Raw genomic sequence first — 42,186 nt, 5'->3', positions numbered from 1 at the left:
GTGTGGCCCGGCCCCGCGGCATACCCCGCCTCAGCGCAGCCGGGCAGCGATGAGGTCCACGATGGGGAGGTCTGCGGGCAGCCACGGGACGGCGTAGAGGTCGTCCCGACGCAGCCAGCGCAGCTGGTCATGGTCCTCGATCGGGGCCGGTTCGCCTTCCGTCACGCGAGCCAGCCACACGGTCATGGCGAAGGCCTCACCGAGGGGCCACCGGCCGTCCGGCAGCGGCCCGGGCACCTGGTCGCCGAGCTCCACCTCGACACCGAGCTCCTCGCGCACCTCGCGGTGCAGCGCTTCCTCCTGGGTCTCCCCCGGGTCGACCTTGCCACCGGGGAACTCCCAGCCGCCGGCGAGCGCCGGCGGCTCCGTTCGCCGGGCAGCCAGCAGCAGCGTGGGGTGGTGGAGGTCGTCGACGATGGCCGCGCCGACCACTGCCGCCACGCGGGCCCCCTCCGGCTGGGTCGTCATGGGCCCACTGTGCCAGTTTGTCCGTGCTCTCCGGCCTGACGGCCTTTGTGGACCGCTGGTCACGGGCCTGAAGGATCTCCGTCGCCGCGTCACGATTCGGCATCAGGTTGTTGTGAGGGATGCATGCGAGCCGGATGATGGGCGCCGAAGGGCTCAGCGCGTTCCGTCCCACAGTCGGCTCGTCCGACGCTACGCTGCCCGACGAACAGGCAGGGACACGGTCGTCAACAATGGAGGTGTGCGCCACCCATGAGTGCTCCCCTAGAGCTCGAGCCGGGTGCCACCACTGCGACGCCCGAGGCCGTGCTGGAGGGTGCCGGGAAGATCGAGGGGCGCTCGCTGGGCCAGATCGCCTGGGCCCGCCTCAAGCGCGACAAGCTCGCCCTGGCCGGTGGGTTCGTGGTGCTGGCCCTCATCGTGATGTCGGTGTGCGCTCCCCTCATCGTCGGCCTCCTGGGCCACCCGCCGAACGAGTTCCACCAGAAGCTCATCAACCCCGACACGCAGGTGCCGATCGGCAAGTACGGCGGCGCCTCCGCGGACTTCCCCTTCGGCCTGGAGCCCGTCAACGGCCGTGACCTGTTCAGCCGTGTCATGTACGGCTCCCAGATCTCGCTGCTGATCGCCTTCCTCGCCACCTTGGTCTCGGTCGTCATCGGCACCGCCCTCGGTGCCATCGCGGGGTTTGCCGGCGGGATCGTCGACACGATCATCAGCCGGCTCATGGACATCTTCCTCGCGTTCCCCATCCTGTTGTTCGCACTGGCCCTGGCCGGTGTGATCCCGGACCACGCGTTCGGGCTCAGGGGCGACGCCCTGCGGATCTCCGTGATCGTGTTCATCATCGGCTTCTTCAACTGGCCCTACGTCGGCCGCATCATCCGCGGACAGACCCTCTCGCTGCGCGAGCGCGAGTTCGTCGATGCGGCGCGCAGCCTCGGCGCGCGGTCGCCGCGCGTTCTCGTCAAGGAGCTGCTCCCCAACCTCGTCGCGCCGATCCTCGTCTACTCGACGCTGCTGATCCCGACGAACATCCTCTTCGAGGCAGCGCTGTCCTACCTGGGGGTCGGCGTCCAACCGCCGCGCGCCACCTGGGGCGGCATGCTCTCCGACGCCGCTCAGTGGTACCAGGTCGACGCCTGGTTCATGCTGCCTCCTGGTCTGGCCATCTTCGTGACGGTGCTGGCCTTCAATCTGTTCGGGGACGGCCTTCGTGACGCCCTCGACCCAAGGGCGCGGTAGAACCCACCGCACCCACGCAGTTCCCTCCTACACCGAACAAGGAGCGCAACCACACATGAAGAACAAACGCATACTGGCGATCGCCTCGGCATCTGCCCTTGCCCTGGGGTTGTCCGCGTGTGCCGACAACTCGGGCGGCTCGGGCAGCTCCAGCAGCTCGAGCAGCGGAGCCGACGCCAAGCCGGCTGCCAATGCCGCAGTTGGCAAGGTCTTCCGGCCCTCCGACACCAAGGGCGGCACGCTCCGTTTCGGTATGGCGGGTGACTGGGACTCGGTCGACCCCGGAGACACGTACTACGGACTGTCCTGGAACTTCCTGCGCAACTACGCGCGCACCCTCGTCGTCTTCAAGTCGGCACCCGGCTCGGGTGGCACCGAGCTCGTTCCCGACCTGGCGACGTCACTGGGCAAGGCCAGCGACGGCAACAAGACCTGGACCTACACGCTGCGTGACGGGCTGAAGTACGAGGACGGATCCGCGATCACGTCCAAGGACGTCAAGTACGCCGTGGCGCGCCAGCTCGACAAGGACACGTTCCCGAACGGGCCGACGTACTTCAACGACTTCCTCGCGGACGTCCCGGACGGGTACTCGGTCTACAAGGACAAGAACCTCGACAACCTCAAGGCCATCGACACCCCGGACGACAAGACCATCGTCTTCCACCTGAAGACGGCCTTCTCCGGGTTCGACTACTTCGCCCAGCTCCCGGCGACCTCGCCGGTCCCCGTGGCGAAGGACACCGGTACGAAGTACCGCGAGCACGTGATCTCGACCGGTCCGTACAAGTTCACGACCTACCAGTTCGGCAAGCGGTACGAGCTCGACCGCAACCCGAACTACGACCCGAAGACCGACCCGGAGTCCGGCCGCAAGGCCCTCCCGGACAAGCTCACGGTCGAGCTCGGTCTCAACGCGCCCGACATCGACAACCGCCTCGAGGCGGGTGACCTCGACGTCGACATCGCCGGCACCGGAGTCCAGGCCGCGTCGCAGGGCAAGATCCTCGCGAACGCCGACCTCAAGGCGAAGACCGACAACGCCGCGGCGGCCCGCACCTGGTTCACCGTGCTCAACAGTGCCGTCGCCCCGCTCGACAACGTGGACTGCCGCAAGGCGATCGAGCTGGCCTACGACAAGACGGGCTACCAGCGCGCCTACGGTGGCGCCACCGGTGGCGACATCGCGACCAGCCTGATGCCGCCGGTCGTCCCGGGTCACGTCGACTTCGACCTCTACAACTTCAAGTCGAAGCCTGAGGGTGACGTCGAAGGCGCCAAGGCCGCGCTCGCCAAGTGCGGCCAGCCGAACGGCTTCGAGACCACCGTCTCGTACCGTGCCGAGCGCCCGAAGGAGAAGGCAACGGCCGAGTCGCTCCAGCAGTCGCTGGCCAAGGTCGGCATCAAGCTGAACATCAAGCCGTTCCCGACCTCGGACTACACCAAGCTCTACGCCGGCAAGCCCGACTACGCCAAGGCGAACAAGCTCGGCGTGATCATCTACGGCTGGGGCGCTGACTGGCCGGACGGCTTCGGCTTCCTGAGCCAGATCGTCGACAGCCGGGTCATCCGCCCGTCTGGTAACACCAACCTCGGCATCAAGATCCCCGCCGTCGACGCACTGGTCGACAAGGCTCTCGCCGAGAACGACAAGACCGCGCGCGAGAAGATCTGGGGCGACGCCGACAAGCTCGTCATGGAGAACGCCGCTGTCATCCCCGGCGTCTGGTCGAAGGGGCTGCTGTTCCGGCCCGACAACCTGACGAACGTCTTCGTCAACGACGGGTTCAACCAGTACGACTACACGGCGATGGGTACGTCCAAGAAGTAGTAGCTCCACTCCCACCCACAACGCCACCCAAGAAAGTAGGTGGGGCGTCGACGCGGTGGCGGTCAGCCGGCCAGCTGGCCGACCGCCACCGCGTCTAGCCACTCACAGTGCTGACCTACATCATCCGGCGAGTCTTCGGCGCGGCGATCCTGCTCTTCATCGTGAGCGCGGTCGTGTTCTGCATCTTCTTCCTCGTCCCCCGCATCGGCGGCGCCACCGCCGATGACCTTGCGTCCCGCTACGTCGGCAAGAGCGCCGGCCAGGAACAGATCCACGCCGCAGCCGTGCGCCTCGGCTTCACCGACCCCCTCTGGGAGCAGTACGGACGGTTCGCCAAGGGCATCGTCGCCGGGGCCGACTACAGCACCGGCGCGGGTGTGGACCACTGCCCCGCACCGTGCCTCGGGTACTCCTTCGTCAGCCAGAACCCCGTGCTGCCAGATCTCCTCGACCGACTACCGGTCACCCTCTCCCTTGCCTCCGGCGCAGCCGTCCTGTGGCTCCTCGGAGGCGTGGCGACGGGTGTCGTCTCCGCGCTGCGCCGCGGCACCGCGCTGGACCGGTCGATGATGGGCATCGCCCTCGCCGGAGTCTCCCTCCCCATCTTCTTCACCGGCCTGCTCAGCCTCAGTGTCTTCAGCTACGCGCTCGGCATCACCGCCCCCGGCGGCTCGAACCCGATGGACGCGAGCAACCCCCTCGACTGGGCCTACCGCCTGATCCTCCCGTGGATCACGCTGGCCTTCCTCTATGCCGCCGCGTACGCGCGGCTCACCAGGGCGGGCATGCTCGAGACGATGAACGAGGACTACATCCGCACCGCGCGGGCCAAGGGGCTCGGCGAGCGTGACGTGGTCATCAAGCACGGCCTGCGAGCGGCCCTCACCCCGATCCTGACCATCTTCGGCCTCGACCTCGGTCTGCTGCTCGGCGGCGCCATCCTCACCGAGACGACCTTCTCCCTGCCGGGCATCGGGCAGTACGCAGTGCAGGCCGTGACCAACAACGACCTGCCCAAGGTGCTGGGGGTGACCCTGATCGGCGCCTTCTTCATCATCCTGGCGAACCTGGTCGTGGACCTCCTGTATGCCGTCATCGACCCGAGAGTGCGAGCCTCATGACCCAGACCACCGACCGCACGGCAAGCCGCCCGGACACGGTGGGCATCGGCGGCATGGGCGCGGCGGCCAAGGACGCGTTCCTGTCCGTGCGCGACCTGCGCGTCCACTTCCCCACGGACGACGGTGTCGTCAAGTCCGTCGACGGGCTGTCGTTCGACCTGGCCCGCGGGAAGACGCTCGGCATCGTGGGCGAGTCGGGCTCCGGCAAGAGCGTGACGAGCATGTCGATCATGGGCCTGCACAAGCCGGGGACCGTCACCATGTCCGGCTCCATCCTGCTCGACGGCGAGGAGCTCGTCGGCGCCACGCCCGGCCAGATCCGGGCGCTGCGGGGCAAGAAGATGGCGATGATCTTCCAGGACCCGCTGTCGGCGATGCACCCGTTCTACACGGTGGGCCACCAGATCATCGAGGCCTACCGGGTCCACAACGACGTCCCGAAGGCGACGGCCCGCAAGCACGCCATCGACCTGCTCAAGCGCGTCGGCATCCCCCAGCCCACCTCCCGCGTGGACGACTACCCCCACCAGTTCTCCGGTGGGATGCGRCAGCGCGCCATGATCGCCATGGCCCTCTCGTGCGACCCCGACCTGCTCATCGCCGACGAGCCCACGACCGCACTCGATGTCACGGTCCAGGCGCAGATCCTCGACCTCGTCCGCGACCTGCAGAGTGAGTTCAACTCGGCCGTCATCATCATCACCCACGACCTGGGGGTCGTGGCCGAGCTGGCCGACGACATCATGGTGATGTATGCCGGCCGGTCCGTGGAGTACGCCTCGTCAGAGGAGATCTTCGAGCGGCCACAACACCCCTACACCTGGGGCCTCCTCGGGTCGATGCCACGCCTGGACCGCGAACGCACCGAGCGGCTGCTCCCGATCAAGGGCACTCCGCCGAGCCTGATCAACGTTCCCTCGGGCTGCCCCTTCCACCCCCGGTGCGCCTTCGGGGACCGCACCAACGGCCTGGCCACCACCGAGCGCCCAGCCTTCCGCGAGAGCCTGCCCGGCCACTACGTCGCGTGCCACCTCGACGACGGGGAGCGTGGCCGGATCTGGGAGACGGAGATCCTCCCGAAGCTGTGACCCCGTCACCGCTGCCCGCCGAACCCATCGCTGACCCCGCCCACCTGGGAGCCACATCGTGAACACAACGTCCGACGCCACCGAGACCACGCCGTCGCGCCCCGCGACAAGCGGCGAGGCGCTGCTGTCGGTCACCAACCTGACCAAGCACTTCCCCATCAGGCGCGGGCTCCTGCAGCGTCAGGTCGGAGCCGTGCAGGCAGTCGACGGTCTCACCTTCGACGTCGCCAAGGGCGAGACCCTCTCCCTGGTCGGCGAGTCGGGATGCGGCAAGACGACGACGGGCCGGATGCTCACCCGGTTGATCGAGCCGACCGACGGCAAGATCGTGTTCGACGGCCGCGACATCACGCACCTGTCGACAGGGAAGATGCGGCCGCTGCGGCGTGACGTCCAGATCATCTTCCAGGACCCCTACGGCTCGCTGAACCCGCGTCACACCGTGGGCACCATCGTGGGCGCCCCCTTCCAGCTCCAGAGGGTCAAGCCCAAGCAGGGCACCAAGAAGGCGGTGCAGGAGCTGCTGGAGCTCGTGGGGCTCAACCCCGAGCACTACAACCGCTACCCGCACGAGTTCTCCGGCGGCCAGCGGCAGCGCATCGGCATCGCCCGCTCGCTCGCCCTGCGCCCCAAGCTCATCGTCGCCGACGAACCGGTGTCCGCCCTCGACGTCTCGATCCAGGCCCAGGTCATCAACCTCCTGGAGGACCTCCAGAACGAGCTCGGCCTGACCTACGTCGTGATCGCCCACGACCTGTCGGTCGTGCGGCACATGTCCGACCGCGTCGCCGTCATGTACCTCGGCAAGATCGTCGAGCTCGCCGACCGCGACGACCTCTACTCGCGCCCCATGCACCCGTACACCACGGCACTGCTCTCCGCCGTGCCGATCCCGGACACCAGCCGCCGGACCAAGCGCGAGAGGATCCGCCTTCAGGGAGACGTCCCGAGCCCGATCAACCCGCCACCGGCCTGCCGCTTCCACACGCGTTGCTGGAAGGCCCAGGAGATCTGCAGCACGCAGGAACCACCCCTGGTCGCCCTCGCACCGGGGCACCAGGTCGCCTGCCACTTCCCCGAGAACGTCTCGCCGGCAGCCCCCGCAGCCGGCTGAGGTGAGGTGAGGCTCGGCTTCGGTGACAGGGTCGGACTTCCTTGCCAGAGTAGGAGGCATGAGCCGACTGCTGACTGACGAGGAGATCGGGCGCCAGCTGGGCGACCTGCCCGGGTGGACCCGCGACGGCGACGAGATCTCGGCGAGCTACGAGGCGCCGGACTTCCCGAGCGCGATCCGACTGGTCGACGAGGTCGCGATCGAGGCCGAGGACATGGGCCACCACCCCGACATCGACATCCGTTGGCGCACAGTGAAGTTCGTCCTGTCGACCCACTCCGAGGGCGGACTCACCCAGCTGGACGTCGAGCTCGCCCACCGCGTGGGCCAGGCAGCCGCACGGTCGGGGGCGACCGTCGGTGGCTGAGGCAGTGGCCGCCGAGGTCGAGCCACACGAGGGCGAGGAGCACAGCCAGGGCATCGGGGCCCGGCTGAACTGGCTGCGCGCCGGGGTGCTCGGGGCCAACGACGGAATCGTCTCCACGGCCGGCATCGTGATCGGTGTCGCCGCCGCCACCGTCGAGCGCTCGACCATCGCGACGGCCGGGATCGCAGGGTTGGCCGCGGGCGCGATGAGCATGGCCGCGGGCGAGTACGTCTCGGTCAGCACCCAGCGTGACACCGAGCAGGCCCTTCTGGACAAGGAGCGAGGCGAGCTGCGGGACATGCCCGAGGAGGAGCTCGAGGAGCTCACCCAGATCTATCGGGACAAGGGGCTCACGCCCGACCTCGCCGCCGAGGTCGCACGCCAGCTCACGGCCCACGACGCGCTGGGTGCGCACGCAGAGGCCGAGCTTGGCATCGACCCGCAGGAGCTGACCAACCCCTGGCACGCCGCCCTTGCGTCGATGGTGTCGTTCACCCTCGGCGCACTGCTGCCCCTCGTCGCGATCCTGCTGCCGCCGGTCGGCGGCCGCATCTGGGTGACCGCGGTGGCCGTCGTGGCCGCCCTCGCCCTCACGGGGTGGGGCAGCGCCAGGCTCGGGGAAGCACCACCGCGACCGGCGGTGCTCCGCAATGTGGCCGGTGGCGTGCTGGCGATGCTGGTGACCTACGGCATCGGCGCCCTGGTCGGCACGCAGGTCTGAGCCGCCGAAACCGGCGCGAACGGGCCCCCGCGCGCGCCTGGAGCCGCCGGCGCACGGTGAGCAGACGGCATACCTGCAGGAAATCCCCCTGATGGTGCTGGACAGGCGGCACCGCTGGCAGTTGAATGCGGGTCGTAGCCCACCGGGGCGACACGACCGCAGGGAGTCCGCATGAAGCTTCGCCGCGCACTGGCCGTCTTCGGCATCACCACCGCAATGGTCGGGGGCACGACCCTCGCCGCATCAGCCATCACGGGGGGCGACCTCGACGGCAACGGCCACCCGAACGTGGGCATGATCGCGTTCTACGACGGGACCGGACGGTTCCGCTGCAGCGCCACCCTCGTCTCGCCCACGGTGCTGGTCACCGCCGCGCACTGCACTCAGGGGACGGTCGGCAAGACCGCCGTCACGTTCAAGTCGGTCGTGGCCGAGGCGCCGCCGTCGCCACTTCCCATCGCAGCCAACCCTGCCGCGGGCTACACCTCCGCGGAGCTCGCGGCCGCGGGGCTCCTGAGCGGCACCGCGCAGACCCACCCGGGCTACTCGGACTTCACCGACCTCAGGAACTGGAACGACGTCGGGGTCATCGTGCTCGACGCCCCGGTCACGGGGATCGTGCCGGCCACCATCGCCCCGACGAACTACCTCGACAGGTACACGCCCAACGTGCTCAACAAGACGCTGTTCACGGCGGTCGGCTACGGCACCGAGGTGCGCCAGGCGGAGTCCGGCCCGCAGAAGCCGACCCCGATGTCCTACCCGATCGTGCGTCGGGTCACCGACGAGGTGGGCCAGAAGCTCACGCCCCAGGTCCTGCAGGTCAACGGCAACGAGAACGACCCGCGCGGCGGCGGTGGCACCTGCTTCGGTGACTCCGGAGGCCCGTCGTTCAACGGTGGCTACCAGGTCACGGTGACGAGCTACGGCTACACGAACAACTGCCGCTACCTCGGTGGCCTCCAGCGGATCGACATCCCCGTCGTGCAGAACTGGCTGGCCGGGTTCGGAGTGGGCCACGCCGGCTGACTCCCCCTGTTCGCCGAAGCGGCGGCGCCCCCCGTGGGCGCCGTCGCTTCGTCGTCTACACGTCGTGCTTGCCCGTGGCGACGACACCGACCACTGCATCGGCGACGGCGGCGACCTTGACCTGGGCGGGAGCGTGCGTGGCGCCGACCGCGCTGCCGGCCCCGGTGAGCGGGATGGACAGGCCGGCGAGGACGAGGGCAGTGGCGGCGAGGCGATGGCTGCGCTGACGGAAGGACACCGGACGCAGGGCGGCTGACGTGGGGGACACGGGGCGGAGGGTGGCTGACGTGGGGGACACGGGGCGGAGGGTGGCGGCTGCGGTGGTCATGGCTCCACCCTCGGTGGTCGGGCTCTGGCCCGGGTATGCCGCCGCTGTGGGGTTGCTGTGGAGCTCACCCGGGCGACTGACGGCCGTGGGCCCTGCGGTGTCAGTCCTCGTGGAGGTCGCTGCCTCAGTCGACCCCAGGGTCGTCGCGTCAGTCGCCGAGGCGGTCGGCGAGCCGGTCCCCGAACTGGTCCGGAGGCGCGCCACGGAGCTGCTCGAACGTCGGCCCGGGGCCGGCCAGGGCCTCGACCAGCCCGGCGAGCGGGCTGGGCAACGCACCCAGGTCGAGCGCCGCGGCCATCGCGGCCGCCATCAGCTCCTTGCGGCCCGATGCCGCGCCGGCGAACCGGTGCACCTGCTCGTGGAAGCTCTCGGACACCCAGGCCGGCTGCTGGGTGAGCATGGCGAACCGCTGCGTCAGGCCCAGATCGTCAAGCACGCTGCGGAGGCCCTGCTCGCCCAGGTCTCTCATCAGCTCGTCCTCGAGGTCGCGGTCGCAGACCTGGAAGCCCCACCAGGGCAGCTCGTCCACCGTCGCGACGGCACAGCCGACGCGGCGCAGGGCGCGGACGAAGAAGCGCGCCTCGGGCGCGTCGCACATACCCAGCACGCGCGGGCTGTCGGCGGCTTCGGCCGCGGCGAGCAGGTGGCGGCGGATGTTGGTGGCCCCGTGCATGTCGACGAGGTGGATGCCCTGGTCGGTGAGACCGAGCCCCGAGCGCTCGGCCACGACACGCACCGCCGCCACGTCGCTGGCGCCCTCGAGCAGGACCCAGACGCGACACCCTGCGGGCACCGAGACGGTCATGGGCCCAATCTGCCAGAGTCCCCGCGCCGGGTGGCGCACGCTGGGACGTCAGCGTTCGCAGGCGAGCCCGTCGTGGTCCCGGTCCTGGTACCAGTCGTACTCGGCGTCGACCCCGCTGCGGTAGGGGCCGTAGCCAGCCGCGTTGGCCTCGCGGCAGGTGCCGAACCGTGGGTCGGTGCTGCCAGAGGTGGACGGCTTGGGCGTGGTGGACTGGCTGGGTGTCGGGGCAGCCTGCTCGCGGCCCCCGCCCAGCGGAATGGCACCTGCGCCGGGCAGTGCCTGACTCGGGCAGGCCGTGAGCACCCGCACCATCGCGTCCCGCTCTGCGGCGGTCACGGACAGTCCGTAGCGGTGCTTCACCGCGATCTGGCGGGCCACGTAGGCGCAGCGTCCTGCCTTGCGGGGCGGCAGCCAGGTGGCAGCATCTCCGTCACCCTTCCGCAGGTTGGTCGGGCCGTCGACGGCGAGCAGGTTGAGCGGGTCGTTGGCGAAGGCCGTGCGCCTGGTCTGTGACCACTGTTGGGCGCCCTTCTGCCACGCATCGGACAGGGCGACGACGTGGTCGATCTGGACGGCGTTCGAGGTGCCCTGCCCGCGGACGAAGCTGATCGTGGAGCCGGTGTAGGGGTCGTGGAGCGTGCCCTTGAGGACGAGGCAGCCGTGGGTGCCGGCCTTGAGGGTGAAGCGGGTGAGGTCACGGCGCAGGATGTCGTTCCGGGTGTCGCAGCCGTTGCGGTCGACATCGGCCCACGCCTGGCCGAAGAGGGCCCGGTCGTAGCCGGTCTTGGGCGCACGGCCCTTGATGACCAGCGTGGCCAAGGTGGTGACCGCGGAGCCGGGCCGGATGGTCCTGGCGGGCGTGGGAGTCGCCGTGGGGCTGATGCCTGACGAGCTCGTCTCGCCCGTGGTCGTCGTCTCGGGCGTGCCTGAGGTGCTCGAGGCGCTCGAGGTGCTCCCGGTCGTCGACGCCGAGGAGGCGCCCGCTGCGCCGCTCGTCGACGTGGGCGGCGTCGCGGCCGCGTCGGAACGGAGGGAGTCGGCGGCTGCCGGGCCACACGCCGAGACGACCAGGACCGCAAGCACGGCGCCGGCGGAGGCGGGCCAGTGGAGGTCGGGACGGCGGATCATGAGGTGGGACAGGCACTTTCGCTCGGCGAGGTCGCAACTCCGCAACGCTAGGCCGGCTGGGCGCGCGCGTTCACCGAACGGGACAATCCTGCCCAAACAGCCGATCCCGACCTGGCCAGGTCAGGGAGGAGCCCATCGGCTACTTGAGCAGGCTGACCCCACGAGCGATGACGAGGACCGAGAGCATGAGCGCCGAGACCGACTCGAGCGCCATCAGCATCTTGGCGCGCGGGGACAGCGGCATGGTGTCGGTCGGGCTGAAGGCCGACGAGTTCGTCACCGAGACGTAGAGGTAGTCGATGTACCCGGGCACCCATCCGGACTTGGCTGCGGAGCGCGCAGCGACCTCGTTGATCGCGTCGTGGTCCTCGTCCTGCGGGAAGCGGAAGTCCGCGGCCGGCAGGCCCGGACGGGCTGTCTGGGTGCGCTTGACCGGGCCACCGCGGTCCAGCTCCCAGTACGCGAGCGCGAAGACCAGGACGTTGGTCAGCCACACCTGACCGGCGGCGAGCAGCAGGCCGGGTCCGTCCTCGGCTCCGCCCACCAGGGCCCGCACGAGCAGGACCAGGGAGCCGGCGTTCGCCGCGGCGATGAGCAGCACCAGCGCGATCGAGATCCTGCGCAGCCAGCGGTTGTCGCGCGTCATCCGGCGCGGGTTGGCGGCCACGAGCGGGATGAACAGGGCAGCCTCCAGCAGGGGCACAGCGAGGCGCGGGCCCAGCAACAGCCCCTCGGGCAGCGCCGCGTAGAGGCTGATGGCCACGAGGACCGCCACAGCTGCCGGGAGGCGGACCTCGCCGGGGTGCTGTTTGCGGTGGATCTGGGAGCTCACCTGCTTGGTCTACTGCCCCACCACGCGACAAGCGGGCTGCCACACCGAGGACGCCCGATGATTTACGCCGGCCTGACCTGCAGGTTTACACGTTGAAGCGGAACTCGACCACGTCGCCGTCGGACATCACGTAGTCCTTGCCCTCGATCCGGACCTTGCCGGCAGCCTTGGCCGCGGCCATCGAACCGGTGGCGTCCAGGTCCTCGAACGAGACGATCTCGGCCTTGATGAAGCCGCGCTGGAAGTCGGTGTGGATGACTCCGGCCGCCTGGGGCGCTGTCCAGCCCTGCCCGATGGTCCAGGCACGGGACTCCTTCGGGCCGGCGGTGAGGTAGGTCTGCAGGCCGAGGGTGTGGAAGCCGGTGCGAGCCAGCTGCGTGAGCCCGGACTCCGTCGCACCGAAGGACTCGAGCAGCTCCATGGCCTCCTCCGGCTCCATCTCCATGAGGTCCACCTCGAGCTTGGCGTTCAGGAACACCGCGTCTGCCGGCTCCACCAACGACCGGAGCGAGGCGTGCAGCTCGGCGTCGGCGAGCTGGTCCTCGTCGAGGTTGAAGACGTAGATGAAGGGTTTCGTGGTCAGCAGCCCCAGCCCCCGCGCCTCGGCGAGGTCGACCCCGGCAGCCGCGCCCGCGGCATACAAGGTGTTGCCCTCCTCGAGGACCTTCTGGGCGAGCACGGCGTTGTCGTAGGACGCCTTCTTGTCCTTCTGGATCCGCGACTCCTTCTCCAGGCGCGGCACGGCCTTCTCGAGGGTCTGCAGGTCGGCGAGGATCAGCTCGGTGTGGATGGTCTCGATGTCGGAGGCCGGCGAGACCTTGCCGTCGACGTGGACGACGTCGCCGTCCTCGAACGCACGGACCACCTGGCAGATGGCGTCGGCCTCGCGGATGTTGGCGAGGAACTTGTTGCCCAGGCCCTCACCCTCCGACGCCCCGCGCACGATCCCCGCGATGTCGACGAACGACACGGTCGCAGGCAGGATCCGCTCGGAGCTGAAGATCTCGGCGAGCCGCTTCAGTCGCGCGTCGGGCAGGGGGACGACCCCGACGTTCGGCTCGATGGTCGCGAACGGGTAGTTCGCGGCGAGCACGTTGTTCTTGGTCAGGGCGTTGAACATCGTGGACTTGCCGACGTTGGGCAGTCCGACGATTCCGATAGTGAGGGCCACGAGGCCGAGAGTCTACCGGCGCTCGAGAGCGCGGACTGACGCGCAACCTTTGCTAGCAAGGTTTGGGCGTTGGTGGACACGTTGCAACCTGTCCACCAACCAGCAACCTTTGCTAGCAAAGGTTGCTGGAAACCCCCGGCTCAGGTGCGTGCGGGCAGCGGCGCCGAGGCCCGGGCGAGCTGTCGGGAGAGCGCCACCAGCCGTCCCTCGCTGTCCCACACCTCGGCGTCCTCCTCGAGGAAGCCGCCGGCCAGCGTCCTGTTCGTCAGGCTGACGCGAAGCCACCCCGGAGCGGGCCGCGCACGCACGTGGGCGGTCAGCTCGAGCGTGGGGGTCCAGCCCGGYAGCCCGAGCTCGAACGCCACCGGGGGCAGCGCGTCGACCGCCAGGAGCAGCAGCAGCGGGTCGGGCTCACGGCCGTCGGCCATCCGCAGCCAGCCCCGGATCACGCCGTTTCCCGACGGCTTGCCCACCGCCCAGCCGGTGGTCGCCGGGTCGAGGCGCATGTCGAGGCGCTGGAGCAGCGACGCGTGCTTGAGGAAGTCAGGCGGCGCCTGCGCGGCGGAGACGCATCGGTCGGGTGGCGGGAGGTCCGGCGGCTGGGCCGAGGTCGTGAGGTCGCCGTCCACCGTGTCCAGGTCGCCGTAGGTCGCAAGGAAGCGGACCCGCTCGACCTCGCCGCCTGCGCCGTCGTCCTGCAGCAGCGACGCCTGGCCCGTGGACACCGCGCGTCCGCGGCGCACGATCGACGTGCGCACGGTCGCCGGACCCGGGACCCCGGGTGTCAGGTAGTAGGCGCTGATCGCGAGCGGGTCCGGGTGGGCGGGACGGTCCCCGTCCGCGGTGCCGAGCTCGGTGGCCAGCGCTCGTCCGGCCATGGCGAGCAGCACCCCGCCGTTGACTCCCCCGCCGATCCGCCAGCCCTCACCGAGGGCGCCGTCGTAGACCCCAGCCTCGCCTGCCCTCGCCGAAACCGCTGTCCCCGTGTCGAACTCGCTGGCCCCGTTGACCATTCGTTGCTCCCATCCGTGCGCTGCGCGGCATACCTGACGTCACTGGAGGGTATGCCGCGCAGCTGCCCGTCAGGGCGTGGCCGTGGCGTCCGCCACGTCCGCAGGTGCCGCCGCGGTCGGCGAGGGCTCGGACGAGGGGGCGGTCGGGTCCGTGCCGTTGGTCGGGCTCGTGGAGCTGTCAGGGCCGGTGGAGGTGCTCGACGAGGATGCGCCGGTCGACGACCCGGTGGGTCCGGCGGTCGGCGACGCAGTGTCGGCGGCCCCACCTGACGACGTGCCTGTCGAGGTCGCGGTCGGGCTCGCTGGGTTGCCAGCGACCGGCGCGACCCACGCTGGGTCCTGCTGCACGATCGCGAGGATCTGTCGCTCATACTCGGTGAGCCGTTCCTGCAGCTCGCTGAGCGGGACACCCTCGATCGACGCCCCGAAGGCGGAGATCTCCTTCCACAGCTCGGCGAGGTCGGCCATGCTCTGGGCGCTCAAGGGACCGGCGAGCGACACCACGAGCTGTGTCGCGAGCGCTGCGGTGACGCACTGGACACAGCTGTAGTTGACCGCCACGGCGACGTTCTCCGGGACGACGACGTGGGCGTTTCCGACGATGAGGACAACCTGGAAGGCCACTGCCACGGTTTGGCATCCGGCACACGACGCCAGGGCGTAGGCCTCGTTGGTGTTGGTCACCGTGTCGCCGTCCGCCCAGACGAGGGCGAAGGCCACGTCGTAGAGCTTCGACCCGTCCGTGGTGTTCACGGCCATGGCCTGGTTGCCTCCCTCACCGGGGGGCATCGGGCGGTTGAACGGGAAGACCCAGGTGGGGAGCGGCTGCCCGCCAGCCTGCGCCTGACCGGGGCGCGGCACCATGACGACGGCCAGCTCCGGCTCCGCGGCGGTCGGCAGGGCAGCACCCTGCGGCCAGACCGCTCGTCCAGCGCCCTCGCGACCTTCCTGCAGGTTTGTCGGCACTCCCGACCGGAGCGTGCTCGAGACGGCGTCGGCCAACGTGCCGCGCTCGTAGGCTTGGACGGGCCGGTAGGTGCCCGGCTGCGGCCACCAGGACCAGGCCAGCCCGGCGAACACCGCGAGTGCGACCGCACCGGCGAGAGCGCGCCGCACCGGACGGTCCTCCGTGGCCCGCCAGGTGCCGGCGACGACCTGTCGCACCACACGGGTGACGATGAAGACGACGCCGAGCACCGGCAGGGCGATGGCGATGATCGAGAGGGCTCGCACCAGCACTGCGAGCACGTCCCCATCGCCGAGCTGGGTCTCCAGCCGCGCCCACTGCCGACCGACGGACGCCCACGCGGTGCCGGCCACCCGGGGGAAGCTCAGCACCATCATCACGAGGGAGAACAGCAGCAGCGGGACGACGACGACCACCCACGCGGTGACCACCGCCCTGGCCCAGGGCTTGAGCACCTTGGCCTCCGGGTCGTCCCAGTGCCGGGGAAGCAAGCCCACGAGGGTCGGCTTGATCCGGTGGTAGAGGTCCGGCACACCCGTGAGGTCGGCCAGCACGTGGTAGCCGTCGAAGCGCACCAGCGGAGCCAGCTGGCGCACCATCTGGAGCACCTGGGCCGCGATGATCAGCAGGATCGCGTCCCACCCGGTCGCCCACCAGACCCCGAACATCGCGACCGCGACGATCGCGTTGAAGTAGAGGCCGCCGAGGTCGGTGCGCACCCGTCCCGCCCGACCGAGCCGGTAGCTGTCGGTGACGTCGGTGTAGAACGCCGGCCAGACGAGGTACCAGCCCGTGCCCATCGCGCCCGGCGTCGCCCCGCCGTAGCGGGCTGCCGCCGCGTGCCCGAACTCGTGGAACCCCGCCGAGACGACGGTCAGGGCGAACACGGCCAGCAGCAGGGCCGGCTGGTCGAACGCCTGGTGCGTGGCCGACGCCAGTCCCTTGTGGAGCAGCACCCAGCCGCACACGGCGAGGAAGGCGGCCACGAGGACCACCACGACGACGGGCGCGAAGAGCAGGGCGAACGGGGCCGTCACGCGCCGGGTCGCCTCCGGGTCGGAGACGACGTACTTGAACCGCAGCGCGAGCAACGGGTTCGAGCGACGCACCTCGGGATCGGAGCCGTCGGCCTTCTTGAGCACGCCCAAGGTGCGCAGCTTGCTGTCACACAGCGTCTCCACGTCGTCGGCCGACACCTGTCGCCCGACGGACTCCCCCACCGCCTCAGCCACCTCTGCCAGGGACCGATGTCCGTCCACCTGCTCCAGCACGGCGTAGAGCAGCGGCGTCAGCTGGATCGTCTGGCCGTCGCCGCGGCGCACGAGAGCGGGCGCGACGCGGTAACCCGACCCGGGCACCGCTCCGAGGAGCTGCACCCCGTCGGCACGCACGGGTACCGCACCCCCATCAGCTGATGGGGGTGCGGCCGCCCCTGCGGCCGCCCCTGCGGGGGCGTCTGCTGGGGTGTCTGTCGGGGTCGGCGCAGAGGCAGGTGCCGGTGCGGCGGGGGGCCCTGGGCCCTCGAAAGGTGTCACGTCAAAGAGACTTCGCGCCGACTACTGGGAGATGTCAGACGACTGGTCGGTCGTCGCGTTCGCGTCGGCGTCGATGTGCTGGGTGATGATCGCGTCCTGCTGGGCGAGCGCAGCGGCGTCCGAGTCGATGGACCCGATGTTCGCGGCAACAGCGGCGTCGATCGGGGCTGCGACGTTGGCGTTGGCGGCCACGGCTCCTGCGATCGGAGCAGCCAGGTCGAGGTCGGCGGCGAGGTCGACGTCGACGTTGAGCAGGTCGCCGTCGAGCGCACCACTGCTGGTGACCGGGGCCGCCGGGTCGGTCGCGCCGTCCACCGGAGTGGTCGCGTCGACAGGGGCGTCCGTCGGTGCCTCGGGTGCCGCCTGGTCGATGGTCGAGTCCTGACCAGCGTCGGCCACGGCCTCGCCGGTGATCCCCTGGTCGATGACGACGCCCTGGTCGGCGAGCGCCTGGGCCTCGGAGCCGAAGGACAGGACGTTCGCGGCGACCGCGGCATCGATCGGCGCCGCGACGTTGGCGTTCGCAGCGACTGCCAGGTCGATGGGTGCCGCGGCGTCAAGGCCGATGTCGAGGTCCGCGTTCAGGTCCAGGAGGCTGATGACCTCCTTGTCGGGCAGGGCGGTGCCGCCCTCGGCGGCCAGGTCGTCCGCGGTCAGCGGCGGCATGCTCGAGTCAGTCATGGTGCACTCCGTGTTCGACGGTTTCCCCGGCTCGATGACTCCGCGAGGTTATCGGGCACAGTCCGGCATTGCACATCGAGCATGGCCTCTGACCTGCGGTGATGCCCCGGAAACGGTCCCTGGCGCCGCACCGGACGGCCGGACGGACGCCGGCCGCGCGGCATACGTGGTCGACCTCACCTCACAGGGCTGGGAGCCCGTCCTCGAGGTATGCCGTGGGGCCGGCATGGACGGCGAGGAAGGCGAGCAGGCGCTGGTTGTAGGGCGCGACGCGCTCCTCCCACTCCTCCTCTCCCACGAGGTGCAGCGCGCGAATCTCCCTGCGTTCCAAGGTGGTTCCGGCGATCAGGTCGTCGGGCGCGACCCCGAGGTCGAAGACGAACACGGTCGCGTCGGTCCAGCCGCGCCACGGCGGCAGCCAGTTGACCGCGAGCAGGCCCTTGACCTCCACGTCGATGGCGAGCTCCTCCCGCACCTCGCGCACCACGCACTGGGCGGGCGACTCCGACGGGTCGACCACGCCGCCCGGCAGGTCCCACTCGGCCTTGTAGGTCAGCTCGCACAGCAGGACCCGGCCCTCCGAGTCGCGCAGCACTCCCTGGGCGATGGCGCGCTTGGTCGGCAACGACGAGTTGAGCAGGGCGATGAAACCGTCCCGACTGTCGGGTGGGGCGTCCGTGCGCAACCGGGCCAGGACCATCGTGTCGCGTCGGTCGCCCGGGCCCGCGAGGGCGCCACGCGCGACACCCTCCTTGCGGAGCCCGGCGCGCAGCGCAGCCCTGACGGCGGCCCGGTCGGCAACGTCGACCCTGGCCTCGACTCGGTGCACGTCGAGGGTGTCGAACGCCCAGGAGACGGCCAGTCGCAGGGCGCGTTCGACGATGCCGACCTCGCGGTACTCGGCGACCACCGCCCAGATCAGGTCGGCGTCACCGGACCCGTCCTCGATCACCTCGACACGCCCCACCTGCTCGCCCTCCCACTCGACGGCGAAGGCGTGGTCGCCGTCGCCCTCGACGGCGACCCGCCGCAGGACGAGGTCGTCACCTTCCGTCAGCTGTGGGGTGGGCACCCGGCCAGCCTAGACACGGCTGTCGGCGCCAGGTGGGATGGTCGGCGCATGGAACTCGTGGGCATCCTCATCCTCGGCCTGGTCGTCGGCGCGGCGACGGGGTGGTGGGTCGCGCGCACCTCCGGCGCCGCCGCCMTAGCGTCAGCGCGCACCGAGTCCGACCTCCTGCGTGAGCGTGTGGTCGACCTCGAGGCGGCCGTCTCCGACGACGCGCAGACCGCGGCCGCCCTCCTACCCCTGCGCGACGCCCTGGTCCGGGTCGAGCAGCAGGTCGGCACGTTGGAGCGCGACCGCACCAGCCAGTTCGCGGCGCTCGAGACCACGATTGCCGCCGTGCGCGAGTCGACCACCGCCCTCGGCCGCCAGACCCAGTCGCTCGCTGGTTCGCTCAACTCCTCCACCGTTCGCGGTGCATGGGGAGAGGTGCAGCTGCGCCGGGTCCTCGAGCACGCCGGGCTGCTCGCCCGGTGCGACTTCGACGAGCAGGTATGCCGCGTGAGCCGGCACCAGCGTCAGGTGCGCCCCGACGTCGTGGTGCGGCTGCCCGGTGACAAGTACCTCGTCATCGACTCCAAGGCCCCGATGGGCGCGTTCCTCTCGGCCCAGGCGGAGGACCTGTCCGCCAGTGAGCGCGCGACCTTCCTGCGAGCGCACGCGGCGTCCCTGAAGTCGCACGTCACGGCGCTGGCCGCCAAGGACTACTGGACCGCCTTCGAGAACTCGCCCGAGATGGTGGTCTGCTTCGTGCCCAGCGACGCGATGCTCGCCGCGGCCCTGTCGGCCGACCCGGCGCTGCACGAGGACGCGATGGCTCGACGGGTCGTGCTCGTCGGCCCCGGGTCGTTGCTCGCCCTGCTGCGCACGGTCGCCTTCACCTGGCAGCAGGACGCCCTCACGGCCCACGCGCGGGAGGTCATGACGTTGGGCCGCGACCTCTACGACCGGTTGGGCACCCTGGGGAGCCACACCATGAAGATGGGCACCGCGTTGCAGCGGTCCGTCGAGGCCTACAACCAGATGGTCGGGGCGCTCGAGTCCCGCGTGCTGGTCTCCGCCCGCCGGATGCACGAGGCGGGGATCGTCGAGCAGCCACTCCCCAGCCCCCAGGCGCTCGAGGCCGGCCCGCGGGTCCTCACGGCGATGGAGCTCATCGAGGCGGCCACAGCCGACGCGGAGCGCCCTCAGCTGGCGTTCGACGACCTCGACACCGCGTCGAGGTGGACCGGCAGGGAGTCGACTGCATAGACGATCGACTTGTCGCGGAAAGCCAGGGTCTCCGGCTTCACGGCCAGAGCCAGCTCCGGGAACCGGCGGACCAGTCTGGGGAAGGCGATCCGCAGCTCGAGGCGAGCCAGCTCGGCGCCCACGCAGCGGTGGAAGCCGTATCCGAACGCCACGTGCGGCGAGGGGGGCCGGTTCGGGTCGAAGGTGCCGAGGTCGGGCCCGACCCGGTGGTCCCGGTCGGCTCGGCTGAGCGCGGCGATCACCACGTCACCCTTGTTGATCCGCTTGCCGAAGAGGTCGAGGTCCTCCTTGGCGAACCGCGGGAAGGCGATCTGGACGACGCTGAGGTAGCGCAGCATCTCCTCGACCACCCGGTCGATCGCGCTGTCGTCGTCTCGGACCAGCTCGAAGTGCTCGCGGTCCCGCAGCAGGACCAGTGAGCCGAGCGCCAGCATGCTGGCCGTCGTCTCGTAGCCGCCGGTGAAGACCCCGTCGGCCAGACCGGCAACCTCCTCGTCGCTGACCTCGTCGCCCACTGCCGCGAGGATCCGGCCCAGCAGCCCGTCGCCGGGGTCGGCCCGCTGCTTCCGGGTGGCGTCGAGGAGGAACAGCTGGCTCTGCGAGATGGCGCCGAAGGCTCCCGCGCCACCGGCCGTGACGTCGAACCGCGCGTGGCTGAGGGTCATGAACCGCGCGCGGTCCTCGACGGGCAGTCCGAGCAGCTCGCAGATGACGAGGAACGGGATCGGGAAGGCGAACTGCTCGACGAGGTCGACGACCGGGCCACTCGCCTCCATCCGGTCGAGCTGCTCGTCGACGATCGCCTCGATCCGCGGCGTCAGCYGGTTGATCCGGCGCATGGTGAACTCAGGCGTGAGCAGCGTGCGCAACCGGGTGTGCTCGGGAGGGTCGGTGAACCCGAGCCCGCCGACACTCGCTCCGGCCGCACCGACGTAGGGGCGGATGTCGTTGCTGAACCGCCGCTGGTCGGCCAGCACGGCCTTGACCTCGTCCTGGCCCGACACCAGCCAGATGTTCATGCCGAACATGTGGGCCAGCCGGTGCACCGGGTCCGGCGCCGAGCTGCCGATCCGGTRGACGGGGTCCAAACCGGACCGTCGCAACGGTCGCAGCAGTCGGCGCGGAACGGCCTCCAGGCTCGTGAGGTCGACGGGTCCGCCTCCGGTGGCCCGGGCGACGAGCCGCTGCGTCAGCCGCGTTCGCGCACTGGTCAGGCCGATCATGGGTCAGACGGTACCCGCGCGGGGTCGGTTCTCGTTGACACGTCCGCGCGGGGGCGCGCGCGTCGTGACCGACCTCTCCCCGACGGCTGCCTCACCGTCAGTGCAGCGAACCGGCCTCTTCGAACGCGGCGTCGTGGCGCATCTTGTCGCTGAGGCCACGAGCCTTGAGGTCGCGCCGGATCTCGTTGGGCAACGAGAACAGCAGACTCTCCTCGGCCGCCACGACCGGCGCCACATCGGCGTAGCCGCGCTCCGCGAGGTAGGCCAGCACGTCGCGGACGAGCAGCTCGGGGACCGAGGCGCCCGACGTCACACCCACGGTGGCGACCCCGTCGAGCCAGGTCTCGTCGATCTCGTCGGCATAGTCCACGAGGTGCCCGGCCTTGGAGCCGTGCTCGAGCGCGACCTCGACGAGACGAACGGAGTTCGAGGAGTTGCGCGAGCCCACGACGATCATCAGGTCGCAGTCCGGAGCCATCTGCTTGACGGCGAGCTGGCGGTTCTGGGTGGCGTAGCAGATGTCGTCGCTGGGCGGGTCCTGCAGCGACGGGAAGCGCTCGCGCAGCCGGCGCACGGTCTCCATCGTCTCGTCGACCGACAGCGTGGTCTGTGACAGCCAGACGACCTTGTCGGGGTCGCGGACGGTCACGTTCGCCACGTCGTCCGGCCCGTCGACGAGGGTGATGTGCTCGGGCGCCTCACCCGAGGTGCCGACGACCTCCTCGTGGCCCTCGTGGCCGATGAGCAGGATGTCGAAGTCGTCGCTGGCGAACCGGACCGCCTCGCGGTGCACCTTGGTCACCAGCGGGCAGGTCGCGTCGATGGTCTTGAGCTTGAGCGCCTTGGCCTCCTCGTGGACCACCGGGGCGACGCCGTGGGCCGAGAAGATCACGGTGGCGCCCTCGGGAACCTCGTCGGTCTCCTCGACGAAGATCGCGCCGCGCTTCTCCAGCGTCGTGACGACGTGCTTGTTGTGCACGATCTCCTTGCGCACGTAAACCGGCGGGCCGTAGAGCTCGAGCGCCTTCTCGACGGTCACGACGGCCCGGTCGACGCCTGCGCAGTACCCCCGCGGGGCGGCAAGCAGCACGCGCTTGGTGGGTCGTTCCGTGGCGTCAGTCATGGGTCCATCGTAGGTTGCCGCCGCACGGCACCCCAATCGCCGGCGAGGGTATGCCGCGTGGTCACCCCGCGGCATACCCGAAGGATTGTCGGTGGCCACGTCCTAGAGTGAGCCGCGTGAGCGGCCCAGAACAGCGACCGGCGCTGCCCGAGAAGGCCGCGGACACCTCCGCCGAGTCGCCGTGGCCGGTGCGGCTGCTGAGCATGCGCATCGCCGAGTACGTCGAGAAGATGTCGGTCCTGTGGGTCGAGGGCCAGGTCGTCCAGCTCACCCGCCGGCCGGGGCAGCGCACGGCCTACCTCACCCTGCGCGACCCCGACGTCGACATGTCGCTGTCGGTCGCCATCCAGGTCAACGCCCTCGACGCGATGCCGACCCCGCTCACCCAGGGCGAGCGCGTCGTGCTCCAGGCCAAGCCGGTCTTCTGGACCCAGCGGGGCTCGCTCATGCTCGACGCCCGCCAGATCCGCCCCGTGGGGGTGGGCGAGCTGCTCGCCCGGGTCGAGCACCTCAAGCGAACCCTCGCCTCCGAGGGACTCTTCGACGCCGACCGCAAGCGCCCGTTGCCGTTCCTGCCACGCACCGTCGGTCTGGTGTGCGGGCGGGCCGGTGCCGCCGAGAAGGACGTCGTCGAGAACGCTCGGCGGCGCTGGCCGACCGTCCGGTTCGCGATCCGGGAGGTCGCCGTCCAGGGGGGTGCGGCCGTGCAGGAGGTGATGGCGGCCCTGCAGGAGCTGGACGCCGACCCCGAGGTGGACGTCATCGTCATCGCCCGCGGCGGCGGGTCGGTCGAGGACCTCCTGCCGTTCAGCAACGAGGCCTTGGTCCGCGCCGTGGCCGCGGCCCGCACGCCGGTCGTCTCGGCGATCGGCCACGACGTCGACACCCCCCTGCTCGACCACGTCGCCGACTGGCGCGCCTCGACACCGACCGACGCGGGCAAGCGCGTGGTGCCCGACGCGCAGGCAGAGCGCCACGGCATACGCCACTCCCGCGACCGCGGGCGGCGCGCGCTGCAGGCGCGGATCGCCAGCGAGCGACGCCACCTCACCGCGCTGCGGTCCCGCCCCGTGATGGCCCGTCCCACGGCGATGATCGACGCCCGCCGCCAGGAGCTCGACGCCCTCACCGACCGCGCCCACCGTCGCGTCCTCGCCTCCGTGCACCGAGCTGCCGACCAGATCCACCACCTCCACGCCCAGGTGCGGACCTTGTCGCCGTTGTCCACCCTCGAGCGCGGGTATGCCGTGGTGCAGCACCGCGACGGGCGCGTCGTCACCGACCAGGGCGAGGTCGCCGTGGACGAGGTGCTGCGGGTGCGGGTGGCGCGGGGAGACTTCGCCGCTCGGGTCGTCGGGCTGCCCGGCCCGGCCGGTTAGGCTGCAGGACCATGGCCAAGGCAGCAGACAAGGCGACGACCGACCCAGTCGAGACCGACGCGAACGACGTGGCGGACCTGAACGACGACGTGGCGGACCTGAGCTACGAGCAGGCCCGCGACGAGCTCATCAGCGTGGTGGCCCAGCTCGAGGGCGGCCAGCTCGGTCTCGAGGAGAGCATGCGGCTGTGGCAGCGCGGCGAAGCCCTCGCGGCGCACTGCAGCACCTGGCTCGACGGGGCGGAAGCCGCCCTCAGCCAGGACGAGGCCTAGCTGGTCGGGACCGGCCGGAGCGTCTCGGCGAACGCCGTGAGCTCCTCGAAGGTGCCTGTGCCGGTCACGATCGTGGTGAGCTCGGCGGGGGTCTCGGCGCGGTGGACGAGGCTGTTCTGCAGCTTGCCGTTGCGCACGTAGGTGCCCCATGTCTTGCCGGCGGCCTGCACCTCGCCGGTCTGGGTGGCGCGGTTGGTCTGGGCCGAGACCCACTCGGCCGTCGCGTCCTTGGTCTGTTCGATCGCGATGTAGTTGCCGGTCGGCGACTGGTAGCCCGCGTGCCAGGTCATCAGACCTCCCGTCGAACGCACGTAGCGCACGCTGGTGGCCTTCCAGCCGTCAGGCAGCGCCTCGGGCCGGTCGATCGGCCAGCCGCTCTCCCGGGCCACCTCGACAGAGGCCCCTGCGACGTCGACCGGAGGCTGCGACACGCTGTTGACCCGGGGCACGATGGCGATGAGCGCCGCCACGATCACCCCGATGACCAGCAGGGAACGGATCATGTTTGCCGCGGAGCCGTTGGCGTAGGAACTTCGGGGTGCAGGGGCGCTCACACCCCCATCGTCCCTGACGCGCACCGCCGGGCGCCAACCACCCCCACCACCGATAGGCTTCGGGCGCTCACCCGTCGCCGTGTGAAGGATCGATGCATGTCTGAGCAGCACCTCCCCTCGTCCCTGCGCGTCGGTGTCGAGGCACCTGACCGCAACCTCGCCCTCGAGCTGGTGAGGGTGACCGAGGCAGCCGCCATGGCCGGTGGCCGCTGGGTCGGCCGAGGCGACAAGAACGGCGCCGACGGTGCTGCCGTCGAGGCGATGCGCGCGCTGATCAGCACGGTGTCGATGAAGGGTGTCGTGGTCATCGGCGAGGGCGAGAAGGACGACGCCCCGATGCTCTACAACGGCGAGGAGGTCGGCGACGGCATCGGGCCCGAGTGCGACGTCGCCGTCGACCCCATCGACGGCACGACGCTCACGGCCAAGGGCCAGTCGAACGCTGTCTCGGTGCTCGCCGTGTCGGACCGCGGGTCGATGTACGACCCCAGCGCCGTCTTCTACATGGACAAGCTCGTCACCGGCCCGGAGGCCGCCGACGTCGTCGACATCCGCCTCCCCGTCGCCGAGAACATCAAGCGGATCGCCAAGGCCAAGAAGGAGACCGTCGAGGACGTCACGGTCGTCATGCTCGACCGGCCGCGGCACCACCAGCTCGCCTCGGAGGTGCGCGACGCCGGGGCCAGGCTGAGGTTCATCTCCGACGGCGACGTCGCCGGCGCGATCATGGCAGCGCGCGACGACACCGGCATCGACCTGCTCCTCGGCATCGGCGGGACGCCTGAGGGGATCATCACCGCCTGCGCGATCAAGTGCCTCGGCGGCGTCATCCAGGGCCGGCTCTGGCCGCAGGACGACGACGAGCGCCAGCGCGCCATCGACGCCGGCCACGACCTCGACCGGGTGCTCTCGACCGACGACCTGGTCACCGGTGAGAACTGCTTCTTCGTGGCCACCGGCATCACTGACGGCGAGCTGCTCAAGGGGGTTCGCTACCGCGCAGGCGGGGCGACGACGCACTCCCTGGTGATGCGCTCCAAGTCCGGCACCATCCGCCTCATCGAGAGCCACCACCAGCTCGCCAAGCTGCGGGCGTACTCGTCCATCGACTTCGACCACGCCGGCTGACTGCACCCCCCAGCACCGCACCTCACCCACCCAGCCAATCCCCCAGCCACGTCCCACAGAAAGGCAGCTCCGTGAACGTCAGGAACCTCGTCATCGGAGAGGCGCTCGTCGACATCGTCCTCGACAGCGCGGGAACCACGGCTGAGCACGTCGGTGGCAGCCCGGCCAACGTCGCCATCGGGCTGGCCATGCTGGGGCACGACGTCGACTTCGCGTGCCGGGTCGGGCGGGACGAGCGCGGCGAGCGGATCGCGTCCCACCTGCGCTCGCACGGGGTGACGGTGCTGCCCGAGAGCTTCGGCGACCTGCCGACCTCCACTGCGCTGGCCACGCTCGACGAGCACGCCACCGCCACCTACACGTTCGACCTGCACTGGGACCTGCCGACCATCCCCATCCCGGACGGCACCGGCCACGTCCACACCGGGTCGCTGGGCACCATCCTGCAGCCCGGGGCGCAGAGCGTCACCGATGCCCTGGTCGCCGGGCGCGAGCACGGGACGGTGTCCTACGACCCCAACATCCGCCCCGGGATCATGGGTGAGCTCGAGCCGGTGCGGGCACGGGTCGAGGAGCTCGTCCGGCTCAGCGACGTGGTCAAGGCCTCGGGTGACGACCTGGCCTACCTCTACCCCGACGAGAGCGCGGAGGCGGTGATGACGCGCTGGCTGGGCCAGGGCCCGAGCGTCGTGGTCGTCACCCTCGGCGCCGACGGCGTGGCCTACCGCGTCGCCAGCGGTCCGGGCGAGGGCCGGGCGCCGACGGCCGCCCGCACCGTCGTCGACACCGTGGGCGCCGGCGACTCGTTCATGGCCGGACTCCTGTCGGGCCTGCTCGCCTCCGGCCTGCTCGGGGACCCGGGTGCGCGCGAGCGGCTGCACAGCGCGACACTGGAGGACGTCCGACCGGCCGTCGCCCGCGGCATAGCCACCAGCGGCATCACCGTCGGGAAGGCCGGGGCCTACGCCCCCGCCCTCGACGAGCTGTAGACCAAGGAGAACATCCCGCACCATGCCCGAGAACGACTTCGACTACGTGGACCTGTTGCCGATCGGCCCGGACGAGACCGAGTACCGCCTGCTGACCACCGACGGCGTCTCCACGGTCGAGGGACCTGACGGACGCACCTTCCTCCAGGTCGAGCCCGAGGCGCTGCGGACGCTCACCGAGACGGCCATGCACGACATCGCGCACTACCTGCGCCCCGCGCACCTGGCCCAGCTGCGTCGCATCATCGACGACCCCGACGCGAGCAACAACGACAAGTTCGTGGCGCTGGACCTGCTCAAGAACGCCAACATCGCCGCCGGCGGTGTCCTGCCCATGTGTCAGGACACCGGCACCGCGATCGTGATGGGCAAGCGCGGCCAGCACGTCCTCACCTCGGGCGCGGACGAGCGCGCCATCGCCGGAGGTGTCTACGACGCCTACACCCGCCTCAACCTGCGCTACTCCCAGATGGCCCCCATCACGACGTGGGAGGAGAAGAACACCGGCTCCAACCTCCCGGCCCAGATCGAGCTCTACGCCGACACTGCCGAGGGGCACGAGACGGCATACAAGTTCCTGTTCATGGCCAAGGGTGGCGGAAGCGCCAACAAGTCGTTCCTCTACCAGGAGACCAAGGCGGTCCTGAACCCCGAGCGGATGCTGGCCTTCCTCGACGAGAAGCTGCGCAGCCTCGGCACCTCGGCGTGCCCGCCGTACCACCTGGCCATCGTCATCGGCGGCACGAGTGCCGAGTTCGCCCTCAAGACGGCCAAGTACGCGTCGGCCAAGTACCTCGACGAGCTGCCCAGGGAGGGGTCCATCGCGGCCCACGGGTTCCGCGACACCGAGCTCGAGGAGCAGGTCCTCGAGCTGACGCGCAACTTCGGCATCGGCGCCCAGTTCGGCGGCAAGTACTTCTGCCACGACGTCCGGGTGGTCCGGCTCCCCCGCCACGGCGCGTCGCTCCCCATCGCCATCGCCGTCTCCTGCTCGGCCGACCGCCAGGCGCTCGGGAAGATCACCCCCGAGGGCGTGTTCATCGAGGTCCTGGAGCGGGACCCAGCGCGGTTCCTGCCCGAGACGACCGACGAGCACCTCGAGGACGAGGGCGACGACGTCGTGCGGATCGACCTCAACCGCCCGATGGACGAGATCCGCGACGAGCTCACGAAATACCCTGTCAAGACACGGCTTTCGCTCTCCGGTCCCCTGGTCGTCGCCCGAGACATCGCGCACGCCAAGATCAAGGAGCGGCTCGACGCCGGCGACGGCATGCCTCAGTACCTCAAGGACCACGCCGTCTACTACGCCGGTCCGGCCAAGACGCCGGAGGGCTATGCGAGCGGCTCGTTCGGACCGACGACCGCGGGTCGGATGGACTCCTACGTCGACCAGTTCCAGGCGGCCGGCGGCTCGATGGTGATGCTGGCCAAGGGCAACCGCTCCAAGCAGGTCACCGATGCCTGCGACGCCCACGGCGGCTTCTACCTCGGGTCGATCGGCGGTCCGGCCGCCCGGCTGGCCCAGGACTGCATCAAGTCGGTCGAGGTGCTGGAGTACCCCGAGCTCGGCATGGAGGCCGTCTGGAAGATCGAGGTCGAGGACTTTCCCGCCTTCATCGTCGTCGACGACAAGGGCAACGACTTCTTCGCCTCCACCATCAAGCCGATGGCGAGGTCCATCCCCAAGCGACCGGGACTCCTGTGAGCGACACACCTGCCGTGAGCGAGAATGCTGACGTGAGCAACCCTGCTGCTGTGAACGACCCCACCTCTGCCCCCAGGGGATTCGACGACCTCCTGGCCGCGAACGAGGCGTTCGCCGCCCGCTTCACGCTCGGCGGCTTCGACGGCATCGCGCACCGCGGCGTCGCCGTGGTCACCTGCATGGACTCGCGCATCGACCCGCTGCGCATGCTCGGCCTGTCCCCGGGTGACGCCAAGATCTTCCGCAACCCCGGCGGGCGCATCACGGCCAACGCCCTCGAGGCGCTGGTCCTCGGCGTGCACCTGCTCGGGGTCGAGCGCATCCTCATCGTCCCCCACACCAGGTGCGCGATGGCCAGCAACACCGAGGCCGAGCTGCGCGAACGCGTGGGCGCGTCGGCGGGTCAGGACGCGTCCTGGCAGGGATTCCACGTCATCGACGACCAGCGCGAAGCTCTGCTCGCCGACGTGCGCGCCGTCCGTTCGCACCCCCTCATCGGCGACCAGGTCGCCGTGGGCGGCTTCATGTACGACGTCGACACCGGCCTGCTGTCGCGGGTGGTCTGACGCCCGCGGCATACCCGCGGGCCCGGACTCCCTCGAGATCAGACCTCTCGGCCGCACGGCAGCCCGGGACCAGCGAGAGCTGGGATCTCGGGTGGGAGGTCGCGAAGCGCCGTCAGGCGAGGGCGACGGTGACGTCGATGTTGCCGCGGGTGGCCTTGGAGTAGGGGCAGCGCTCGTGCGCGGCGTCGACCAGCTGCTGCGCGGTGCCGCGGTCGAGGCCGGGCACCTCGGCGACGAGCGCCACCGCGAGACCGACGCCCGTGTCGGTCTCGCCGAGCGTCACCGTCGCGGTGACGGTGGAGTCCGAGGTGTCCAGACCCATGGCGGTGGCCACCGAGTTGAGGGCGTTGCCGAAACACGCGGCGAAGCCTGCGGCGAACAGCGTCTCGGGGTTGGCCTTGGGGTTCGCCTTGCTGCCGGGCTTGCCCAGCTTGAGGTGGACGACGCCGTCCTCGCTCGTGACGTGTCCCGCGCGGCCGCCCTGAGCCGTGGCGGCGATGGAGTAGAGCGGTTCGGTCAGTGACTCGTGGGGCATGGTGCTCGCCTTCGGTGGGGTGACGGGTGGTGACATCCTCGGCTCACCAACCCGTCCTGACAACCGCCGCCCGACCACGGGCATTCCGGCGCCGCCGATCATGGTCGTTCCGCCGCGCGTCCATCCCGCCCGGTTCTACGCTGGGCGCATGCCGACGCCGCTGCGCTACCTCGTGATCGGCGGTGGGATCATCGGGCTGGCCGTCGCCGAGCGGCTGTGCCGAGACCACCCTGACGCCCACGTCACCCTGGTCGAGAAGGAGGACCGCTGGGCCGCCCACCAGACCGGGCGCAACAGCGGGGTGATCCACTCCGGGCTCTACTACGCGCCCGGTTCGAAGAAGGCGGTCATGTGCCGCAGCGGCGCGGCATCCATGGTCGCCTTCGCCGAGGAGGAGGGTGTCGCCCACGAGATCTGCGGAAAGCTCGTGGTCGCCACCCGCGAGGACGAGCTGCCAGGCTTGGCGCGCCTGCACGAGCGCGGGCTCGCCAACGGTCTCGTCGTCACCCGGCTCACCGGGGAGCAGGCGAAGGAGCACGAGCCGCACGTCAGCGCTGTCGCGGCCCTGCACGTGCCGGCGACGGGGATCATCGACTACGGCGCCGTGTGCGCGGCGCTCGTGCGACGCCTCCAGCGGGCGGGCGCCACCCTGATGCTGGGCGCCGAGGTGCTCGGAGCCGTCCGCTCAGGGGCGACGACGATCGTGCGCACCACGGCCGGTGACATCGCTGTCGACCTCGTCGTCGCGTGCGCCGGTCTGCACTGCGACGAGGTCGCCCGCCGTCTGGGTCATCAGCCCTCGGCCCGGATCGTGCCCTTCCGCGGCGAGTACTTCGAGCTGACACCCGAGGCCACGCCCCTGGTGCGCAACCTCATCTACCCGGTGCCCGACCCGGACTTCCCGTTCCTCGGTGTGCACCTCACGCGCGGCATCGGAGGGCACATCCACGCCGGGCCGAACGCCGTGCTCGCGTTCGCTCGAGAGGGGTACGACTGGCGCACGGTCAGGCTCCGCGAGCTGCGGGACACCTTGACCTATCCCGGCTTCTGGCGGCTCGCGGCGCGCAACTACCGCGCCGGGTCTGCGGAGGTCGCCCGGTCGCTCTCGCGCCACCGGTTCGCCGAGAGCCTGCGCCGCCTCGTGCCCGAGGTCCGCGACGAACACCTGGTGCCGGCCCCCGCAGGGGTGCGAGCCCAGGCCATGAAGCGCGACGGCTCACTGGTCGACGACTTCCTGATCGAGCGGTCCGGGTCGGTCGTGCACGTCCTCAACGCCCCCTCTCCGGCCGCGACCAGCTCCCTCGAGATCGCCGGGCACATCGTCGGCCTGCTCGCCGAATCCGCCTAGCCACCAACGCTTTACAGGCGCCTCGCTGCCCAACAGATGAGGTATGCCGGGCGGTGACCACCCGGCATACCTCGCCGTTGGCGTGACGTGACGTGACGTGACGTCAGAGGGTCAGGCGCGCCTTGACGACCTCGACGAGTCGGTCGGCGACGGCCTGGGCCTGCTCCTGCTCGCCGGCCTCGACCATGACGCGCACGACGGGTTCGGTGCCGGACTTGCGCAGCAGCACCCGACCGGTGCCGGCGAGCGCCACCTCCTCGGCCTTGACGGCCTGCTGGAGCTCCTCGTCGGACTCGACGCGCGACTTGTCGACGCCCTTGACGTTGATGAGCACCTGCGGGAGGCGACGCATCACGGTGGCCAGCTCGGAGAGGGGCTGACCGGTCTCGGCGACCCTGGCGGCCAGCATCAGGCCGGTGAGCACGCCGTCGCCCGTGGTGCCGTGGTCGAGGAAGATGACGTGGCCGCTCTGCTCGCCACCGAGGGAGAAGGACGACGCCCGCATGTCCTCCAGGACGTAGCGGTCGCCCACCGCGGTCTGCCGCATGGCGATCCCCTCGCGTTCCATGGCCTGGAGCAGACCCAGGTTGCTCATCACCGTGGCGACCAGGGTGTCCTGCGCGAGGGCTCCCCGCGACTTCAGCGACACCGCGAGGATGGCCATGATCTGGTCCCCATCGACCTCCGTGCCGTTGGCGTCGACGGCCAGGCAGCGGTCGGCGTCGCCGTCGTGGGCGATGCCCAGCGCGGCACCGCGGGCGATCACGGCAGCCTTGAGGTGGTCGAGGTGGGTCGAGCCGTAGCCGTCGTTGATGTTGAGGCCGTCGGGCTCGGTGCCGATCTCGAACACCTCGGCGCCGGCGAGCCGGAACACCTCGGGCGAGACCGAGCTCGCCGCTCCGTGGGCGCCGTCGATCACGACCTTGATGCCGTCGAGCCGGTTGGGCAGCACGGTCAGCAGGTGCGAGATGTAGCGGGTGTGCCCGTCGGGCATGGTCACGACCCGGCCGACGTTGGCCCCGGTGGGGCGGTCCCACTCCTGGTCGAGCCGCGCGGCGATCTCGTCCTCGATCCGGTCGTCCAGCTTGTGGCCACCCGCGGCGAAGAACTTGATGCCGTTGTCGGGCATGGCGTTGTGCGACGCCGACAGCATCACGCCGAAGTCGGCATGGGTGTCCGCGGTGAGGAACGCGATGGCAGGCGTCGGCAGCACGTTCGCGTGGTAGACGTCGACCCCGGCCGAGGCCAGGCCCGCGATCACTGCGGCGGAGAGGAACTCGCCCGAGGCGCGGGGATCCCGGCCGACGACGGCCTTGGGGCGCCGACCGGCGCGACGGGCGTCGTCACCGAGGACGTGCGCTGCGGCCACACTGAGGCGCAGCGCCAGCTCGGCCGTGATGTCGACGTTCGCGAGGCCGCGAACACCATCGGTACCGAAGAGTCGTGCCGTTGTGGGCATGAAGGGGAGCCTTTCCGACGATCAGGGTGCGCACCCGGCATACCTCGTCGGCCTGGCCGGGCGCGCGGACGCAACTGCTGCGAACCTACTCCTGACAACGCCGCAGGCGGCACCCGAGTTGTCGGGTGCCGCCTGGGGCGGTGCTGCTGGCAGGAGCCAGGATCAGCGCTTGGAGTACTGGGGCGCCTTGCGGGCCTTCTTGAGACCAGCCTTCTTGCGCTCCGGGACGCGGGCGTCACGGGTGAGGAAGCCGGCCTTCTTGAGCGCCGGACGGTTCAGCTCCTCGTCGATCCCGTTGAGCGAGCGCGCCACGCCGAGGCGGACCGCGCCGGCCTGGCCGGAGGGGCCACCACCGTGGACGCGCACGAGCACGTCGTAGGCACCGTCGAGCTCGAGCAGCGTGAACGGCTCGTTGACGATCTGCTGGTGGACCTTGTTGGGGAAGTACTGCTCGAGCGTGCGCCCGTTGATCTTCCACTCGCCGTTGCCGGGGACGATGCGCACGCGGGCGATGGCCTGCTTGCGTCGACCGGTCGCGGCACCGGGCGCCGTGGCGCTCGCGCGACGCGTGGGCTCGTCGGAAACGGGGCCCTCGGACTCGGAGGTGTACTCGGTCAGCTCGACCTCGTCACCCTCGACAGGGGTCTCAGTGTTGATGTCAGTCACAAGAAATCCTTACTGGGAGACCTGGGTGATCTCGAACGGGACGGGCTTCTGGGCGCTGTGCGGGTGCTCGGAGCCGGCGTAGACCTTGAGGTGGGTCAGCTGCTCACGACCGAGCGTCGTGTGCGGGAGCATGCCGCGGACGGCCTTCTCCACGGCCTTGGCCGGGCTCTTGGCGAGCAGCTCGGTGTAGGAGGTGCTCTTGAGGCCGCCCGGGAAGCCGGAGTGGCGGTAGGCCTTCTTCTGCTCGAGCTTGGCGCYGGTGAGGGCGACCTTCTCGGCGTTGATGATGATGACGAAGTCGCCACCGTCAACGTGCGGGGCGAACGTGGTCTTGTGCTTGCCGCGCAGGAGGATCGCGGTCTGGCTCGCCAGTCGACCCAGGACGATGTCCGTGGCGTCGATGACGTGCCAGGTGCGAGTGACCTCGGCCGGCTTGGGGGTGAAGGTGCGCAAGGTAATGGCCCTTTACTGCTGGTGAAGTGATGATGATGGACTCGTATGCCGTGTGCGCCCGAGGCGCGCGATCCGTGACCGGACCGCTGGGTGAGCGCCTGTCGAGGGCGCACGGCACAACAGTGGTCAATGTTACGGGGAAGAGGGACGTGTCCCCAAATCGCCTCAGGCCGGGGCCTACAAGGCCTCTGACCTGCGGAAACAACGGTGCACACTTCCTATGCAGAATACTTGTGCATTCATAGTGTGCAAAGGTATTGTGCACGCATGACCACCTCTCGCACCCAGATCGGCGACCTGACCGGGCTGCGCCTGGACGCCGCCGCCCTCAAGGTCCTCGCCCACCCGCTGCGCTCGCGGCTGCTGAGTGCGCTGCGGACCAACGGGCCCGCCACGGCGACGGACCTGGCCACCCACCTCAGGACCAACTCGGGCGCGACGTCCTACCACCTGCGCAAGCTCGAGTCCGTGGGCCTGGTCGCGGACACCGGCAAGGGCGAGGGCAAGCGCCGGCTCTGGGAGGCCGCGACCGACTTCCACACGTGGGACGCGAGCGACTTCGAGGGCGACGAGGACTCCGAGACCGCGCTGAGCTGGCTGGTCCGGGACTACTCCCGCCACTTCGCCGAGAAGTTCGACCAGTGGCTCGACGTCGAGGCGACCTGGCCGTCGGCCTGGCGGGACGCCGCCGGCATGAGCGACAACTTCGTCATCGCCACCCCCGAGCAGGTCGAGTCCCTCAAGACCGAGATCGACGAGCTCCTCCTGAAGTACCGCCGCGTCGGCCAGGGCAATCCCGAGGCCCGTCGTCTGGCCGTCTACTCCGCCATCTACCCCCTCGACCTCGACCGCACTCCGCGCGGGAAGGACCAGTCGTGACCACCCTCTCCCCCACTGCGGCCAAACGCGTCTTCCTGGTCCTCAGCACGACCCGGTGGCTCCCGGTCGGCTTTGTCGTCGGCATCTTCACCCTGGTGGCCCGCGAGCGGGGACTCACGATCGAGCAGATCACGCTCTACATGACCGCGCAGGGGATCATGGTCCTCCTGCTCGAGCTCCCGACCAGCGGGTTCGCCGACGCCCTGGGCCGGCGTCCGCTGCTGCTGGTCGCCGGCGTGGTCAACATCGGCGCCGGTGTGGCCTTCCTCTTCGCCCAGTCGTTCTGGCAGTTCGCCCTGGCCGCCGGTCTGATGGGTGTCTACCGGGCGCTCGACTCCGGCCCCCTCGAAGCCTGGTACGTCGACACGGTCCACGAGCGGGAGCCGGGCGCCGACGTCCATCGCGCCATGTCGGCGCAGGGTGTGCTGGTCGGGATCGGCATGGGCGGCGGCGCCCTGGTGTCCGGTGGCCTCATCGCCTGGCACCCGTTCCGCGAGTCCAGCGCCCTCCTGCTGCCCGTCCAGGTGTTCGTGGCGTTGTGCGTGGTGCACCTGTTCGCCACCACCGTGCTGCTGCGCGAGACCCCGCGCAGCGACAGTCGGCTGCGGAACAGGCTGAGCGACTCCGTCCGGGAGACACCGGCCGTGGTGCGTGGCGGGCTGCGCCTGGTGACGCGCAACCCGGTGCTGGCCGGTCTGGTGCTGGTCGAGCTCTTCTGGGTCATCGGGATGATGGCCTACGAGACGCTGATGCCGCTGCGGCTGTCCGACCTGCTCGGCTCGGAGGCACGGGCCGGCGCGTGGATGGGCCCGGCGGCGGCCGGGGGCTGGGCGCTGTTCTCTGTCGGGTCGTGGCTCGGCGGGCGCGCCGCCGACCGCTTCGGGCTGGTGCCGGCCGCCGTGCTCGGTCGCGTGCTCAACGGGCTCGGCGTCGTGGCGATGGGCCTGGTCCTGGGACCTGCCGCCCTCATCGGGGCCTACCTCGTGACCTACTCGCTGCACGGAGCTGCCAGTCCGGCCTACATGGGCCTGATGCACCGCGAGGCGAGTGCGAAGAACCGGGCGACGATCCTGTCCCTGGGCTCCCTCGTCATGCAGGCGGGTGGCGCCGTGGCGGGTCCGCTCCTGGGCCTGCTGGCTGCGCACACCTCGATCGCGACCGCCATGGTCGTCGCCGGGGCCATCAGCACCCTCGGCTTCGTCTGCTTCCTCCCGGCCTGGCGCCGGGGGCGCACCCAGCCGGTCGAGGAGCTCGAGGTCGAGGACGCCGCCACTACCCCGTGAGCCATCGGGAGAGGATGGGGCATGCGCAGGTTCCTCCTCGGCCTCCTCACCGGACTGCTGGCCGCCGTCCTCCTCCTCGTGGCAGGGGTGGCCGCCCTGGTGCTGTCGGTCCCCCAGGACGAACCGCCGGCGAGCCCGCCGCCGGTGGCCATCCCCGGAGCACCCTCGCGGCTCGGCCAGGGCCAGACCTGGCTCTCGACGGTCGCCCTCGACAGCGCCGCCGTCCTCACGGCTGACGGCCCACTCACCGATGTGCACGCCACCGGGCGCGAGGTGAGCCTCACCGAGGCGGGTCTGACCGCAGGCAGCCTGACCATCGACGCCGTCCTCCCGTTCGCGTCCGCCGGAGCGCAGGTGGGTGACGGTGTGGTGCTGTATGCCGCGGGGTCGGGCCGCGCGGGCCTGCGCCGCACCGTGACGCTGCTGGGTCGCGACGTGCCTGTGACGGCGACGGGCACGGTGCGCGCCGTGGACGGCCTGCTCGTGATCGAGCCAGAGACGGTGGACCTGGGTGGTCCGGACCTGCTGAACACCGCGGCCTCGGCTGCCGTGCGGCAACTCGTGACCGTCCGTGAGCAGGTCGAGGGGCTGCCCCAGGGCATGCGCCTGACCAACGTTGAGGTGGTCACCGGAGGGTTCCGCGTCCACCTCGAAGGCCGTCGCATCTCCCTGGTCAGCTAGCTACTCACTCGCCGCGAACCCAACCTCACCGGCGCCCGTCCCATCCCCACCCCCGTCTTCGACAGCAACCTTTGCTAGCAACCTTTGCCAGCAACCTTTGCCAGCAACCTTTGCTAGCAAAGGAAACTCGCTGAGGGACAGGTTGCAACCTGTCCGCCGACCAGCAACCTTTGCTAGCAAAGGTTGCTGGTCGGGGGCGGAGGCCCTACTCGCTGGTCACCGTGGTGAGGTGCGACACCGAGTCGAAGCTGAAGGTCGTCGTCGCGCCGGCAGCGGGCACGGTCAGCGGGATGTTGGCCGGGCCACCGCCGTCGCCGTAGCTCTCGGTGAACGACAGCGCGTAGGCCACCTTGAACTCGTAGCTGCCAGCGGGGATCAGCTTCGTGGACCACGTGAAGACACCGTCACCGTCCTTGTCCTGCAGCCACGGGCGCATGCAGGCGGGCTGCCAGTCGGCGGAACAGCCGAGCTCGGACTGGAAGGTGCCGGGTGCCGTGACTATCAGCCCCTGCTCGTCGGAGGTCGCCCAGTGCGTCGTGGGGTCGTAGTAGAACGTCACGGTGCCGTCGTCCGTGTCGTAGGAGATGTTCGCGCCGTCGCGAATTCCCTTGTCGCCGTAGTTCTCCGTCCAGCTGCCATTGAGGGCGGCCTTGTAGGAGTAGGACCCTGCGGGGAGGGTGAAGGCCTTCTTCCAGATGCCGTCGTTGGTGTCGAAGGCCAGGATGGCCTGGGTGCACGCAGGCAACCAGTCCTCCGAGCAACCCATCTCCGAGTTGTGCGTGCCGGCCACCGTGACGCTGGTCGGCTGAGTGGCCCGTGGGTCACCGTTGTCGATGACGGGCTGGGGCGGGTTGGCGACGACCGCCCAGGTGGAGTCGGCAGCGACCCGACCAGCGGCGTCCTTGGTGACGGCGCGGTACTCGAGGTAGGTGTCGACCGGGAAGCCCGAGACGTCGTGGAACACGCGGAACGGCGCGTTGTCGTCGGTGCCCAGGGTCGTCCAGGTCGACGTCCCGACCGGCCGGTAGAGGAAGGTCGTCTGGGCGAACGTGCTGGCCTGGACCTTCGCCGTGACCTCGGCACGGCCGTAGATGCCGTGGCCACCGTCGGCGCCCACCACCTCGGCCTGGACGGTCGGGGCGGCACCGGAGGTGGCGATGGCCTTGTTGGCCCTCCACACGCTCACCGTGAGCGGCGGGACGGTGACGGTGAGCGACCCGTCGGCCTTCGGCTTCGCCGAGGTGTCCGTGCCGAAGGCCGGCGTGAACACCACGCCGCTGCCCTTGCTCCACGTGGGGAACGTGGCCGTGGCGACCTTGGTGTCGTTGTTGGCCGCGACGACGTACTCGACCTTCTGTCCGGCGTCGACGCGGGACACCGCGAAGATGCCGGCGCCGTCGGCGGCATACCTGGTGACCTGGGCACCGTCGGCGAGGGCAGGGTGCTTGGCCCGCACCTGGGACAGCGCCGCGATGTGCTGGTAGATCGGGTTGGTGGTGCCGTACCGGTCCATCGAGCCGTCAGGGCCGCCGAGGACGGTCTCGTTGTTGTAGAGGGCGACCTTGCTGGCGAACATGTCCTCGCGGGCTGCCTGGTCACCACCGGTGCTCACGAAGCCCTGCTCGTCGCCGTAGTAGGTGACCGGGTTGCCGCGCGTCGTGAACATGAGCGAGTCCGCGAACTGCACCCGCTTGAGGTGCTCGGCCTCGGTGGTCGCCGAGTCCTTGAGGAACATCGCGACGCGGCCCATGTCGTGGTTCCCGAGGAACGTCGGCAGCTGGTAGGCGTTGCTGTCGGCGTCGGTGTACCAGTCGTCCTTGGCGAAGAAGTCGGCCAGGGTCTTGGCGGGCCTGCCCTTGGCGAAGTCGACGCCCTGCTGCTGGAACCCGAAGTCGAGGGTGGCCTGGAGCTTGCCTGCCGTCGTGTACTCCGACATCACCGCGGGGTTGCCGTCGAAGACCTCGCCGAAGGCGAAGAAGTCCTGCTTCCCGGCCTGCTTGGCATGGCCGAGGATGTCGGGGATGAACTTCTGCCAGAACTCGAGGTTCACGTGCTTGACGGTGTCGATGCGGAACCCGTCGATGCCGAAGTCGACCCACTTGTTGTAGATGTCACCCATGCCCTTGACGACCTCGGGGCGCTCGGTGAACAGGTCGTCCAGACCGGAGAAGTCGCCATAGGTCGAGGACTCGCCGGCAAAGGTCGAGTCACCGCGGTTGTGGTACATCAACGGGTTGTTCAGCCACGACGGGACCTTGGCGGTGTCGCCACCCGGGTGGAAGAAGGGCACGTAGGGGAACGACGTCGCCGGGTTCATCTCCGGGAACGTCTTGTCGATGTAGGCACGGTCGTCGAAGGTCGTGCCGGAGGCGTCCTCGTAGGGGAACCTGCCCTTCGACCGGTAGGTGTACTTTCCGCCCTCGTAGTCGATGACGTCGGCCGTGTGGTTCGTGATGATGTCGAAGAAGACCTTCATGCCCTTGGCGTGGGCCGCGGCGATCAGCGACTTCATGTCGGCGTTGGTGCCGAGGTGCGGGTCGATCTGCGTGAAGTCGGTGACCCAGTAGCCGTGGTACCCGGCGCTCTCCTGCCCCGGGCCACCCTGCACGGGCTTGTTCTTGAAGCTCGGCGTCAGCCAGATCGCAGTGGTGCCAAGGCCTTTGATGTAGTCGAGCTTGCTCTCGACGCCCTTGAGGTCGCCACCGTGGTAGAAGCCCTTGGCGGTCGGGTCCAGGCCCGTCGTGAGGGGTCCACCCGTCAATCCACCGGCGTCGTTGGCCGCGGAGGCGTTGGCGAACCTGTCGGCCATCACGAAGTAGAAGCGCTCACGGGTCAGCGACGAGCGCAGCGAGCTCTTCGCGTATGCCGCGTCGGCGGCCGTCGTTCCCCCGGCCAGGTCCGCGGGTGCGAAGGAGACCACGTGGCTCGTGTCGTCGTAGCTGAACGCCACCCGCATCGGGCTCAGCAACGTGAGCGAGAGGTTCGCTCCGTCGGGCTTGCCGCCCACGCCGTAGTTGACCGCCCACGAGTCGTTGATGGCGACCTTGAAGGCCCACGTCCCGGCCGGCACCGTGAAGGTGCTGGCAAACGTGTCCGTGGCGCCCACCCGGGCGAGCTTCGAGCTGTCGCACGGCGGCGACCAGTCCTCGGCACAGCCCAGCTCGGTCTGCAGGTCCCCGACGAGCGTGACCGTGGCGGTCGGTGGAGCCGCCACCGCGGGCACTCCGGCCACCACCCCCGAACCGATCGCGAGGGCTGCTCCCAGCAGGACGGCATACAGACGGCGTGGACCTGGCATGTGCTGCTCCTCCGAGGTCGCGGCGCGACTCCTTCGGCGCGCTGCGGTGTCTCGCACGCTAGCTGCGAAAACCTTTACACGCATCTCCACGGTGACGCCCCGAGGCGGGCGCTCAGCGGGCGCGGGCCACCCGCCCCTCGTCCCAGACCGGTTCGTCCGATTCGTAGACCCTGCCGTCCGCACCGAACACGAGGAACCGGTCGAAGCCACGGGCGAACCACCGGTCGTGGGTGACGGCGATGACGGTCCCCTCGAAGGCCTCGAGCCCCTCCTCGAGGGCCTCGGCGGAGTGCAGGTCGAGGTTGTCGGTCGGCTCGTCGAGCAGCAGGCAGGTCGCGCCGGACAGCTCGAGCAGGAGGATCTGGAACCTCGCCTGCTGGCCACCCGAGAGCGAGTCGAAGGTCTGCTCGCTGGCGCGGGCCAGACCGTACCGGTCGAGGACCCGGGCCGCCTCCTCCCGGGGACGTCCCGTGCGGTGCTCGTCGCCGCGGTGCAGGATCTCGAGCAGCGTGCGGCCGACCAGTGCGGGCTGCTCGTGGGTCTGGGCGAACCAACCCGGCCGGACCCGCGATCCGAGCCGCAGCCGACCCGTGTGGGTCACCGAGGCGGGCTGGATGTCGCCGACCGGGCGGTGCTCGGCGTCGGGGTCGCTGCCGCCGCAGGCGACCAGGCGCAGGAAGTGCGACTTGCCCGAACCGTTGCTGCCCAGGACCGCCACGCGTTCGCCGAACCAGATCTCGAGGTCGAACGGCTTCATCAGGCCAGTCAGCTCGAGCTGCTCGGCGATGACGGCGCGCTTGGCGGTGCGGCCACCCTTGAGCCGCATCCGGACGTTCTGTCGCGGGGGCACGGCCTCGGGCGGGCCGGCTTCCTCGAACCGCCGCAGCCGCGTCTCCGCGGCCTGGAGCTTGGGCGCCATGTCGGAGTTGTAGGCCGCCTTCTGGCGGTACATGATCACCAGCGCCTTCAGCTTGGCCTGCTCCTCGTCCCAGCGGCGGCGCAGCTCCTCCAGCCGCGAGTTCCGGTCCTCGCGGGCCTGCTGGTACGTCGCGAACCTGCCCGGGTGCACCCACAGCGTCGACCCGGCGCCGCCGGGCTCGAGGGTCGCGACCCGCGTGGCCACCCGGTTGAGCAGCTCGCGGTCGTGGCTGACGAACAGCACCGTCTTGGGCGAGGCGATCAGCTGGTCCTCCAGCCACCGCTTGGCGGGCACGTCGAGGTAGTTGTCCGGCTCGTCGAGCAGCAGCACCTCCTCGGGGCCGCGCAGCAGCGCCTCGAGGACCACCCGCTTCTGCTCGCCACCCGACAGGGTGGTGACCTTGCGCCACTGGGCCTTGTCGAACGGCATACCGAGGGCTGCCACGGTGCAGACGTCCCACAGCGTCTCGTAGTCGTAGCCACCCACGTCGCCCCACGTGACCAACGCCTGCGCGTAGGCCATCTGGTCGGCCTCGCTGTCGCGCTCCATCATCAACAGCTCGGTGCGGTCGATCTCGGCGGCCGACCGTCGCAGCGGCTCCGGCGCCACCGACAGCAGCAGGTCGCGCACCGTCGAGTCGTCGCGCACCGACCCCRCGAACTGGCGCATCACCCCCAGGCCGCCGGAGCGGRTCACCGCACCCTCGTGGGCGACCAGGTCCCCGGCGATGATCCGACCGAGCGTCGTCTTGCCGGTGCCGTTGGGACCGATGAGCGCGACCTTGGCGCCCTCCCCCACCCGGAGCGAGACGTCGCTGAGCAGCGGTCTGCCGTCGGGCAGGGTGAAGTTCACGGTGTTGATGTCGAGGTGTCCCACGGGTCAAGGGTGCTCTACCCGACCCCCGCGCGTCATCTCAGTTGTCCGGCCGGGCGAACCGGGACAAAAGGACTAGACAACCTTAAAGGCTTGGCCAAGTTGGTCAGGGGCGCTGCGGTGGCCCCCGATGATGGCGAGGTCGTCGAAAGGACAACCCGTGCCCCGCCCCGCCTCTGCCCTGCGCTCCGTGGCCATGGTCGCCCTCGTGGCGATCGTGGGTGCCGTGGTTGTGACGGTGGCAGGTCAGGCGATGGCTGCGCCGCTGGCCGCGGTGGACCGCACGGGTCGCCCCGCCGCCGCACGAGCCCTGTGGGTCTGGGACACCTCCGACCCGCAGGCGGTCGTCACCCTCGCGACGACGCGCGGCATCGGGCAGCTGTATGCCGCCGTGCCCCCGAACGTGGACCGCTCGCCACAGCTCGCCCAGCTCCAGCAGCTCGTCGCCCTGGCCGACTCGGCCGGGTTGCGCGTCGACGCCCTGGGTGGCGACCCGGGCTGGGTCGACAACCCGGCGTGGGTGGTCACCAACTGGCTGCAGCCGGCGCTCGCGACCGGTCTGTTCACCGGCGTCCACGTCGACATCGAGCCCTACACGACCCCGGCCTGGACGAAGAACCGCAAGGCCGTCGTCAAGAAGTACCTCGCGACCCTCGACACCCTCCGTACCGCTGCGACGGGCGCGCCGATCGAGGCGGACATCCCCTTCTGGTTCGACGAGATCACCGTCAACGGCTCGACCCTGGACCGCGAGATCATGCGACGCACCGATGCCGTCGCCGTGATGGCCTACCGCAACCACGCCGACGGACCGGACGGCACGATCGCCCTGGCCTCGGCCGAGGTGGCCGCGGGCGCCCAGCTCGGCCGCCCCGTGCGGATCGGCCAGGAGACGAACGTCCTGGGCGTCGACCCGACCGAGGTCAAGCAGACCTTCGCCGGAATGACCCGCACCCAGATGGAGGTCCAGCTGGCCGCAGTCACGGCGGCCTTCTCGACCTCGCCCGCCTTCGCCGGTCTGGCGATCCACGACTCACGCGGCTACGCGTCCCTGGCTCCCTGAGCCCCGGGGCGAGCCGGCCTGCTCCCGCC

At 70.2% G+C, this 42,186-nt stretch carries 39 protein-coding genes; 20 read left to right on the top strand and 19 right to left on the bottom strand.

Annotation, left to right across the window (positions count from 1 at the left end):
- Positions 1 to 30 precede the first annotated feature (30 nt).
- Complete coding sequence (locus AC1DVZ_RS14730) at positions 31 to 468, bottom strand: (deoxy)nucleoside triphosphate pyrophosphohydrolase (RefSeq protein WP_477618954.1); 438 nt, start codon at positions 466 to 468, stop codon at positions 31 to 33.
- Positions 469 to 717: 249 nt separating this feature from the next.
- On the opposite strand from AC1DVZ_RS14730, the gene AC1DVZ_RS14725 reads away from it, so the two are divergent.
- From AC1DVZ_RS14725 to AC1DVZ_RS14690, 8 genes are all read left to right on the top strand, one after another.
- Positions 718 to 1,710: an ABC transporter permease gene (locus tag AC1DVZ_RS14725; protein ID WP_477618953.1), complete on the top strand. Its 993-nt coding sequence runs from the start codon at positions 718 to 720 to the stop codon at positions 1,708 to 1,710.
- 55 nt (positions 1,711 to 1,765) lie between these two features.
- Positions 1,766 to 3,541 carry an ABC transporter substrate-binding protein gene (locus tag AC1DVZ_RS14720; RefSeq protein ID WP_477618952.1) on the top strand — a complete coding sequence of 592 codons (1,776 nt, stop codon included), beginning with the start codon at positions 1,766 to 1,768 and terminating at the stop codon, positions 3,539 to 3,541.
- Positions 3,542 to 3,648: 107 nt separating this feature from the next.
- Positions 3,649 to 4,662 carry an ABC transporter permease gene (locus tag AC1DVZ_RS14715; RefSeq protein ID WP_477618951.1) on the top strand — a complete coding sequence of 338 codons (1,014 nt, stop codon included), beginning with the start codon at positions 3,649 to 3,651 and terminating at the stop codon, positions 4,660 to 4,662.
- On the top strand, positions 4,659 to 5,750 hold the full coding sequence (locus AC1DVZ_RS14710; protein ID WP_477618950.1) for an ABC transporter ATP-binding protein: 1,092 nt from the start codon (positions 4,659 to 4,661) through the stop codon (positions 5,748 to 5,750). Before AC1DVZ_RS14715 ends, AC1DVZ_RS14710 begins: the two co-directional genes overlap by 4 nt.
- 58 nt (positions 5,751 to 5,808) lie before the next feature.
- Complete coding sequence (locus AC1DVZ_RS14705) at positions 5,809 to 6,864, top strand: ABC transporter ATP-binding protein (RefSeq protein WP_477618949.1); 1,056 nt, start codon at positions 5,809 to 5,811, stop codon at positions 6,862 to 6,864.
- Between the two features lie 58 nt (positions 6,865 to 6,922).
- Positions 6,923 to 7,231: a 4a-hydroxytetrahydrobiopterin dehydratase gene (locus tag AC1DVZ_RS14700; protein ID WP_477618948.1), complete on the top strand. Its 309-nt coding sequence runs from the start codon at positions 6,923 to 6,925 to the stop codon at positions 7,229 to 7,231.
- The gene (locus AC1DVZ_RS14695; RefSeq protein ID WP_477618947.1) at positions 7,224 to 7,952 is read left to right on the top strand and encodes a VIT1/CCC1 transporter family protein; all 729 of its coding nucleotides are present in this window, start codon (positions 7,224 to 7,226) and stop codon (positions 7,950 to 7,952) included. The genes AC1DVZ_RS14700 and AC1DVZ_RS14695 overlap by 8 nt, the downstream gene beginning before the upstream one ends.
- A gap of 171 nt (positions 7,953 to 8,123) precedes the next feature.
- A complete protein-coding gene (locus tag AC1DVZ_RS14690) occupies positions 8,124 to 8,981 on the top strand; it encodes a trypsin-like serine protease (RefSeq protein ID WP_477618946.1) in 858 nt (285 codons plus the stop codon).
- A 55-nt stretch (positions 8,982 to 9,036) separates the two neighbouring features.
- On the opposite strand, the gene AC1DVZ_RS14685 is transcribed toward AC1DVZ_RS14690, so the two are convergent.
- From AC1DVZ_RS14685 to AC1DVZ_RS14645, 9 genes are all read right to left on the bottom strand, one after another.
- Complete coding sequence (locus AC1DVZ_RS14685; protein ID WP_477618945.1) at positions 9,037 to 9,309, bottom strand: hypothetical protein; 273 nt, start codon at positions 9,307 to 9,309, stop codon at positions 9,037 to 9,039.
- Between the two features lie 148 nt (positions 9,310 to 9,457).
- Positions 9,458 to 10,114, bottom strand: coding sequence for a TOPRIM nucleotidyl transferase/hydrolase domain-containing protein (locus AC1DVZ_RS14680; RefSeq protein ID WP_477618944.1), 657 nt, complete (start codon positions 10,112 to 10,114; stop codon positions 9,458 to 9,460).
- A gap of 48 nt (positions 10,115 to 10,162) precedes the next feature.
- Positions 10,163 to 11,242, bottom strand: coding sequence for a GmrSD restriction endonuclease domain-containing protein (locus tag AC1DVZ_RS14675; protein WP_477618943.1), 1,080 nt, complete (start codon positions 11,240 to 11,242; stop codon positions 10,163 to 10,165).
- Between the two features lie 139 nt (positions 11,243 to 11,381).
- Positions 11,382 to 12,074 (bottom strand): hypothetical protein, encoded by a 693-nt coding sequence (locus AC1DVZ_RS14670; protein ID WP_477618942.1) that lies wholly within the window; start codon positions 12,072 to 12,074, stop codon positions 11,382 to 11,384.
- 85 nt (positions 12,075 to 12,159) lie between these two features.
- A complete protein-coding gene (gene ychF, locus AC1DVZ_RS14665) occupies positions 12,160 to 13,245 on the bottom strand; it encodes a redox-regulated ATPase YchF (RefSeq protein WP_477618941.1) in 1,086 nt (361 codons plus the stop codon).
- Positions 13,246 to 13,385: 140 nt separating this feature from the next.
- Positions 13,386 to 14,258 (bottom strand): thioesterase family protein, encoded by an 873-nt coding sequence (locus AC1DVZ_RS14660; protein ID WP_477618940.1) that lies wholly within the window; start codon positions 14,256 to 14,258, stop codon positions 13,386 to 13,388.
- A 69-nt stretch (positions 14,259 to 14,327) separates the two neighbouring features.
- Positions 14,328 to 16,616, bottom strand: coding sequence for a zinc metalloprotease (locus AC1DVZ_RS14655; RefSeq protein WP_477618939.1), 2,289 nt, complete (start codon positions 16,614 to 16,616; stop codon positions 14,328 to 14,330).
- A 165-nt stretch (positions 16,617 to 16,781) separates the two neighbouring features.
- Positions 16,782 to 17,441 carry a peptidoglycan-binding protein gene (locus tag AC1DVZ_RS14650; protein ID WP_477618938.1) on the bottom strand — a complete coding sequence of 220 codons (660 nt, stop codon included), beginning with the start codon at positions 17,439 to 17,441 and terminating at the stop codon, positions 16,782 to 16,784.
- Positions 17,442 to 17,622: 181 nt separating this feature from the next.
- On the bottom strand, positions 17,623 to 18,513 hold the full coding sequence (locus AC1DVZ_RS14645) for an NUDIX hydrolase (RefSeq protein WP_477618937.1): 891 nt from the start codon (positions 18,511 to 18,513) through the stop codon (positions 17,623 to 17,625).
- 48 nt (positions 18,514 to 18,561) lie between these two features.
- Between AC1DVZ_RS14645 and AC1DVZ_RS14640 the strand changes: the two genes are divergently transcribed.
- Positions 18,562 to 19,758 carry a DNA recombination protein RmuC gene (locus tag AC1DVZ_RS14640; RefSeq protein ID WP_477618936.1) on the top strand — a complete coding sequence of 399 codons (1,197 nt, stop codon included), beginning with the start codon at positions 18,562 to 18,564 and terminating at the stop codon, positions 19,756 to 19,758.
- On the opposite strand, the gene AC1DVZ_RS14635 is transcribed toward AC1DVZ_RS14640, so the two are convergent.
- Both AC1DVZ_RS14635 and AC1DVZ_RS14630 read right to left on the bottom strand, forming a co-directional pair.
- The gene (locus AC1DVZ_RS14635; protein WP_477618935.1) at positions 19,695 to 20,981 is read right to left on the bottom strand and encodes a cytochrome P450; all 1,287 of its coding nucleotides are present in this window, start codon (positions 20,979 to 20,981) and stop codon (positions 19,695 to 19,697) included. The genes AC1DVZ_RS14640 and AC1DVZ_RS14635 overlap by 64 nt on opposite strands.
- A 97-nt stretch (positions 20,982 to 21,078) precedes the next feature.
- Positions 21,079 to 22,104 carry a 4-hydroxy-3-methylbut-2-enyl diphosphate reductase gene (locus tag AC1DVZ_RS14630; RefSeq protein ID WP_477618934.1) on the bottom strand — a complete coding sequence of 342 codons (1,026 nt, stop codon included), beginning with the start codon at positions 22,102 to 22,104 and terminating at the stop codon, positions 21,079 to 21,081.
- A 203-nt stretch (positions 22,105 to 22,307) separates the two neighbouring features.
- On the opposite strand from AC1DVZ_RS14630, the gene xseA reads away from it, so the two are divergent.
- The gene (xseA, locus tag AC1DVZ_RS14625) at positions 22,308 to 23,483 is read left to right on the top strand and encodes an exodeoxyribonuclease VII large subunit (protein WP_477618955.1); all 1,176 of its coding nucleotides are present in this window, start codon (positions 22,308 to 22,310) and stop codon (positions 23,481 to 23,483) included.
- Positions 23,484 to 23,494: 11 nt separating this feature from the next.
- Positions 23,495 to 23,755 (top strand): exodeoxyribonuclease VII small subunit, encoded by a 261-nt coding sequence (locus tag AC1DVZ_RS14620; RefSeq protein ID WP_477618933.1) that lies wholly within the window; start codon positions 23,495 to 23,497, stop codon positions 23,753 to 23,755.
- Here the strand turns inward: AC1DVZ_RS14620 and AC1DVZ_RS14615 are convergent.
- On the bottom strand, positions 23,752 to 24,309 hold the full coding sequence (locus AC1DVZ_RS14615; RefSeq protein WP_477618932.1) for a DUF4245 domain-containing protein: 558 nt from the start codon (positions 24,307 to 24,309) through the stop codon (positions 23,752 to 23,754). The genes AC1DVZ_RS14620 and AC1DVZ_RS14615 overlap by 4 nt on opposite strands.
- A gap of 96 nt (positions 24,310 to 24,405) precedes the next feature.
- Here AC1DVZ_RS14615 and glpX point away from each other — a divergent pair, with 96 nt between their 5' ends.
- The 4 genes from glpX to AC1DVZ_RS14595 all read left to right on the top strand — a co-directional run bounded on the left by glpX (position 24,406) and on the right by AC1DVZ_RS14595 (position 28,700).
- Positions 24,406 to 25,437 (top strand): class II fructose-bisphosphatase, encoded by a 1,032-nt coding sequence (gene glpX / locus AC1DVZ_RS14610; RefSeq protein ID WP_477618931.1) that lies wholly within the window; start codon positions 24,406 to 24,408, stop codon positions 25,435 to 25,437.
- Positions 25,438 to 25,508: 71 nt separating this feature from the next.
- Positions 25,509 to 26,426 carry a PfkB family carbohydrate kinase gene (locus AC1DVZ_RS14605; RefSeq protein WP_477618930.1) on the top strand — a complete coding sequence of 306 codons (918 nt, stop codon included), beginning with the start codon at positions 25,509 to 25,511 and terminating at the stop codon, positions 26,424 to 26,426.
- Between the two features lie 22 nt (positions 26,427 to 26,448).
- Complete coding sequence (locus tag AC1DVZ_RS14600) at positions 26,449 to 28,134, top strand: fumarate hydratase (RefSeq protein WP_477618929.1); 1,686 nt, start codon at positions 26,449 to 26,451, stop codon at positions 28,132 to 28,134.
- 32 nt (positions 28,135 to 28,166) lie between these two features.
- A complete protein-coding gene (locus tag AC1DVZ_RS14595) occupies positions 28,167 to 28,700 on the top strand; it encodes a beta-class carbonic anhydrase (protein WP_477618928.1) in 534 nt (177 codons plus the stop codon).
- A gap of 112 nt (positions 28,701 to 28,812) precedes the next feature.
- Here the strand turns inward: AC1DVZ_RS14595 and AC1DVZ_RS14590 are convergent, their stop codons facing one another.
- Positions 28,813 to 29,235, bottom strand: coding sequence for an Ohr family peroxiredoxin (locus AC1DVZ_RS14590; RefSeq protein WP_477618927.1), 423 nt, complete (start codon positions 29,233 to 29,235; stop codon positions 28,813 to 28,815).
- 148 nt (positions 29,236 to 29,383) lie between these two features.
- On the opposite strand from AC1DVZ_RS14590, the gene lhgO reads away from it, so the two are divergent.
- On the top strand, positions 29,384 to 30,583 hold the full coding sequence (gene lhgO, locus AC1DVZ_RS14585; protein ID WP_477618926.1) for an L-2-hydroxyglutarate oxidase: 1,200 nt from the start codon (positions 29,384 to 29,386) through the stop codon (positions 30,581 to 30,583).
- Between the two features lie 103 nt (positions 30,584 to 30,686).
- Here the strand turns inward: lhgO and glmM are convergent, their stop codons facing one another.
- The 3 genes from glmM to rplM all read right to left on the bottom strand — a co-directional run bounded on the left by glmM (position 30,687) and on the right by rplM (position 33,161).
- Complete coding sequence (gene glmM / locus AC1DVZ_RS14580; protein ID WP_477618925.1) at positions 30,687 to 32,042, bottom strand: phosphoglucosamine mutase; 1,356 nt, start codon at positions 32,040 to 32,042, stop codon at positions 30,687 to 30,689.
- A 162-nt stretch (positions 32,043 to 32,204) separates the two neighbouring features.
- On the bottom strand, positions 32,205 to 32,708 hold the full coding sequence (gene rpsI / locus AC1DVZ_RS14575; RefSeq protein WP_477618924.1) for a 30S ribosomal protein S9: 504 nt from the start codon (positions 32,706 to 32,708) through the stop codon (positions 32,205 to 32,207).
- A 9-nt stretch (positions 32,709 to 32,717) separates the two neighbouring features.
- Entirely contained in the window at positions 32,718 to 33,161 is a 444-nt protein-coding gene (rplM, locus tag AC1DVZ_RS14570) for a 50S ribosomal protein L13 (protein WP_477618923.1), read from the bottom strand.
- A gap of 267 nt (positions 33,162 to 33,428) precedes the next feature.
- Here rplM and AC1DVZ_RS14565 point away from each other — a divergent pair, with 267 nt between their 5' ends.
- From AC1DVZ_RS14565 to AC1DVZ_RS14555, 3 genes are read left to right on the top strand one after another with little or no spacing between them, the layout of a single operon-like run.
- Positions 33,429 to 34,040: an ArsR/SmtB family transcription factor gene (locus tag AC1DVZ_RS14565; RefSeq protein WP_477618922.1), complete on the top strand. Its 612-nt coding sequence runs from the start codon at positions 33,429 to 33,431 to the stop codon at positions 34,038 to 34,040.
- Positions 34,037 to 35,323 (top strand): MFS transporter, encoded by a 1,287-nt coding sequence (locus AC1DVZ_RS14560; protein ID WP_477618921.1) that lies wholly within the window; start codon positions 34,037 to 34,039, stop codon positions 35,321 to 35,323. Before AC1DVZ_RS14565 ends, AC1DVZ_RS14560 begins: the two co-directional genes overlap by 4 nt.
- A gap of 21 nt (positions 35,324 to 35,344) precedes the next feature.
- Positions 35,345 to 36,004: an LmeA family phospholipid-binding protein gene (locus AC1DVZ_RS14555; protein ID WP_477618920.1), complete on the top strand. Its 660-nt coding sequence runs from the start codon at positions 35,345 to 35,347 to the stop codon at positions 36,002 to 36,004.
- Between the two features lie 205 nt (positions 36,005 to 36,209).
- Here the strand turns inward: AC1DVZ_RS14555 and AC1DVZ_RS14550 are convergent, their stop codons facing one another.
- Both AC1DVZ_RS14550 and AC1DVZ_RS14545 read right to left on the bottom strand, forming a co-directional pair.
- Complete coding sequence (locus AC1DVZ_RS14550) at positions 36,210 to 39,302, bottom strand: pullulanase X25 domain-containing protein (RefSeq protein ID WP_477618919.1); 3,093 nt, start codon at positions 39,300 to 39,302, stop codon at positions 36,210 to 36,212.
- 112 nt (positions 39,303 to 39,414) lie between these two features.
- Positions 39,415 to 41,097: an ABC-F family ATP-binding cassette domain-containing protein gene (locus AC1DVZ_RS14545; protein ID WP_477618918.1), complete on the bottom strand. Its 1,683-nt coding sequence runs from the start codon at positions 41,095 to 41,097 to the stop codon at positions 39,415 to 39,417.
- A gap of 157 nt (positions 41,098 to 41,254) precedes the next feature.
- Between AC1DVZ_RS14545 and AC1DVZ_RS14540 the strand changes: the two genes are divergently transcribed.
- Complete coding sequence (locus AC1DVZ_RS14540) at positions 41,255 to 42,157, top strand: hypothetical protein (protein ID WP_477618917.1); 903 nt, start codon at positions 41,255 to 41,257, stop codon at positions 42,155 to 42,157.
- The last annotated feature ends 29 nt before the right edge of the window (positions 42,158 to 42,186 follow it).

Source organism: Pedococcus sp. P2_E5 (genome assembly GCF_056403895.1).
The sequence above is the reverse complement of the archived record's forward strand: the minus strand, read 5'-3'. Positions and strand labels throughout refer to the sequence as shown.

What these genes read in the sequence shown, in the direction of transcription:
- lhgO (WP_477618926.1), top strand. Translation starts at nt 29,384, where the DNA reads ATGCCGACGCCGCTGCGCTACCTCGTGATCGGCGGTGGGATCATCGGG.
- AC1DVZ_RS14725 (WP_477618953.1), top strand. Translation starts at nt 718, where the DNA reads ATGAGTGCTCCCCTAGAGCTCGAGCCGGGTGCCACCACTGCGACGCCC.
- AC1DVZ_RS14700 (WP_477618948.1), top strand. Translation starts at nt 6,923, where the DNA reads ATGAGCCGACTGCTGACTGACGAGGAGATCGGGCGCCAGCTGGGCGAC.
- AC1DVZ_RS14675 (WP_477618943.1), bottom strand. Translation starts at nt 11,242, where the DNA reads ATGATCCGCCGTCCCGACCTCCACTGGCCCGCCTCCGCCGGCGCCGTG.
- AC1DVZ_RS14565 (WP_477618922.1), top strand. Translation starts at nt 33,429, where the DNA reads ATGACCACCTCTCGCACCCAGATCGGCGACCTGACCGGGCTGCGCCTG.
- AC1DVZ_RS14685 (WP_477618945.1), bottom strand. Translation starts at nt 9,309, where the DNA reads ATGACCACCGCAGCCGCCACCCTCCGCCCCGTGTCCCCCACGTCAGCC.
- AC1DVZ_RS14690 (WP_477618946.1), top strand. Translation starts at nt 8,124, where the DNA reads ATGAAGCTTCGCCGCGCACTGGCCGTCTTCGGCATCACCACCGCAATG.
- AC1DVZ_RS14730 (WP_477618954.1), bottom strand. Translation starts at nt 468, where the DNA reads ATGACGACCCAGCCGGAGGGGGCCCGCGTGGCGGCAGTGGTCGGCGCG.
- AC1DVZ_RS14550 (WP_477618919.1), bottom strand. Translation starts at nt 39,302, where the DNA reads ATGCCAGGTCCACGCCGTCTGTATGCCGTCCTGCTGGGAGCAGCCCTC.
- glmM (WP_477618925.1), bottom strand. Translation starts at nt 32,042, where the DNA reads ATGCCCACAACGGCACGACTCTTCGGTACCGATGGTGTTCGCGGCCTC.
- AC1DVZ_RS14555 (WP_477618920.1), top strand. Translation starts at nt 35,345, where the DNA reads ATGCGCAGGTTCCTCCTCGGCCTCCTCACCGGACTGCTGGCCGCCGTC.
- AC1DVZ_RS14600 (WP_477618929.1), top strand. Translation starts at nt 26,449, where the DNA reads ATGCCCGAGAACGACTTCGACTACGTGGACCTGTTGCCGATCGGCCCG.
- AC1DVZ_RS14720 (WP_477618952.1), top strand. Translation starts at nt 1,766, where the DNA reads ATGAAGAACAAACGCATACTGGCGATCGCCTCGGCATCTGCCCTTGCC.
- AC1DVZ_RS14650 (WP_477618938.1), bottom strand. Translation starts at nt 17,441, where the DNA reads ATGACTGACTCGAGCATGCCGCCGCTGACCGCGGACGACCTGGCCGCC.
- AC1DVZ_RS14590 (WP_477618927.1), bottom strand. Translation starts at nt 29,235, where the DNA reads ATGCCCCACGAGTCACTGACCGAACCGCTCTACTCCATCGCCGCCACG.
- glpX (WP_477618931.1), top strand. Translation starts at nt 24,406, where the DNA reads ATGTCTGAGCAGCACCTCCCCTCGTCCCTGCGCGTCGGTGTCGAGGCA.
- AC1DVZ_RS14680 (WP_477618944.1), bottom strand. Translation starts at nt 10,114, where the DNA reads ATGACCGTCTCGGTGCCCGCAGGGTGTCGCGTCTGGGTCCTGCTCGAG.
- AC1DVZ_RS14630 (WP_477618934.1), bottom strand. Translation starts at nt 22,104, where the DNA reads ATGACTGACGCCACGGAACGACCCACCAAGCGCGTGCTGCTTGCCGCC.
- xseA (WP_477618955.1), top strand. Translation starts at nt 22,308, where the DNA reads ATGCGCATCGCCGAGTACGTCGAGAAGATGTCGGTCCTGTGGGTCGAG.
- AC1DVZ_RS14620 (WP_477618933.1), top strand. Translation starts at nt 23,495, where the DNA reads ATGGCCAAGGCAGCAGACAAGGCGACGACCGACCCAGTCGAGACCGAC.